Origin of the sequence: Nocardia sp. NRRL WC-3656 (genome assembly GCF_000720265.1) — a bacterium.
GTDB lineage: Bacteria > Actinomycetota > Actinomycetes > Mycobacteriales > Mycobacteriaceae > Nocardia > Nocardia nova.
Window position 1 is genome coordinate 340,781 of the sequence record NZ_JOJF01000003.1, and the last position, 57,349, is coordinate 398,129.

Here is a 57,349-nt window from a genome sequence, read left to right on the forward strand (position 1 = left end):
CGGCCCGGCCTACAGAACGTCGAACAGTACTAACAAGGAGATCCGAGGACAGTGGCGGACACCAGCGACTTCAAGAACGGCCTCGTGCTGAAGATCGACGGTCAGCTCCAGCAGATCGTCGAGTTCCAGCACGTCAAGCCGGGTAAAGGTCCCGCGTTCGTGCGGACCAAGCTGAAGAACGTGCTGTCCGGCAAGGTGGTCGACAAGACGTTCAACGCCGGCGTGAAGGTGGAGACCGCCACCGTGGACCGCCGGGACATGACCTACCTGTACCACGACGGGTCGGACTACATCTTCATGGACGGCGAGACCTTCGACCAGATCGGTATCGACGAGCAGACCATCGGTAAGGGCGCCGGCTTCCTGCTGGAGAACATGACCGTGCAGGTCGCGACCCACGAGGGCGCGCCGCTGTACGTCGAGCTCCCGGTCACCGTCGAACTCGAGGTCACCCACACCGAGCCCGGTCTGCAGGGCGACCGCTCCAGCGCCGGCACCAAGCCCGCGACGCTGGAGACCGGTGCCGAGGTGCAGGTGCCGCTGTTCATCAACGTCGGCGACAAGCTGAAGATCGACTCGCGCGACGGCGGCTATCTGGGCCGGGTCAACGCCTGATCCTCCGGATCCACCGGCCCGGCGCCGGGACCATGGGCGGCGCGCGCGTATCGGCTTTCCGGTATCGCTCGCGCCGCCGTCGACACTGCGAACGGGATAATGGTGATCGTGGCTGATCAGCCCGTGGACAAGAAGTCCACCCACAAGAAACTCGGAGCCCGGCACAAGGCCCGCCGCCGGGCCGTGGATCTGCTCTTCGAGGCCGAGGCGCGCGACATCGACCCGGCCGACCTGGTCGCGGAGCGCCTGGACTTGGCCGGTCGCGACGAACAGGTCGCGCCCGTGAACCCCTACACCCGCACCCTCGTCGAAGGCGTCGCCGACGATCTGGATCGCGTCGACGGCACCATCGAGTCCTATCTGCAGGACTGGACCCTGGGCCGGCTGCCCGCGGTGGACCGCGCCATTCTGCGGGTGGCGGTGTGGGAGTTGTTCCACGCCAACGATGTTCCGCCGGTGGTGGCGGTCGACGAGGCCGTCGAGCTGGCGAAGGAACTGTCGACCGACGATTCGCCCGCGTTCGTCAACGGCGTCCTCGGACGCATCGTGACGCTGGCCGACCAGGTGCGCGCCGCCGCGGCCGCCACCCGCCGCGACACCGGGGCGTTATGATCAAATATCTCGTGCTCGCGATGCGCACCTCGGCGTGGTCCGACGCGGTCATCGAACCGCACCGCGAATGGCTTGCCGATGTGCGCGCGCGAGGGCAGTTGGACTGCACCGGCCGATTCACCGACGGCAGCGGCGGCGCGTATCTGGTGCTGGCCGAGAACCTCTCGGCCGCACGGGAATTGGTGTTCACCGATCCTATTCACACCACCGGCGCCTCCGAGCTGACGATCCACGAATGGGAGATCACGGGCTGAGTCGTATTCGCGACACACCCGTCAGATTCGGACAAACCCGTTAAATTTCCCCGATGCCCGCCACGCCAGCATACTGTTCCGGTCACTTGACCTAGAAAAGGTGGAACGGATGCGGTTCAATTCGGCGGCAGTGCGTACGGCGCTGCGTCTCGCCCCGGCGATCGTCGCGGCGGCGACCCTGGCCACGACCGGTTGCTCGGCGGTGGAAAAGGGTGTCGACAAGGGTGTTCAGGTCGCCAAGGACCACAACAAATCCGACACCGCCCGGGCGAAGGTGGGCGACTGCATCAACGTGATCAACGCCTCGGCCGTCGATTCCGATACCGCACCGGTCGCCTGCACCTCCGATAAAGCCGTCTACAAGGTGGCGCAGGTGCACGACGCCAAGGTCGAGTGCGGGGCAGATTTCACCTCGTACGAGGAAACTCTCAACGGCGGCACGCTGGCGTATCTGTGCCTGGCGCCGAATTTCAAAACGGGACTGTGCTATGCCGATTCGCCGCTCAGTGGCTACAAGTACGCCGACTGCACATCCTCGGAGGCGAGTTTCCGGGTCGCCCAGCGCATAGACGGACAGGCCGACGACACTCTGTGTGGCCCGGAGTCCGACAGCGTGATCACACTGTCGGACCCGCAGACGACATTCTGTCTGGCACAACCGAAGTGAGCCGGGGCCTCCGCTCAGACGGTCCCGGGGCGCAGGACGATCGTGCCGAAGGTCGTGCGCTCGTCGACCCGTCGATGGGCCTCGGCCGCATCCGCCAGCGGTAGCACACTGTCGATCAGCACGGTGACATCACCGGCGGCGGCGAGTTCGAACGCCGCCGCCCGCTTCGCCGCCACCCCGGCCAGCCACTGCGGGCCGGAGCATCCGGTGAACGTGAGCCCGCGCATGATCAGATCCATCGTCGTGACCTGGGCGGGAGCGCCCGACAGCCAGCCGTACCCGAGCATCCGGCCCCGCAACGGGGTCATGACATCGAGGACGGCCGCGGCGCTCACCCCGCCGATCGAGTCGAAAACCACGTCCACCGTGGCATTTTCGAGGCGTTCGCCGAGCCGGCGCGGCCAATCCGGATCGCGGTGGTCGACGACCGTGTGTGCGCCGAGTTCGCGGGCGCGCTCGGTTTTGGCCGCGCCGCCGGCGGTGGCGATGATGTGTGCGGCGCCGGATCGGGCGGCCAATTGGGCGAGGTAGCCGCCGATTCCGGTGGCCGCGGCCTCGATCAGAACGGTGTCGGTACCGGTGAGTGCCGCGGCCTCGAGCAGGGCCAGTGCCACCGATCCGCTCATCGCCACGGCCGCGGCGGCCTCGCTCGCCAATCCGTCCGGTACGCGGACCGCGGATTCGGCGGGGGCGCACATCCATTCCGCGTAGCTGCCGAAGTCGTTGCGCGCCACCAGGACCCGCTGCCCTTTCCATTCCGGGTCGACGTCGTCGGCGACGGCGGTGACGACCCCGACCGCCTGGGTTCCGAAGACCGCCGGGGTCGGCGTCGGCGTCGGGAACATGCCCGACCGCAACATCGTCTCCGGGTACAGCACCGGGACCGCCTCCACCCGAATCAGCACCTCGCCGGGCTGGGGGCTGGGCTCGTCCACCTCGCGCGCGACGAGGACCTCCGGTCCACCGACCCCGGTCATTACGATTGCCTGCATATCGACCTCATAACTTGACTAACGGTCCAGATACTTCGTCCGGAAGGATATGGACCGTCGGTCAAGTTTGTCAACGGGACTGGAGTGCACAGTGGCGCAGCAGCGCAGAGAACGAGCCGATGCGGCGCGCAACCGTCGCGCGATCCTCGATGCGACGCGGGCGCTGCTGGCCGAAGGTGGGGCCGAGGCGGTGACCATGGACCGGGTGGCCGCCGCGGCGGGAGTCGGCAAGGGCACGGTATTTCACCGTTTCGGCTCGCGCGCGGGACTGTTGCACGCGATGGTCGCCGAACCGGCCGAAACACTACGGGCGGCGATCACCGACGGCCCGCCGCCGCTGGGCCCCGGCGCGCCCGCGGGGGAGCGGCTGCTCGCCTTCTTCGATGCGATGGCCACGATGGTCGCCGACAACGTCGAACTGATGGTCGCGGCCTACCGCAGCGTGCCCCCGCATCCGCGCACGTCCGAATTCCACGCCACCTGGGCGGAGCACATCACGAAGTTACTGACCGAGGCGCGTCCGGATCTCGACGCCGAGGGGGTCGGCCACCTGCTGTTCGGCATGCTGGGCAGCGATTACGCCCTTGCCGCCGTGCGCGAGGGGCAGAGCGAAAGGCTGCGAGAATCCGTGCGGCAGGTGGTGCTCGCGGTGGTCAGCCCGTGAGCAGAACGCCGCCCACCGCACCCGCGGTCGCGATCACCGCCAGCGCCAGCCCGGTGCAGACGAACCGGACCGGCGGCACCCGGACCGCGTGGGAACGGCAGAACTCCAGGCACAGCAGCGTGGCCAGCGAGGCCCACGGGGTGGCTATCGCGCCGACGTTCGTGCCGATCAGCAAGGACAGCAACTGGTTTCGGTGGTCGGGCGGTATCACCGCCTCACCGGCGGTGTATGCGGGCAGGTTGTTGACGATATTCGACAGGCCGAGGCCCGCACCGGCTGCGCGATAGGCCCCGGCCGTGCCGGAATCGGTGCCGATGAGCGCGGCCATCAGATCCGAGAGTCCGTACCGGCCCAGGGTCGGGATGACCAGGAACAGTCCGATCACGAAGATCAGCAGCTGCCACGGGATCAGCGACGGGCGCAGCGCGCTGCGATCGAACACGGCGAATCCGGCGATCGCGAGGACCGCCGCGGCGAGTGCGGCGTAGCCGATATGGTCGCCGACGAAGGGAATCGCCAGGACGAACAGCGCGCAGGCGCCTCCGGCCGTCGCGAACAGCGCCCGGTCCCGGGTGCTGCGCAGCCGGATCGGGGCGGGCGCCAGGTAGCGATCGGTGCCGCGGCGGCCGCGTCGCCAGTACCAGATCCACAGCGCCGCCATGGTCGCGATGAGCGAGATCAACTGCGGCAGCCACATTCTGGCCGCGAAGCCGGTGGCATCGAGGCCGATCCGGTCGGCGGCGAGCAGATTGGTGAGGTTGGATACGGGCAGCAGCAGACTCGCGGTGTTCGCCAGCCACAATGTGGTCATCGCCAGCGGCAGCGGTGGAATGCGCGCGGGCTTGGCCAAGGCCAGCATGACCGGTGTCAGCAGGACCGCGGTGGTGTCGAGGTTGAGCACCATCGTCGTCAGGGCCGCGAAACCGACGCAGAGCACGAACAGCGCCGGATAGCGTCCCTGCCCGGCGATCGCGATCCGATGGGCGATGACGTCGAAAACCTGTGCGCGCCGGGCCAGGTGGGCCAGCACGATCACACTGCCGAGAAACAGCAGCAGCGGTCCGATCCGGCGCATATTCGCCTCGGCGTCGGCCCGCGGCAGCCATCCGGTCAGCACGCACAGCACCCCGGCCGCGAGGACGGCGATGCGGATCCAGTCCAGCAGACGCGGTGCGGTGGCTTCCTCCGGCTCCGTCTCGTGCGCGCTGCGTTCGGGCGCCACCGGTTCGGACATCCGGCCATCATCGCACCGTGGCGCAGACCCGCGCGTGCCGGACCGCTCGCATCTGGTGGGCCGGTTCACGGCGTGGGGGTGGCGACCCAACCGGCCACCATCGCCAGTCCGGTGGGACGGTGGACGCCGAGGAAGCCGAAGGGCCGGTCGAAGTTCACTGCGATCATCAGGGCATCGGCCGGCGCCGGTGGCATGCCTGTCGGTTCCATCAGAACCCCGCTGACCGCCGCGGCCGCGAAACCGTCGGCGGTGAATCGGGCGCAGACGTCCTGGGCCGCCGCGGTCACCCGGAGCGCGACCGGCGAGAGGCCGGGGAAGGGGTTGTCCGTCGCGGTGGTCGCCGCGGTCAGTCCGAACAACTCCGGATCGCGCAGCAGGTCGTGGGTGGATCGAACAGCGAAGGGCGGCACCTGGATTCGCAGGGTGTCCGATACGGCGGTCACCGTCCGCACCTCGAGCCCAGGGGCGATGGTGCCCGGGCCGGGCCGGTGGGTTTCCACCGAACCGTCGAGTGCCCCCAGCCCCGCTGCCAGTACCACCGGAGCGGTGGCTCCCTGCTCGCCGAGCAGCAGATGCACATCCAGATCGGACGCCCCACGCACCACGACGCGTGAAACGGGTGTGCCGGCCGTCAGCACGGCGGCGTCGCCGAGGCCGGTGCTGTACCGGGCGAGGGCGGGTCCGCGGTGGCCACGCCACGGGCCGCTCGACGGTTCCAGCACATCGGCGTGAAAGCTCTGCCGCCAGGCGGTGCGGGCGACGATGGCGGTCGCCAGCGCGAGCGCCGTCGCCGCGCCGATCCGGGCGGGGAAGCGATCGATCAGGCCGTCGGTATGGCGACGTGCCCACTCGTCCAGTCCGTCCTGTCCGCGCAGCGCGGCGATCGTGCCCGGGGGCAGCGTGTGTATCCACTCGTCGCGCAGCGCGATATCGTCGCGCACCCACACGCCGAGTGCCGCGCGCACCGATTCGGCGGCCTCGATCCGGCGCAGCAGGGTGATCGCGGCGTCGTGAGCGGATGCGGCGGGAAGGCCGGTCGCCGCGGTGAGTTCGCCGCGGGCCGGTTCGCCGGCCGCCGCGGCCAGTAGTGCGAGCAGCGGCCAGATTCCGCACCCGGACAGGACGAAATCCCCGGAACCCGCTGCGGCACACCATTTTCCGGTGAGATTGTTGGCGGCGGCCACATCGGGTGCGAGGCTCGGCTGCATGGGCGAAAGCCTACCGACGGATGCCGACAGCAGTGCGCCCCTGCCGGGGTGTACGTGGGCGGCAGGGGCGCGTCCGGATCCTGTGGCCCGGACGATCGGCCGGAACCGATCTGCCGACCAGTCTGGTTCCTCAACCGCACTCGAGGTCCAGGCATGCGGTGCGTGGTCTGCGTCACGCCGGCGCGAACACTGGCCGAAACTACGTCTTCGTGGCCGAACGTGTTGAGGCGTCGCGGCCGGTGTGTGTCATCCTTCCGAGGCGGAACGGTCCGCGAGAGGTCCAGGAGGTAGGGATGGCTGGTGCCGGTACGGCCCGTCTGGCGGAACTGCGCGCGGGTCGCACGACCCCGGAGCAGGCGTGGCAGCTGTACGACAGCCTGCCCGAGGTCGCGGTCACCGAGATCACCACCGGCCGCTGGACCGGCGACGAACTGGACACCGGACATCCGTGGGCCGGTGTGCTGGTCGAATCGGGTTGGTACGGAAAGCAATTCGATTCACCGGACGAGGTGCAGCCGCTGCTGTTCGCCGGGCCGGACGGGCGGGTATTTCCGGTCGACCCCCGCCGAGTGCCGCTGGGGCTGGCCGGAACGCTGCCGTCGGCGGGATTCCGGGCCGCACGGCGCATGCTGCCGGCGTTGCGCCCGCTGCTGCGGACCCGTACCGCTCGTGCGCGCCTGCGCGAGATCGAATTCCGCGGCAAGGTCAGCGCGGCCATGATCTACGACCACCTGCCTATCATCGACATCTTCCGCCGGGTCGACGAGGACACCCTGCTCGGTGTGATGGATATGCGCGGGCTGAACGACCCCTACTTCTTCATCCTGCGCCGCGACCGCTCCTGATCGCTCAGTCGTCCCCGGCGGCGAGGATCACCTCGAAGCGGGCGTCGGCGGTGTCGAGTTGCTCGAGAATGTGCTGCTTGACATGCGGCGCCAGCGGCGTGTCCGGACGGGTGATCAGTTCGCGGTAGACCGCGGTGAGCGGCCGGTATTTGGTGGCGAGTTTCGACATGACGGCCTGTTCGTCGGCGTAGAGGATGCCGACGCCGTTGTCGGTGAAATCGGAGATCTTCACCACCCGGGCCCACGGATCGCGGTCCAGGCTCGCGGCGACGTGGTCGCGGTATCGGAGGTGCCGGTCCCGGTCCGAATCGGGTGCCGGGTTGGTCACCGCCGCAACGAGATTCGATACGCGCTCGCCGAACCGCTGGGTGAGCACCGCCAGCGCTGCGGCGTTCAGGTCCTCGTCCGGCTCCGGCGCGCCGCGGAGGGCGACCAGGTCGGCAGCGTGATCCTCGACGGCGTCGTGCAGGAGGCCGGCGAGCACCAGGTCCGTGTCGTGCACCTCGTAGTGGCTCACGATGCGGATCGCCACCCGCAGTAGATGATTCAGGTACGGCTCGCGGCCGTAGTTGTCGCCACGGTGCAGGTCGGCCACGAATTCGAGTGCCGCCTCGACCCGTTCGGGGTCGGGCAGTTTGCGCTGCGACTCCAGCAGCAGTCGTTGCCGCAGCCCTTCCTCGCCGTGCACATCGCTGAGTGTGTGCAACGGCATGGCCGCCAGAATTCCCGCCCCGATGGACTCCATCCGCCCAATCTAGCGGGACGAGGTGACACTCCGCCGTCGCCGGGTTTTCAGCGAACCCCGCGCGGGCGGAATTGGATGCTGATCCGCGGACCCACAGGCCGCCGCGTCTTCGGCACCGCGTGTTCCCAAGTGCGCTGGCAGGAGCCGCCCATCACGAGAAGATCGCCGTGCCCCACGTGATAGCGAATGCTCGCGCCGCCGCCGCGCGGACGCAGCAGCAGGGCCCGCGGCGCGCCGGTCGACAGGATCGCGACCATGGTGTCGTGGGTGGAACCACGGCCCCCGGTATCACCGTGCCAGGCCACACTGTCCTCGCCGTCGCGGTAGTAGCACAGTCCGGCCGTGCGGAACGGTTCGCCGAGTTCCGGGCCGTAATGGCCGCTCAGAGCCGCGCGGGCGTCCTCCAGGATCGGGTCCGGCCAGGGCTCGTTCTCGCCGTAATGGCGCAGCAGTCGCGGTACGTCCACGACGCGGTCGTACATCGGGCGGCGGTCGGCTCGCCATGGGACGCGAGTGGCCAGCCGTTCGAACAGTTCGTCGGCCCCGCGCAACCATCCCGGAAGCAGGTCGACCCACGCGCCCTCGGTCAGCTGGGTGCGGCGCACGCCGTCCAACGGCCCCAGCTCGATGTCGCCGAAGCCGTCGAACAGCGATCTCTGCAGCGGTGTCGACATGCGTTCGAATCTACGTTCTATCGAACATATGTTCAAGCATCGGGTCGCGCCGCTACTCGGGGCCGATCCGGGCGGTTCGGATCAGCTCAGGTGCGCACGCACGAAATCGACCACCGCGTCGGAGAATTCGTCGTTGACATCGCTGGCCGCGGTATGGGCGGCACCGGAGATCTCGACGTATTCCATCTGCGGCACCAGCGCGCGGAAGTCGGCGACCCCCTGTTCGCTGACCACGTCCGACAACCGTCCGCGCACCAGCAGGACCGGGATCTCCAGCGCGCGGGCGGCATCCTCGAGGTCGCTGGTCTGCAGTTCGATGTCCTCCGGCCGGCTCGACATCATCGCCGGATCCCAATGCCAGTACCAGCGCCCGTCCTCGCGCAGCCGCAGATTGCGCCGCAGGCCCTCCGGGTTGCGGGGCCGGCGGCGGTGCGGCAGGTATTCGGCCACCGCATCGGCGGCTTCCTCGAGGGAGGCGAAGCCCTCGGGATGGCCGCCGAGGAAGTTCATGACCCGTTCCACGCCCTTGTGCTCCGGGCGCGGCACGACGTCGACCAGGACCAGTCCGGCGATGCGCTCCCGGCCGGGACGGGCGGTGGCCAGCAGTGCGGTCAATCCGCCCATGCTCGCGCCGACCACGATGGCGGGCCGGTCGAGTTCGGCGAGAATATCGAGGAGGTCGGCGGTCATCGCCGTGCGCGAGTAGTCGCCGTCCGGCGCCCAGTCGCTCTCGCCGTGCCCGCGGGCGTCCAGCAAAATGGCGTGCATTCCCACCTTCGCCAGCGCGGCGCCCGATTCCTTCCACGAGTGCCGGGTCTGGCCGCCGCCGTGCAGGAAGACCGCCAGCGGGCCGTCGGCCGGCCCCCAGCTCTCCCCGGCCAGGGCGATGCCGCCGTGGCCGCGGAAGGTGATCCGGCGGGGCTCGGTGAAGTCGGCTTCGTTGCTCACCCTTCGAGCATCCCACATCCGGTTTACGCTGTATGAAACAGTCCCGGCCAACGGTTGTGCCGTTCGCGTGATGTGTCGGCATAGCCGCAGGTGGCGGGGCTCACAGCGGGACCCCCGCCGTCGGGAGGCCAGGGCGGCGCTGCTACGCTCAGGCATCGAAAAGACATCCTTTAACGGACCGTCCGGTGAGGCGGGGAAGGAGGTCGGCATGGCCGTGCCCGAAGAGCGCGGCGGCCGCGTCGCGCCCGAAGAACGGGCCGCCAGGTCGAGCGCTGCCGAATATTCGCAGCGGCACGACCCCGAGTGGGTCCGCGCCGGGCGTGAACTGTTGTCCGCCTCCGATGTCGGCCGGACCATCGCGCGCATGGCGCATCAGATCATCGAGAAGACCGCGCTGGATTCGTCGGATCCCCAGGCGCCCCGGGTGGTGCTGATCGGCATTCCCACCCGCGGCACCACCCTCGCCGCGCGGCTGACCGATCGCATCGAGGAATTCTCCGGCGTGCGTCCCGCGCTCGGTTCGCTCGACATCACGCTGTATCGCGACGATCTGCGCAACCGTCCGCATCGCCCGCTGGAACGGACCTCGGTCCCCGAGGGCGGCATCGACGACGCGCTGGTCGTACTCGTCGACGACGTGCTGTTCTCCGGTCGCAGCGTGCGCTCGGCCCTGGACGGTCTGCGCGATCTGGGCCGACCGCGCGCGGTGCAGCTGGCGGTACTGGTCGATCGCGGCCATCGCGAACTGCCCATCCGCGCCGACTACGTCGGCAAGAACGTGCCCACCTCGCGCAGTGAGGACGTCTCCGTACTGCTCAGCGAACACGACGGTCACGACGGCGTCTATCTGCATCAGGGGGATGAGCGGTGAGGCATCTGCTCTCGGTCACCGATCTCGACCGCACCACCGCCACCGAACTGCTCGACGACGCCCAACGCTTCGAACAGGCGCTGCTCGGCCGCGAGGTCCGCAAACTGCCCACGCTGCGCGGCCGCACCGTGATGACGGTGTTCTTCGAGAACTCCACCCGGACCCGGGTCTCGTTCGAGGTCGCCGGCAAATGGATGAGCGCCGACGTGATCAACGTGAGCGCCTCGAGCTCCTCGGTGTCGAAGGGCGAATCGCTGCGCGATACCGCGCTGACCCTGCACGCCGCGGGCGCCGACGCGCTGATCGTGCGGCATCCGGCCTCCGGGGCGGCCCATCAGATCGCGCGCTGGTTCGGCGAACTGGACGCCGGCTCGGGTGGATACACCGGAACCGGGCCCGCGATCGTCAATGCCGGCGACGGCACGCACGAACATCCCACCCAGGCCCTGCTGGACGCGCTGACGCTGCGGCAGCGACTGGGTGAGCTGACGGGCAAGCGCATCGTGATCGTCGGCGACATCCTGCACAGCCGCGTCGCGCGGTCCAACGCCTTCCTCCTCGACACCCTCGGCGCCGAAGTGGTGCTGGTCGCGCCGCGCACCCTGCTGCCGGTCGGGGTCGAGCAGTGGCCGGTGCAGGTCTCGCATTCGCTCGACGCCGCGCTGCCCGGCGCGGACGCGGTGATGATGCTGCGGGTGCAGGCCGAGCGGATGAACGGCGGCTTCTTCCCGTCAGCCCGCGAATACTCCATCGCCTACGGACTGAACGAGCGGCGCATGGCGCTGCTCGGCGACGACGCGGTCGTCCTGCATCCGGGCCCGATGCTGCGCGGTATGGAAATCGCGTCGGCGGTGGCCGATTCCCCGAAAGCCGCAGTGCTGCAACAGGTCACCAATGGTGTGCACATGCGCATGGCGGTGCTGTTCCGCCTGCTCGTCGGCGCGGGGGAGGCCGTCGCATGAGCGGAACAGGGCCGGAGGCGGCAGCCTGCGTAACCCCGCAGGCCCCCGCTCATGCGCATCGACACCGCATGAGCGGAACAGGGCCGGAGGCGGGCCTGAGCATGAGCTTCTTCGTGGAAGGTGAGGGCGCGTGAGCGATCTGGTTATCCGGGGCGTGCGGCCCTACGGCGAGGGTGAGCCGGTCGACGTGCTGGTGCGCGACGGCGTGATCGTCGCCCTCGGCGCGCGATCCGGCGACACCGTCGACGGCGTCGAGGTCGCCGCCGATGCCGAGGTGCTGGAGGCCGGCGGCCGGATCCTGCTCCCCGGTTTCGTCGATCTGCACACCCACCTGCGCGAGCCCGGCCGCGAGGACACCGAGACCATCGAAAGCGGTTCGGCCGCAGCGGCATTGGGTGGCTACACCGCGGTGTTCGCGATGGCCAACACCAATCCCGTGGCCGACACCTCGGTCGTCACCGATCATGTGTGGCGGCGCGGGCAGGAGGTCGGGCTGGTCGATGTGCATCCGGTCGGCGCGGTGACCGTCGGCTTGGCCGGCAAGCAACTGGCCGAGATGGGCACCATGGCCGCCGGCGAGGCCCGGGTGCGGATCTTCTCCGACGACGGGCACTGCGTCTACGACCCGCTGATCATGCGCCGCGCCCTCGAGTACGCGAAATCGCTCGACGTCCTGATCGCCCAGCACGCCGAGGAGCCGCGGCTCACCCAGGGCGCCGTCGCGCACGAGGGGCCGAACGCCGCCCGGCTGGGCCTGGCCGGCTGGCCGCGCGCGGCCGAGGAGTCGATCGTCGCTCGCGACGCGCTGCTGGCCCGCGATGCCGGAGCCCGGGTGCACATCTGCCACGCGTCCACCGCCGGCACCGTCGAGCTGGTGAAATGGGCCAAGGCGCAAGGGATTTCGATCACCGCCGAGGTCACTCCGCATCATCTGCTGCTCGACGATTCGCGGCTCGAGACCTACGACGCGGTGAACAAGGTCAATCCGCCGCTGCGCGAGGCCTCCGACGCCCAGGCGCTGCGCAAGGCCCTGGCCGACGGAGTGATCGACTGTGTGGCCACCGACCACGCCCCGCACGCCGAACAGGAGAAGTGCTGCGAGTTCGCCGCCGCCCGTCCCGGAATGCTGGGACTGGAGACCGCGCTGTCGATCATCGTCGAGACCCTGGTGGCTCCGGGCCTGCTCGACTGGCGTGGCGTGGCGAAGGTGATGAGCGAGAATCCGGCCCGCATCGCCGGACTCGACGATCAGGGCCGCCCGATCGCGGTCGGCGAGCCGGCCAACCTGACTCTGATCGACCCGGACGCGTCGTGGACCGTGCGGGCGCGGGAGCTGGCGAGCATTTCCGACAATACGCCGTACGAGGCGATGACCCTGCCCGCCGAGGTCGCCGCCACGATGCTGCGCGGACGGATCACCGCCCGCGACGGCGTGGTGACGACCGCCCTGGCGGGGAGAGTGGGGCAATAATGGAGCGAACACTGTGGGTGATCGGGCTGGCGGCCCTGTTCGTCCTGTTCCTGGGGTTGATGTACCGCTCCTGGCTCGTGCGGGCCAGGAAGCAGGCCTCCTCGGTCGGGGAGCTGCCCACGGTGCCGGCGGATCTGGGCGCGCAGGTGCTCGAGCCGACGACCGGGTTGTACACGGGGACCACGCTGGCTCCGAGCTGGCAGAACCGCATCGTGGTCGGGGATCTCGGTTTCCGGTCCACGGCGGAGCTGACCCGCTTCGAACGCGGGATCCTGCTGGAACGCGACGGCGCGGAGGTGATCTGGATTCCGCAGGAGTCCATCACCGCGGTCCGCACCGAACGCGGCCACGCGGGCAAGGTGATGACCGACAATGGTGTGCTGGTTATTCGCTGGAAACTGCCGACCGGAACCGAAGTCGATACCGGGTTCCGCGGCGACGACAAGACGGTGTATCCGGCCTGGACGGCCATATCCGCGACGGGACAGACCGGCGCGGCGACGGGAGACGAATAAACGTGAAGGCTGGATTTTTCGTGAACGAGGTGAGCGAATGAGCGACCGCGCCGCGGTGATGGTGCTCGAGGACGGACGGGTATTCCGGGGCCGGCGGTTCGGCGCCGAGGGTGAGACGCTGGGCGAAGCGGTGTTCTGCACCGCGATGACCGGCTATCAGGAGACCCTGACCGACCCCAGCTACCACCGCCAGATCGTGGTGGCCACCGCCCCGCAGATCGGCAACACCGGCTGGAACGACGAGGACGACGAGTCGAATCGGATCTGGGCGGCCGGATACGCGGTGCGCGACCCCGCCAAGCGGGCCTCGAACTGGCGCGCCACCACCACCCTGCAGGACGAGCTGGAGCGCCAGCACATCGTCGGCATCGCCGGCATCGACACCCGCGCACTGGTGCGTCATCTGCGCACCCGCGGGTCGATGAAGGCGGGCATCTTCAGCGGTGACGCCGCCGCGGCCTCGACCGAGGAGTTGCTGAGCCGGGTCACCGGTCAGGCCTCGATGCTCGGCGCCGATCTGGCCGGCGAGGTCTCCACCGACGGCGTGTACACCATCGAGCCCGCCGGTGAGCATCGGTTCACCGTGGTCGCGGTCGACCTGGGTATCAAGACCAACACCCCGCGCATGTTCGCCGAGCGCGGCATCCGGGTGCACGTGGTGCCCTCCGGCGTCGCGCTGGACCAGATCAAGGAGCTGAAGCCGGACGGTGTCTTCCTGTCCAACGGCCCCGGTGACCCGGCCACCCAGGACGACGCGGTCGAGCTGACCAAATCCGTTCTGGGCGAAGGACTTCCGCTGTTCGGAATCTGCTTCGGCAACCAGATCCTGGGCCGTGCGCTGGGCCTGGGCACGTACAAGATGAAGTTCGGCCACCGCGGCATCAACGTCCCGGTCATCGATCACGCCACCGGCGCGGTCTCGATCACCGCGCAGAACCACGGCTTCGCGCTCGAGGGGGAGGCCGGACAGCGCTTCGAGACCCCGTTCGGCACCGCCGAGGTCAGCCACACCTGCGCCAACGACGGCACCGTCGAGGGGGTGCGCCTGGTGGACGGTCGCGCGTTCTCGGTGCAGTACCACCCGGAGGCCGCCGCGGGGCCGCACGATGCCGCCTACCTGTTCGACCGCTTCGCGGGTTTGATGGAGGAAGCCTGATGCCACGTCGTAACGACCTGCACCACATCCTGGTCATCGGCTCCGGGCCGATCGTCATCGGCCAGGCCTGCGAGTTCGACTACTCCGGCACCCAGGCGTGCCGGGTGCTGCGGTCCGAGGGCCTGCGGGTGTCGCTGGTGAACTCCAACCCGGCCACGATCATGACCGACCCGGAATTCGCCGACTCCACCTACGTCGAGCCGATCACACCGGAATTCGTCGAGAAGGTCATCGCCAAGGAGCGTCCCGACGCCATCCTCGCGACCCTGGGCGGCCAGACCGCGCTCAACACCGCGGTGGCGCTGCACGAGAACGGTGTGCTGGAGAAGTACAACGTCGAATTGATCGGCGCCGACTTCGAGGCCATCCAGCGCGGTGAGGACCGGCAGAAGTTCAAGGACATCGTCGCCAAGGTCGGCGGCGAGTCGGCCCGCTCCAAGGTCTGCTACACCATGGACGAGGTGCGCGAAACCGTTGCCGAGCTGGGCTTCCCGGTGGTCGTGCGGCCGTCGTTCACCATGGGCGGCCTGGGCTCGGGCATGGCCTACAACGACGAGGATCTCGACCGCATCGCCGGCGGCGGCCTGGCCGCCTCGCCCACCGCCAACGTCCTCATCGAGGAATCGATCCTCGGGTGGAAGGAATACGAACTCGAGCTGATGCGCGACGGCCGCGACAACGTGGTCATCGTCTGTTCGATCGAGAACGTGGACCCGATGGGCGTGCACACCGGCGATTCGGTGACCGTCGCCCCCGCCATGACCCTCACCGACCGCGAATATCAGAAGATGCGCGATCTGGGTATCGCGATTCTGCGCGAGGTCGGCGTCGACACCGGCGGCTGCAACATCCAGTTCGCGGTGGATCCGCGCGATGGACGCCTGATCGTCATCGAGATGAATCCGCGCGTCTCGCGCTCCTCCGCATTGGCCTCCAAGGCAACCGGTTTCCCGATCGCCAAGATCGCGGCGAAGCTGGCCATCGGCTACACGCTCGACGAGATCGTCAACGACATCACCAAGGAAACCCCGGCCTGTTTCGAGCCCACGCTCGACTACGTGGTCGTGAAAGCGCCGCGGTTCGCGTTCGAGAAGTTCCCGGGCGCCGACCCGACCCTCACCACCACCATGAAGTCGGTCGGTGAGGCGATGAGCCTGGGCCGCAACTTCTCCGAGGCGCTCGGCAAGGTGCTGCGCTCGCTGGAGACCAAGGCGGCCGGGTTTTGGACCCAGCCCGACGGCCGCTGGACCGACGTCGCCGAGATCCTCGACGACCTGCGCGTGCCGACCGAGGGCCGGCTCTACCAGGTGGAGCGGGCGCTGCGGCTGGGCGCGAGCGTCGAAGACGTCGCACAGGCCTCGGGCATCGACCCGTGGTTCGTCGCCGAGATCGCCGGACTGGTCGAGTTGCGCGCCGATATCGCGCAGGCGCCGGTACTGGACGAGCCGCTGCTGCGCTACGCCAAGCACAACGGCCTGTCCGATCGCCAGATCTCCGTGCTGCGACCGGAACTGGCCGGCGAGAACGGGGTGCGCGAGCTGCGTCACCGCCTCGGCATCCGGCCGGTGTACAAGACGGTCGACACCTGTGCGGCCGAATTCGAGGCCAAGACGCCGTACCACTACTCGAGCTACGAACTCGATCCGGCCGCCGAGTCGGAGGTCGCGCCGCAGCCCGAGCGCGAGAAGGTGATCATCCTCGGCTCCGGGCCCAACCGCATCGGCCAGGGCATCGAATTCGACTACTCCTGCGTGCACGCCGCGCAGACGCTGTCGCAGGCCGGGTACGAGACAGTCATGGTCAACTGCAACCCCGAGACCGTGTCTACCGACTACGACACCGCCGACCGCCTGTACTTCGAGCCGCTGACCTTCGAGGACGTGCTCGAGGTGTACCACGCCGAATCGGAGTCGGGCCGGGTGGCCGGAGTGATCGTGCAGCTCGGCGGCCAGACCCCGCTCGGTCTGGCGCAGCGGCTCACCGACGCCGGAGTGCCCGTGGTCGGCACCTCCGCGGCGGCGATCGACCTGGCCGAGGACCGCGGCGAATTCGGGCACGTGCTGGTCTCGGCCGGACTGCCCGCGCCGAAGTACGGCACGGCCACCACGTTCGAGCAGGCCAAGGAGATCGCCGCCGGAATCGGCTATCCGGTGCTGGTCCGCCCGTCCTATGTGCTGGGCGGGCGCGGTATGGAGATCGTCTACGACGAGAGCTCGCTCGAGGGTTACATCTCCCGCGCCACCGAACTCAGCCCCGAACATCCGGTGCTGGTCGACCGCTTCCTGGAAGACGCCATCGAGATCGACGTCGACGCGCTGTGCGACGGCGAGGAGGTCTACCTCGGCGGCGTGATGGAGCACATCGAGGAGGCCGGTATCCACTCCGGCGACTCGGCGTGCGCGTTGCCGCCGATCACCCTGGGCCGCAGCGATATCGAGGCGGTGCGCCGCTCGACCACCGCACTGGCCAAGGGCATCGGCGTCAAGGGCCTGCTGAATGTGCAGTACGCGCTCAAGGACGACGTGCTCTACGTGCTCGAGGCCAATCCGCGCGCCAGCCGGACCGTGCCGTTCGTCTCCAAGGCGACCGGCGTGCAGCTGGCCAAGGCCGCCGCGCGGGTGATGCTCGGCACGAGCATCGCCGAATTGCGCAAGGAGGGCATCCTGCCCGCCGAGGGCGACGGCGGTCACGCGCCGATGGACGCGCCGGTCGCGGTGAAGGAAGCGGTGCTGCCCTTCCACCGGTTCCGCCGTCCGGACGGCACCGGTATCGATTCGCTGCTGTCGCCGGAGATGAAGTCCACCGGCGAGGTGATGGGCATCGACGCCGATTTCGGCACCGCCTTCGCCAAGAGCCAGTCCGCGGCCTACGGTTCGCTGCCGGTCGCGGGCACGGTGTTCGTCTCGATCGCCAACCGCGACAAGCGGGCCATGGTGTTCCCGGTCAAGCGGCTGCACGATCTGGGCTTCCGGATCCTCGCCACCGACGGCACCGCGGAGATGTTGCGGCGCAACGGGATTCCGTGCGAGCGGGTGCGCAAGCAGTCCGATCCGGTGCCCGCGTCGGCCAACGGCGATCCGATCGAACCCTCGATCGTCGATCAGATCAAGGACGGCGAGATCGACATCGTGTTCAACACGCCTTACGGTAACTCCGGGCCCCGTGTGGACGGCTACGAGATTCGTACCGCCGCGGTGGGCGCCAACATTCCGTGCATCACGACGGTTCAGGGTGCGGCTGCAGCCGTACAGGGCATCGAAGCAACCATCAACGGCGGTATCGGGGTGCGCTCGCTGCAGGAGCTGCACGCCGTATTGCGCGGCTAAGAGGAGAGATAACGGTGGGAGCCATCGGTTTCGGCGCGGGAGTCCGGCCCCCGGGGGCCGGACGGGCGACGACTCGGCGGATTCGGGGATTCGGTGCGGCGGAGGCCGCGCCGCCCGGAGGCGGTGACATCCGCCGGATGCGCAACGTCGGCGGCTACAGCACGGTCGGTTTCCGGGCGATCCCGCCGATCGGCCGCAAGCCGGCGCCCGACGCCGAGGCCGAGGCCGAGGCGGACGCGCTGACCGACGCGGTGCTCGCCCGGGCGGACGAGGTGCTCGCCCGGGCGGACGAGGTGCTCGCCCAGGCCGACGAACTGCTCGCTTACGCCGGTGAGGAGGCATACGCCGAATCCGGGTCCGCCGGTGCGCAGACACCGCCCGCCCCTACCGGGGACGAACTGGCGGGCGCCGGGGCGAGCCGGTGACGCCGTTCGGCCTGCGGCTGGCCGACGCGATGGGCCGGCTGGGCCCGTTGTGCGCCGGCATCGACCCCCACCCGCAGTTGCTGCGGGCCTGGGGGCTCAGCGAGGACGTCGAGGGCCTGAAACGGTTCTCCGACATCTGCGTCGAGGTGTTCGCGGGCCGGGTGGCGCTGGTTAAACCCCAAGTGGCGTTCTTCGAGGAGTACGGCTCCGGTGGCATCGTGGTGCTCGAGGACACCATCGCCGCGCTGCGCGCGGCCGGCACGCTGGTGCTGGCCGACGCCAAGCGCGGCGATATCGGCTCCACGATGGCCGCCTACGCGCGGGCCTGGCTGGGCGACGGTCCGCTGGCCAGTGATGCGGTGACGGTATCGCCGTACCTCGGCTTCGGTGCGCTGTCTCCTGCCCTCGACGCCGCGCGCTCGGCCGGTCGCGGCGTCTTCGTGCTGGCAGCCACCTCGAATCCGGAGGCGGCCCAGGTGCAACGCATCACCGCGGCCGACGGTCGCAGTGTCGCGCAGATCATGATCGACGAGGCCGCCGGCTGCAACGCCGGGGCGGAATTCGGATCGGTCGGCGTCGTGGTCGGCGCGACCCTCACCGAACCCGTCGACGTGAGCAAACTCAACGGTCCCGTCCTTATGCCCGGCGTCGGCGCGCAGGGCGGGGGAGCGGAATCGATCCGCGCGCTGATCCCGTCCGACCGGTTCGCGGCGGTGGTACCCAACGTCTCCCGGGAACTGCTCGACACCGGGCCTTCGGTGGCGGCGATGCGCACCAAGATGCACAAGCTCGCCGACGAATTCGCCTTCCTGCAGGCCTGATTCGTTCCGCCCGGGTTCGCGAGCCGTCGCACCCGGGCGGGATTCGCTCATGTCCACCACGCGCGTCGCGCGGGAGCCGGCTGCCTAATGGGAAGGCGACCGGTCCGTTTGTGTTTGCGGCCCGTTCGCGCGCATCCGTGCTCGTTCCCGGGTGGAAGTTACACACGCGTGTTTTTCCGGCTCAGCGGCCCTTCCGGGGTGTCTTACGGCCCCGTCTCGTACATCGCCGACCGCTGCCGAGAGTGCTCGCCACGCCGCGCCACGCCGCGACACGCTGGGGAAAAATTCGCGACACGCGGAGAATTTTCAGAAAGTTCCAGGTCGCGCGATTACGGGTCGGTTACGGTCGCATCCGGCCGGACTCGAATCCGGCGGGGAAGCCGTCGGAATCGGGATATGCCCAGGTCACCGGCATGGTGAAGAAAATCTCCGGACCGGTGCCATGACGTGGCGCAATCGGCCGCGCGACCTGCCCGGTAACGGGCTCGAATGCCCGAATCGGGCGCTGACCTGGGGGGTGGGTTCGCAATCGGCGCGCCGCGTGGGTACGGTCGCTGAGACCACCGGGTTACCGGAGGTAGATCTAGCAATGAACGATGAGACGGAGGAACCGTGGCCCTTCCCCAGCTGACTGACGAGCAGCGCGCCGCTGCTTTGGAGAAGGCGGCTGCCGCTCGCCGCGCTCGGGCAGAGCTCAAGGAGCGCTTGAAGCGTGGCGGCACTGACCTGAAGACGGTCCTGAAGGACGCCGAGACCGACGAGGTCCTCGGCAAGATGAAGGTATCCGCGTTGCTGGAGGCCCTGCCCAAGGTCGGCAAGGTCAAGGCGGCCGAGATCATGAGCGAGCTGGAGATCGCGCCGACCCGCCGCCTGCGGGGCCTGGGCGACCGGCAGCGCAAGGCGCTGCTGGCGAAGTTCGACTTCGAAGCCTGATCCGAGGGTGGTCGAACACACTCAGAAGGGTCGGCTGGTAGTACTGGTCGGCCCCTCGGCCGTCGGCAAGTCCACCGTGGTCCGTTGCGTCCGGGAACGGCTGCCGAAACTGGTGTTCAGTGTGTCGGCCACCACCCGGGCCCCCCGGCCCGGGGAGGTCGACGGCCGCGACTACCGGTTCGTGACCCGCGCCGACTTCGACGCCATGATCGAAGAAGGCGAACTACTCGAATGGGCCGACATTCACGGCGGCCTGCAACGGTCGGGAACCCCGGCCGCACCGGTGAAGGCGGCACTGGCCGCCGGGAAACCGGTCCTGGTGGAGGTGGACCTCGCCGGCGCCCGCTCGGTCCGAGCGGCGATGCCCGAGGCGCTGCTGGTCTTTCTGGCCCCGCCCAGCTGGGAGGAACTCGTGGCCCGGCTGACCGGCCGCGGCACCGAATCACCCGAGGTGATCGAGCGCCGGCTCGCCACCGCGAAGACCGAACTTGCCGCCTGTGACGAGTTCGACATCGTGATCGTGAACGACGACGTGACCACTGCCTGTGAGCAGTTGGTATCGTTGTTCGTTAGCACAAATTCGAGATGACCGCGGGCGATCCGCGGACTCCTCTCGAACAGCAACTCCCCATCGACCCGCAGGAGCCTCCCTAGTGAGCGACACCAAGACCGTGCCCGCCTACGACACCCCGGTCGGCCTCACCAACCCGCCGATCGACGAGTTGCTCGAGCGCACGTCGTCCAAGTACGCGCTGGTCATCTACGCGGCCAAGCGGGCGCGTCAGATCAACGACTACTACAACCAGCTCGGCGACGGCATCCTCGAGTACGTGGGTCCGCTGGTCGAGCCGGGCCTGCAGGAGAAGCCGCTCTCGGTCGCCATGCGCGAGATCCACTCCGACCTGCTCGAACACACCGAGGGCGAGTAACCCTGCGGTCGTAACCCGCTGTCTCTCCACCGGACCGAAGAGGCTTGATTCAGATGCGAATCGTTGTCGGCGTGGGCGGCGGGATCGCCGCCTACAAGGCGTGCTCGCTGGTGCGCAAGTTCACCGAGACCGGGCACCACGTCCGAGTCATTCCCACCGAGTCCGCGCTGCAGTTCGTCGGTAAGGCCACCTTCGAGGCACTGTCGGGCAATCCGGTGCAGACCGGGGTGTTCGCCGACGTGCCCGAGGTGCCGCATGTGCGCATCGGCCAGGAGGCCGATCTGGTGGTCATCGCCCCGGCCACCGCCGATCTGATGGCGCGCGCCGCCTCCGGCCGCGCCGACGATCTGCTCACCGCCACACTGCTCACCGCCCGATGTCCGGTGCTGTTCGCTCCCGCGATGCATACCGAGATGTGGGAGCATCCGGCCACGATCGCGAATGTCGCCACGCTGCGCGCCCACGGCTCGACCGTGATGGAACCGGCCTCCGGGCGCCTCACCGGCGCCGACACCGGTCCGGGCCGGCTGCCCGAGCCGGAGGAGATCTTCGCGCTGGCCTCGCTACTGCTCGAGCGCTCCGACGCGCTGCCGCGCGATCTGGAGGGCCGCCGCGTCGTCGTCTCCGCCGGTGGCACGCGCGAACCGCTGGATCCGGTCCGGTTCCTCGGCAACCGTAGTTCCGGCAAACAGGGCTATGCGATGGCCCGCGTGGCCGCTCAGCGCGGCGCCCAGGTCACCCTGATCGCCGGCAACACCATCGGCCTGGAGCCGCCCGCCGCGGTCGAGGTCGTGCACGTGACGACCGCCGAGCAGATGGGCACGGCCGTCGACAAGCACTCCGTGGGCGCCGACGCCGTCATCATGGCCGCCGCGGTCGCCGATTTCCGGCCGGTCAACGTGGCCGCCGCGAAAATCAAAAAGGGTGCGCACGAGCCGAATTCGATCGAGCTGACCAAGAATCGCGACATCCTGGCCGGACTGGTGCAGGCGCGCCGCGACGGGCAGCTCGGCGGCCTGGCGATCGTCGGTTTCGCCGCCGAGACCGGCGACGAACACGGCGACGTCCTGACCCACGCGCGGGCGAAACTGGCTCGTAAGGGCTGTGACCTGTTGGTGGTCAATGCCGTCGGCGAGGGTAAGGCGTTCGAGGTCGACAACAACGACGGCTGGCTGCTCGGCGCCGACGGCACCGAACAGTCGCTCGATCACGGTTCCAAGGCGCTGCTCGCCAGCCGGGTGCTCGATGCGCTGGGCCCACTGTTGCGTTGAGCCCCAAGTGATTCGGCCGCGCCGCCGTGGTGGCGACGCGGTCCGCACAGCCGTGGCGGCCGCCGCGGAGGCCCGAACGCCGGTGCTCCGCCCGGCCGTGGCAAGTTTGGAATAGTCTGAGGTAAAGGGTTGTGCGGTGACGCGATGCCGCTACTGTCGCATCCCGACATGAGAACCCGTTGAGGGAGAGGGAACAACTGTGCGCACGTCCGGTAGCCGGCTATTCACGAGTGAGTCCGTCACAGAGGGTCACCCGGACAAGATCTGTGACGCGATCAGCGATTCCATCCTCGACGCGCTGCTCACCGAGGACCCGCACAGCCGGGTGGCGGTCGAGACCCTGGTGACCACCGGTCAGGTGCATGTCGCCGGTGAGGTCACCACCGAGGCCTATGCCGATATTCCGACCATCGTGCGCGAGAAGGTGCTCGAGATCGGTTACGACTCGTCGGCGAAGGGCTTCGACGGCGCCTCCTGCGGCGTGAACGTCGCCATCGGCGCGCAGTCGCCCGATATCGCCCAGGGTGTCGACCACTCGCACGAGGCGCGTGTCGGCGGCTCCGACGACGAGATCGAACGCCAGGGCGCCGGTGACCAGGGCCTGATGTTCGGGTACGCCACCAAGGAGACCCCCGAGCTGATGCCGCTGCCGATCGCGCTGGCGCACCGGCTCTCGCGGCGGCTGACCGAGGTCCGCAAGTCCGGCGTGCTGCCCTACCTGCGCCCGGACGGCAAGACCCAGGTCACCATCGAATACGAGGGCGACCGTCCGGTCCGGCTGGACACGGTCGTGCTCTCGACCCAGCATGCGGCGGATATCGACCTGGACAACCTGCTCGCGCCCGATATCCGCGAGAAGGTCGTCGACGCGGTCCTGGCCGATCTGGAACTGCCCAACCCGCTCGACACCTCCGATATCCGGCTGCTGGTCAACCCCACCGGCAAGTTCGTCCTCGGCGGACCGATGGGCGATGCCGGCCTGACCGGTCGCAAGATCATCGTCGACACCTACGGCGGTATGGCCCGTCACGGTGGTGGCGCCTTCTCCGGTAAGGATCCGTCGAAGGTGGACCGCTCGGCGGCCTACGCCATGCGCTGGGTGGCCAAGAACGTCGTCGCCGCCGGCCTGTCCGACCGGGTCGAGGTCCAGGTTGCGTACGCGATCGGTAAGGCCGCCCCGGTGGGCCTGTTCGTCGAGACCTTCGGCACCGAGCAGGTCGCCCCGGCGCAGATCTCGAAGGCGATCAGCGAGGTCTTCGACCTGCGCCCGGGTGCGATCATCCGTGATCTGGACCTGCTGCGGCCGATCTACGCGCCGACCGCCGCCTACGGCCACTTCGGCCGCACCGACATCGACCTGCCGTGGGAGCGCACCGACCGCGCCGACAAGCTGCGCGCGGCCGCCGGTCTCTGATCGGGTTTGCGCCTGCCGTGGCGGAAGCGGTAGCACCGACGGCGCCCTCCGTTCCGGCGGAGGGCGCCGTTTGCGTGCCCGGCTCGTCGTCCGCGGCGCCGCCATCCTCCGACATCCCTGCGGCTCCGGATATAGCACCGGAAGAGAACACTCCCGACGTGGCCCGTGAATCACTCCCGGCCCCGGAATCCGTTGCGGCGAAGGAGTTATCGCCGCATTCCGAACCCGACACAGCGGAGCCGGCGCCGCTCGGCGAACACGGTTCGGACGCGGCGGACCACGCGGATCCGCTGACCCCGGCGAAGGGGACCGGTGAAACCCGGCTCGACAAACCGATCGCCCGGGTGCTGCCGTTGCTCGAACCCGCCCATCTGGACCGCGATTTCGACTACTCGGTACCGCCGGAGATGGATGAACTCGCCCAGCCCGGGGTACGCGTGCGGGTGCGATTCTCCGGCCGCCTGGTCGACGGATACATCCTCGAAAGGCTCACGCGCACCGAACATTCCGGAAAGATTCAGCCGCTGCAGCGGGTGGTGTCCGGCGAGCGCGTCCTCACCCCGGAGATCGTTCGCCTGGTATCGGCCGTGGCCGCCCGCTACGCCGGAACGCGGGCCGATGTGCTGCGGCTGGCGATTCCGCCGCGGCATGCGCGCACCGAGGCGGCCGAGCCGAAATCCGTGGAGCTGCCCGAGATTCCGCCCGATTTCCCGGCCTGGTCGCACTATATGCACGGCGGTTCGTTCCTGTCCGCGCTGCGCCGGGGCAGCGGCCCGCGCGCGGCCTGGCAGGCGATGCCCGGGGAGCAGTGGCCGCGCCGGCTCGCGGAACTGGCGGCCACCGCGGTCGCGAGCGGGCGCAGTGCGATCGTGATGGTTCCGGATCAACGCGATCTGGACCGGGTCGTCACGGAATGTGCTGCCCTGGTAGGAGATTCGGTGGTGGGCCTGTCGGCCGGGCTGGGCCCGGCGGCCCGGTACCGGCGCTGGCTCGCGGTGCTGCGTGGCACGGCGCGGGTCGTGGTCGGAACGCGCAGTGCGGTCTTCGCGCCGGCGCGGGAACTGGGCTTGATCGTGGTGTGGGACGACGGCGACGACACCTATGCCGAACCGCGCGCACCCTATCCGCACGCCCGTGAGGTCGCGATGCTGCGTGCCCACGAGACCGGCGCGGCCTTCGTGGTGGCCGGGTTCGCGCGGACCGCGGAGGCGCAGGCCATCGTCGAATCCGGATGGGCGCACGACCTGATCGCCGACCGGAAGACGTTGCGTGCCGGCACTCCTCGAATCCATGCGCCGGGCGACAGCGATATCGCCTTGGAGCGCGATCCGATGGCGCGCGCGATCCGCATCCCCGGCACCGCCTTCGCCGCGGCGCGCCGGGCCTTGGCAGCCGGGGACCCGGTGCTGGTGCAGGTCCCACGGCGCGGATACGTTCCGGCGCTGGCGTGCGCGACATGCCGCACCCCGGCCCGCTGCCGGCACTGCAACGGCCCGCTGTCGCTGCCGGAGAGCGGTACCTGGGGCAGGCGAGACGCCCGGCGGGCCGTCGATTCCCGGGCCGGGGCACAGTCCCGGCGTGGATCGGCGCGGTCGGCAGATGATGCGACGGCGGCCGGCCGAGCCGGCGAGACATCCGCCGGGGATCATCGAGCCGAACGTACCGGCCCACGGCATCCGGAGTCCGCTGGCTCGGACACGGCCGCGGGCGAACGCCGACCCGCGGCAGTTCCTTTGGGCAGCAAGGGTTCCGGCGATATCGCCCAGAGCCCGAGCTGTCGCTGGTGCGGCAAGGTGGAACCGGCCTTCCGGTGCGGCGCGTGCGGTTCCCGGGTGCTGCGGGCGGTGGTGATCGGCGCCCAGCGCACCGCGGAGGAATTGGGCCGTGCCTTTCCCGGGGTGCCGATCCGGGGTTCCGGCGGCGCCGCCGTGCTGGATTCGGTGCCCGAGGGCCCCCAGGTGGTGGTCGCGACCATTGGAGCCGAACCCGACGTGCCGGGTGGGTACGCGGTGGCGCTGCTGCTCGACGGCTGGGCGCTGCTCGGCCGGGCGGACCTGCGTGCCGCCGAGGACGCGCTGCGGCGCTGGATGTCGGCCGCCGCCCTGGTCCGCCCCGCGGGTGAGGTCCTCGTGATGGCCGAACCGTCGCTGCCGACCGTGCAGGCTCTGGTGCGCTGGGATCCGATCGGCCACGCCCGCCACGAACTCGCCGCTCGCACCGAGGTTCGCTTCCCGCCCGCGGTGCGCCTGGCCGCCGTCGACGGCACGACCGCCACCATCGGCGAACTCCTCGGTGAGACGGCACTACCGGACGGTGTCGAGGTGCTGGGCCCGGTGCCGCTGCCGCCCGGCGCCCGCACGCCGTTCTCCGGCGACGCGGCGCCCGCCGAGGTCGAACGGATGATTCTCCGGGTCGACCGGCGAGCGGGCTCGGCGTTGTCGCGCTCGCTGGCCGCCGCCCTCGCAGTGCGCAGCAGTCATCGCTCGGACGGTCCGTTGCGGGTACAGATCGATCCGGTCGACATCGGCTGACGCACAAGCGAATTCGGCGTGCCGGGCCAGGGGTGCGGGGTCAGCGGAACATGTCGATATTGCGTCGTGCCCACGCCGAGAAGGGTCGCGGTGCACGGCCGAGGACCGCCTCGACATCGCCGCTGACCCGCAGTTCCTCGGGCGTCGGCGCACCGATGATCGCCAAGGTCGTGTCGGCGGCGTCGGCGGGCATCACGGTGAGCAGTTGCGCGCGCGCCTGCTCGGCTGTCTGCTCGACGAAACGCACCGGCTCGCCGAGCGTTTCGGCCAGGTCCCGCACCCGATCGCGCGGAGATTCGGGCGCGGGACCGGTCAGCACGTAGGTCCGGCCGGCGTGACCGGGCTCGCGCAGGGCGGTGGCGGCCACGGCGGCGATATCGTCGGGGTCCACGAAGGGGATCGCGACATCACCGAACGGCGCGGTGACCGTCCGCTGCGTGCGCACCGCGTCCGCCCACATCGCTACGTTCGATTGAAAACCGCTCGGCCGCAATATGGTCCATTCCAGTCCCGAGTTCTGGACGGCAACTTCGACCTGCTTTCCGAACTGTCCGTGCGAGGCGCTGTCGGGCCGGGTTCCGACGCCCTGTGACGACAACAGGACGATTCGCCGCACACCCGCATCGCGTGCCGCGGTCAGCACTCCCGGCACATCTGCGGCCAGCGATCCCGGCGCGAGTAGCAAGAACAGCTGTTCCGCACCATCGAGGGCCGCCGCGACCTCGCCCGTATTCGTCAGATCGGCCGCAACGTGCCGCACGCCGTGGGGGAGGTCGTCGGGACGGCGGCGGGATAGGGCGGTCACCTTCTCGCCGGCTTCGGCGAGCATCCGCACCAACGGTCGTCCGACGTTGCCGGTCGCTCCGGTTACCACGATCATCTTCACTCCTGAGTTAGTTGACTGACTAACCGAACCGTACGGCATGAGCTTCGATGTGTCTATAGTCAGTTGTGTGACTAACTCACTCGACAGCAAGCGGTCCGGCGGTAAGCGGGAACGGCTCGCCGCCGCGGCCGCCGAGGTCTTCCACCGGCAGGGGGTGGAGAAGACGACGATCGCCGACATCGCCCGGGCTGCCGAGGTGCCGGTCGGCAACGTGTACTACTACTTCAAGACCAAGGATCAGCTGATCCAGGCGGCAATCGGGGCTCACGCCCACAGCCTGGAGGGCTTCCTTGCCGAACTCGACCGGGAAGCCCGGCCGGCCGATCGGCTGCGGGCGTTGATCCGGTCCTGGGTCGACCAGCGCGATGTCGCGGCCCGATACGGATGTCCGTCCGGCACCCTGGCCGCCGAACTCGACAAACGCACCGACGGTCTGGAGCGTGAGCTGGCCGAGGTGATGGGCGTCCTGCTGGACTGGGTGCAGCGGCAATTCGAGCAGATGGGCCGCGCCGACGCGCGCGAACTGGCCGTCGCGCTGATCGCCTCCTATCAAGGAATCTCCTTGCTCACCAACACTTTTCGTGATCCGGAGCTGATGCGCGCGGAGGGCGACCGGCTGGAGCGCTGGATCGATTCGCTCGCCGCCTGAGCCGCCGCGCCCACTGTGGCGCGTTCCATACTTGTCAAAGATGCATTGCCGATATATCGTTGATTGCGTCAACGTAAGACGATGCCCGAGGAGGCAATCATGGAACGCATGGAGAACATGGACAGGTTCGGTCGCGGCCGCCGTCGCGGACCCCGGCCGGACCCGCAGGAACACGGCGGACACGAACAGTTCCGTCGCCACCCGCGTGGACACGGCTTCGGGCCGTTCGGCCCGGATTTCGGACCCGGATTCGGTCCGGGCGGCCATGTCGGTCGCGGTCGCGGCCGTGGTGGACGCGGACGGCGCGGAGATGTCCGCGCGGCGATTCTGCTGCTGGTGCAGGAACGGCCGATGCACGGCTACGAGCTGATCCAGCAGATCCGCGAGCGCAGCGACGACATCTGGCGGCCCAGCCCCGGCTCGATCTACCCGGCACTGTCCCAGCTCGAGGACGAGGGCCTGGTGATCATCGAGAAGGTGGCCGGTCGCAAAACCGCCAAACTCACCGACGCGGGCGCCGAGTACGTCACCGAACATCGCGACGAACTGGGCGATCCCTGGCAGGACGTCCGTGAGGGCGTCGGCGACCAAGCCCTGGATTTGCGCGAACTGGTCGGCCAGCTGATGGGTGCGGTCGGGCAGGTCGCCCGCGCCGGCACTCCGGAACAGGCGGGTAAGGCGGCCGAGGTCCTCACCGAGGCCCGGCGCTCGATCTACCGGATCCTCGCCGACGACGACACCACCGCGGCCGAGTGAGACGAATCCCGTTGGCCCGTCGCACGTACCGGTCCGGACGGCGCACAATCGGAATATGGGACGAGGTCGGAAACATCGAGACGGGGGCCTCGCCTGGCGTAGGGCGTTCGCGGCGGTGGCGGCGTGCGGGGCGGTGTTCGGTGGCAGCGCGAATGCCTGGGCCGAACCTCCCGCATCGCTGCCGCCGGACAGCCGCCCGGTGGTGGTCCCGACCGAATGGGGACCACCGCAGGACAACCATCTCACCGCCTCGCGCTATCTGAAGGCACACCCCGCCGCAACGCCGTGGGGCACCAACGATTTCAGCTGCCGGCCCAGCGCCCGGCATCCGCGCCCGGTCATCCTGGCCCACGGGACCGACGCCACCGCCTATACCGACTGGGGCGGTATCGGCCCACAACTCGTCGCCGCGGGCTTCTGCGTCTTCGCCCCGGACTACGGGGGCAAACCGGATGCGACCAGTTACGGCACCGAGGATCTGTGGACATCCTCGCGACAGTTCGGCGCCTTCGTCGACCGGGTACTGTCGGCCACCGGCGCCGACAAGGTCGACCTGGTCGGATTTTCCCAGGGCGCCAACATCACTCGGTACTACATCGACAAGCTCGACGGGGCTCCCGAGGTCGATCAGTGGATCGGACTCGCCTCGCCCAGCTACGGCGGCCAGATGTACGGCCTGGTTCCGCTCGCCGATGCCGCGCCCGGTCTGTGGAACGCCTATCGGCAGGTCACCTCGCTCGCCGCCGTTCAGCAGGCCCAGGGCTCGCCGTTCATGCGCGAACTCAACGCGGGCGGCGACACGGTCCCCGGTGTGCGGTACACCACGGTCGGCAGCCGCGTCGACGAGATGATCCAGCCCTACACCAATATCGCCCTGACCGGTCCGGGTGCGCGCAACATCGTGCTCCAGGATCTGTGCCCCATCGACCTGACCGGGCATTTCCACATGGTGTACGACCCGTTCGTCCAGCAACTCCTGCTCACCCTGCTCGACCCCGAGCACGCGCCGCTGCCGCAGTGCGCCTACGTGCCGCTGGGCACCGGAATCGGTGAGGTGATCCTGGGCGCGCATTCCTGACGAAACGGATTTCCGGCCGCCCGTAAAATGGGGCGACCGCAATGTCGTCTCGCCCGGGAGTGTGCCTGTGACAATCCAGCCCGTTCGCCTGTTCGGCGATCCCGTCCTGCGCGCCCGCGCGGACGAGGTCGACGCCTTCGACAGGGAACTCGAGCAGCTGGTCACCGACCTCACCGACACCATGCACGCCAGTCGCGGCGTCGGCATGGCCGCCCCGCAGATCGGGGTCGGCCTGCGGGTGTTCGTCTACGACACCGGCGATGCCGCCGGACACGTGGTGAATCCGGTTTTCGAGGTGCTCGGGACCGACGAGCAGACCGGACCGGAGGGCTGCCTGTCGATTCCGGGGCTGCGCTACGACGTGACCCGTGCCCACCGCGTGGTGGCGCGCGGGCTCGACAGGCACGGTGAGCCGGTGAAATTCGAGGCCGAGGGGCTGCTCGCGCGCTGCGTGCAGCACGAAACCGATCATCTCGACGGCGTGCTGTACCTGCAGCGGCTGGAACCGGCCACCCGCAAACAGGCCATGCGCGCGGTGCGGGAATCGGAGTGGTTCGCCGCCGGTAAGACGGTGATGTCGGCGGCCGAGGTCGCCGGCAGCCGTCCCGAGTCCGGGCGGGGCGAGTAGATGCGCCTGGTGTTCGCGGGGACTCCCGAACCGGCCGTTCCGTCCCTGCGGCGGCTCATCGAATCCGAGCGCCACGAGGTGGTGGCGGTGGTGACGAGGCCGGATGCGGTGGCCGGGCGCGGTCGCAAGGTCACGCGCTCGCCGATCGGGCGGCTGGCCGACGAACACGGCATTCCGGTGCTGACCCCGCGCAAACCCTCGGAGCCGGAATTCGTTGCGGCACTGACGGATCTGTCGCCCGACTGCTGTCCGGTGGTCGCGTACGGCGCGTTGCTGCCGCGGGGGGTGCTCGACATCCCGCGGCACGGCTGGGTCAATCTGCACTTCTCGCTGCTGCCCGCGTGGCGTGGCGCGGCGCCGGTGCAGGCGGCGGTCCTGGCCGGCGACGAAATCACCGGTGCCTCGACCTTCCGTATCGAGGAGGGCTTGGACACGGGGCCGGTCTACGGCGTGGTCACCGAACGCATCGGCATCACCGACACCGCCGGATCCCTGTTGGAGCGGCTGTCGATCTCGGGTGCGCAGCTGCTCGAATCCACCCTCGCCGGCATCGAGGACGGCACCGTACAGGCCGTGCCGCAATCCGGTGAGGGCATCTCCTATGCGCCCAAGGTGGAGGCCGACGAAGGCCACATCCGCTGGGATCAACCGGCGCTGGCGGTCGGCCGCCGGATTCGCGCCGTTACGCCCGCGCCGGGCGCGTGGACCCAGATCGACGGTAAGCGACTGAAACTCGGGCCGGTCGAACTGGTCGAGGACCAGCTGCCCGAGCGGGTGATCGAGGTGCGCAAATCCGGTGTCTACATCGGCACCGCCACCACGGCCGTGCGCTTGGATCAGGTGCAACCCCAGGGCAAGCGGATGATGCCGGCCCTGGACTGGGCCCGCGGCGCCCGCCTGCAGCCCGGCGCGGTGGTCGAGTGACCGGCCCACGTCGAGGAGGCGAACGACCCGACCGCGACGGCCGGACGGCCGACGATGCGCGCCGAGGAAAAGGCCGGGCGGACAACGGCTCTCGGCAGCACGGCGACGCGGGGAGAAGTTCGGGCAGCCGTGGCGGTGACGCCCCTCGGGCTCGTCGGGGCGAGGGGCGCGATTCGTCGGACGACCGCGGCCGCCGCTCCGGCGCGAGTGGTGCTCGCGATGCCGGGCGCGCCGACTCCGGATCCGGACGAGCCTACGGTGCCGCCCCCGGAAGGACCGGCGGTGATGCGTCGAAGCGGGCCTCCGAGAAGAGATCGGCAAGGAAATCCGCTGCGGGGCAGCAGAAGTCGTCGCGGCCCGACGCCGGCTCCGGTTCCGCGCGGCGGACCGGTGGCTCCGCAGCCCGGACCCAGGGACGCCGTGGTGTGGTGGGTGACGCTCCCAGGCTCGTCGCCCGGGATGTGCTCCGGGCGGTTCGCGAACGCGACGCCTACGCGAATCTCGTGCTGCCCGTCCTGCTGCGGGAATACGGATTGTCCGGGCGCGATGCGGCTTTCGCGACCGAGCTCGCCTACGGCTCCTGCCGGGCGATGGGGGTCCTCGACGCCGTGATCGCCGACTGCGCGGGACGCCCCATCACCGAGATCGATGGCCCGCTGCTCGACGTCCTGCGCTTGGGCGTCTATCAACTGCTGCGGACCCGAGTGGGATCACACGCCGCGGTGGATACGTCGGTCGATCTGGTGCGCACCGAATCCGGCAGCGGCAAAGCCGGTTTCGTGAACGCGGTGCTGCGCCGGGCCGCGGCCCGCACACCGGAGCAGTGGGTCGAGGATCTGGCGCCCGCGGATCCGATCGGCCGCATGGCATTCGAATTCGGGCATCCGGTCTGGATCGCGCAGGCCTTCGCCGACGCGCTCGGTGCGCGGGCGGGGGAGCTGCGCGATCTGCTCGCCGCCGACGACCAGCGGCCGATCGTGCACCTGGTGGCGCGGCCCGGCGATATCACCGCCGAGGAATTGGCCCTGGTCAGTGGCGGTGAGGAAGGGCGTTGGTCACCGTATGCGGTCTACCTGGACAGTGGCGATCCGGGGCAGCTGGAAGCGGTGCGCGAGGGAATGGCCGCGGTGCAGGACGAGGGCAGCCAGCTCGTCGCGTTGTCGCTGACCCGGGCGCCACTGCTGGGCGAGGACGGCGGGCGCTGGCTCGATCTGTGCGCCGGCCCGGGCGGTAAGACCGCGCTGCTCGGCGCCCTGGCCGATATCGATCGGTATCGGGTGGATGCCGTCGAACCCGCCGAACACCGAGCCGATCTGGTGCGCAAGGCGACTCGCGGTCTGCCGGTCACCGTCCATGTGGTCGACGGCCGCGACTCCGGGCTGGAACCCGGCTACGACCGCATCCTGGTCGACGCACCGTGCACCGGACTGGGCGCGCTGCGCAGGCGACCGGAGGCGAGATGGCGGCGCACCCCGGCCGATGTGCGCGACCTGACCACCCTGCAGAGCCAATTGCTCACCGCCGCATGGGATCTGCTGCGCCCGGGCGGTGTGGTGGTGTATTCCACCTGTTCCCCGCACCTGCCCGAAACCGTCTCCGTCGTCTCCGATTTCGTCCGCCGCTCGAACGCCGAACAACTCGATACCCGAACGCTGCTGCCGGGCGTCACCGATATCGGCGACGGTCCCGCCGTCCAGCTCTGGCCGCACCGCCACGGCACCGACGCCATGTTCATGGCCGCGCTGCGCAAACCGCTCTGACACGCGGGCCGCTCAGCCCGCGAGAACCGCACCGGCGAGGGCGACGCCGGCCACCCAGACGGTCGACAGGAGCGCCAGGATCAGCGGGCGCGGCCCGACTCGGCGCAGGGCGGCCAGGCGTACGCCCGCGCCGAGGGCGAACATGGCGGCGGTGAGCAGAGCGGTCTGAAGCAGTTTGGCCGTGGCGAGTGCCGATTCCGGCAGGAGACCGGTGGTGCGCAGTGCGGCGCAGGCCAGGAACGCCACGACGAACAGCGGAATCAGGGGCGGCCTGCGGGTGCCGGGCGCGGCGTCCTCGCGCCGCCGGACCTGCCAGCCGATCACCGCCAGTACCGGTGCCAGCAATACCACGCGCGCGAGTTTCACCACGACCGCGACGGTCAATGCGGCACCGCCGATGGCGCCTCCGGTCGCGACGACCTGTGCCACCTCGTGCACGGCGCCTCCGGCCCAGATCCCGGCGGTGCGATCGTCGAGGCCCAGCACGCTCGCCAGCAGGGGCAGCGCGCCGATCATGATCGTGCCGAAAACGACCACGAGGGCGATCGCGGTGAGCACTTCCTCGTCCTCGGCGTCGACCACGCCGTCCACCGCCGCCGCGGCGGCCGCACCGCAGATGGAGAATCCGCACGCGATCAGCAGTCGCTGCGTCCAGCTCAGACCCAGCAGCCGGCCCATGAACATCGTGCCGCCGATTCCGAGGGCGACGATCGCGACGACCACCGCGATCACCGCGGGCCCGAGCCCGAGGATGTCGGCGAATGTCAGCTGCAGACCGAGCAGCGCGACGCCGATACGCAGCAGCCGCTTCGCCGAGAACTGCAACCCCGGCTGCACCCGCTGCGGCAAGGGGACGCAATTGGCGAGGACCGCCCCGACGACGATGGCGAGCAGTAGCGGACTGACCGTCGGCGTGAACTGGCCGATGCCCAGCACGAGAGCCGTGATCGCGACGGTCAGGGCCAATCCGGGGACGATGCCGGCCCCGGCTTGCGCACCCGACCGCTGGGCTCGCCCCGCGAATCCGGTCAATCCGAGCCGCGCTCGCCGGCGGCGTCGTGGCGTGCGGGCCGAGGTCTGCGTGCCGGAGGATTCGATACCGCGCTGCGGACCGGCCGCGCGGTCGGTATCGCCGGTTCGGTCCGGCGCGCCGGACCTGGTGCTACCAGGCGCTTCGTCGGCGGACCCGGCCGCTCGCGAGGAATCCAGACTTGTCATGACGACAACGGTCTCGCGAATCGGTGCGGTCCGGTAGCGGCCGAAACGGCATCGGCCTCATATCGCGATGATATGAGCTGTGCCCGATGCATATGATTACGGTATGGCTGATATCCGCCGCGACCTGGTTTTCCTGGAGCTGCTGGTCGCCATCGACGACCATGGCAGTCTCGGCGCCGCCGCACGCTCGATCGGCATGGCACAGCCGAACGCCAGCCGCGCGGTGCGGCAGTGGGAGCATCGGCTGGGCCTCGCCCTGCTGCGGCGCTCACCGCGCGGCTCCACGCTCACTCCGGCGGGGACCGTCGTCGTGCACTGGGCGCGCGAGGTGCTGGCGGATGTGGACCGGCTACTCGATGCCGCCGCCGCGCTGCGCACCGATCAGGAGGCCGAACTCACCGTCGCTGCCAGCATGACGGTCGCGGAATGTCTGCTGCCGGGGTGGCTCGGCGCGTTCCGCCGCGGCCATCCGGATGTGAAAGTCCATCTCCAGGTGCATAATTCGCGCCAAGTGTGCGATCGGCTGGTGGCGGGGGAATGCGATCTGGGATTCGTCGAATCGCCGGCCGTGCCCGCGGGATTGCCGCATGTGACCGTGGCGCACGATCGCCTGCTCGTCGTGGTCGATCCCGGGCACCCGTGGGCGCGGCGCCGCGCCCCGCTCACCGTCGCCGAACTGGCCGCGACACCGCTGGTAGTACGTGAACCCGGTTCCGGTACCCGCAGCACGCTCGATGTCGCATTGGCCGAATATCCGCGTGCCGAACCGCTTCTGGAGCTCGGCAGCGCCGCGGCCATCCGCACCAGCGTGCTCGGCGGCGTGGGGCCCGCGGTCCTCAGCACCCTCGCGGTCGGCGATCAGCTCGAGCGCGGCGAACTGCGCGCGGTCGCCGTTGAGGGCCTGGACCTGCGGCGCACCCTGCGCGCGGTGTGGCGTCCACCGCGCAAACTGGGCGGCCCGGCCGGGCAACTGGTGTCGGCCATCGTGCACGCCCAGCGCGCCGCGACACCGCGAACGTCCGCTCCGGCGTAACCGCCGGCCTCACTCGCGGGCGCTCTGCTCCCGCAGTCGCGCAAGCGTTTTCGCGAGAATCCGGGATACGTGCATCTGCGATATCCCCATCCGCTGCGCGATCTGGGTCTGCGTCATCGATTCGAAGAACCGCATGGTGAGAATGCGCCGTTCGCGTTCGGGCAGGCCCGCGAGCAGCGGCCGGATCGCCACGTATTCCTCGACCCGGTCGAACTGCGACTCCTCTTCGCCGAGAGTGTCCAGCAGCGAGGCCTCGGTATCGCGGCCCACCGATACCGCGTCGATGGAACTGGGCTGATACGCGTTGCCCGCGATGACGGCCTGGGTCACCTCGTCGGGATGGATGTCGAGTTCGGCGGCGATCTCCTTGGCGGTCGGAGAGCGGCCCAGCGACTGCGAAAGCGAATCGATCGCCGAGCCGATGCGCAGATGAGTCTCCTTGACCCGCCGCGGCACCCGCATCGCCCAGGTGTTGTCGCGGAAGTAGCGCCGCACCTCGCCCATGATGGTGGGCACCGCGAAGGACAGGAAGTTCGAGCCCCGCGAGACGTCGAACCGATCGACCGCGTGGACCAGCCCGACGCGGGCCACCTGTGTCAGATCGTCGAACGGCTCGCCGCGACCGCTGAATTTGCGGGCGATGTGGTCCGCCAACGGAATACAGCGATTGATCAACTCGTCGCGCAATTCGGCGCGGCGGCCCTCACCGGCCTCCGACAGTGCCTGGAACAGCAGGTTCACATCGTCGTAGCCGGAGACCGAACCGGTGACCTCGGCGACCTCATCGCCGTCTTCCTCGTCGTCCGGGGTGTTCTCGCTGTCGTGCGCGCGGCCGCCGCCGTCCTCGGCGCCGGTGTCGTCAGGGGATCCGCTCGCGGCCGTACCCGTGGTGTCCTCGGCGTCGTCGGCCTCGAACACGCTGTCGTGCTCGGCCACTACGCCTTCCCCCGGACCCGGCGAAATTCCACCACCGTCGGGTATCCGGAAATCGCCGAATCGAAGGGTTCCTGCGCGACCTCGATCCCATCGGTGAGGGTCCGCAGCACATGCCAGCCGAAGCTGCGCTGGTCGGGCAGTTTCGAGGTGGCCGCGATTCCGGCCACCCGGACGAGAAGATCGGTGTCGCCGACGGTGAAGCGGCACTGCAGGGTGCTGCCGGGGACGGCGAGTTCGATCAGCGTCGAGCACGCCTCGTCGACGGCCAGCCGGATGTCGGCGACCTCGTCGAGTGTGAAATCGCTGAGCAGGACCAGTGTTTCGGCCAATCCGCGCACGATGGGCAGTTGCGACACCGTGGCCGCTACTCCGATTTCGACGGGTGTGCTGCGCAGTCCCTCTTCAGCCGACATGTTGATCACCCTACGAAGGCTACCCAACTTCGCGTCGCGCAATCGTCGACAGTGCCGAAAACCGGTGTGATCGACCCAGTACACTCACGCGCTGTGTCCACCTCGAATTCCCACTTTCACCGGCCGTCGCCGATGATCGCACCGTCCATCCTGTCCGCTGATTTCGCTCGTCTGGCGGAGGAGGTACGCGCCGTCGAGGGAGCGGACTGGCTGCACGTCGATGTGATGGACAACCACTTCGTACCGAACCTGACCCTGGGTCTGCCCGTGGTGCAGAGTCTGCTGAAGACCACCGACATCCCGCTGGACTGCCATCTGATGATCGAGGATCCGGCCCGCTGGGCGCCCCCGTACGCGGAGGCCGGTGCCTACAACGTGACCTTCCACGCCGAGGCGACCGACGATCCGGTCGCGGTGGCCCGCGATATCCACGCCGCCGGCGCGAAGGCCGGATTGTCGGTGAAACCGAATACACCCATCGAGCCCTATCTGGAAATTCTCCGCGACTTCGACACCCTGCTGGTGATGAGCGTCGAGCCCGGATTCGGCGGGCAGTCGTTCATTCCGCATGTGCTGGAGAAGGCGCGCGCGGTTCGCCGGCTCGTCGACAGCGGCGAATTGCGTCTGGTCGTCGAAATCGACGGCGGCATCAATATGGACACCATCGAAGCCGCCGCCGAGGCCGGGGTGGACTGCTTCGTCGCCGGTTCCGCGGTCTACGGCACGGACGATCCGGCGGCGACCGTGGAAGCCTTGCGCGAGAAGGTCATCGCGACGGAGCAGGCGGCACGGCGCTGAGCCGCGCGGCCTCCACGACCGCGGCCATGGGGACGACCGCGTCGAGATGGTCGGGCGTCTGTACCCAGATCCGATAGCCGGTCCGTTCGTCCTCGGCCGAGGGCAGGACCACGTGACTGCCCGTGCACGCGACGGTCGTGTACAGCCGGAACAGTTCGGCCGCAACGGATGTGCTGACGCCGGCGGAGCACGACGGGCCGGTGATGAAGGTCCAGCGCCGCGCGCGCGGATGGTGAACCACGGGCGTGACGAGTCCGGACTGGGTGAGCTGGCGCAGAACCCGCTCACCCAGATCGGCCGGCATGGTGACCGCACCGAATTGCTGCCCGACTTCGAGAACGATGTGCCGGGCCGCGTCGTCCACCGTCGCGGGGAGATGGAAAATGCGGCGATACCGCTCGCAACGATCCGTGAGAGACGTATCGATCACTGTGGTCACGCCACACCCCCATGAGGTTGTTGTCCAATGAACTGTTGGAATCAACTGCATAACAATATTGCTACCGAATTGGCCCTGGTGCAAGCGCCGGGGTTGAATTCGCAGTCACGTGGGTAACAAATCGAATTCGACCGCGATCCGGGCCGGTAGAAGCCGGATATTCGACCGGTGAAAACGTGAATCGAATTCCATTTCTCCGGAAATTGCCGACAATTCCTTTTCGGTATCCGGCGTACGGCCGAATCGCGGGGACGCCGATCGGCCCGCTCGGCGCGCCGCCGAGACGGCGTCCGGTTCAGTGCATATTTCCGGTCCGAAAGTCTCGAATGCCCGGACGCGACCGGTCGGTGGGACGGCCGGATGTGCTCTGCTACAGCGCGTCGTTACGCTGATGACACTGCGGCCCACGGGGGGAATACCCCGGGCCGCCGGCACCGTTTGCGCTAGCGGACGCCCCGACGCGGTGGGCGCCGGGCTGACAGGAGATACGGATGTTCACAGGCATCGTCGAGGAGTTGGGCGAGATCGTCGCCGCCGAGCGGTCCGCGGACGCGGCCAGGCTCACCATTCGCGGCGCGACCGTCACCTCCGATGCCCGCCACGGTGACTCCATCGCGGTCAACGGCGTCTGCCTGACCGTGGTCGACGTGGTCGACGGTGACAGCTTCACCACCGATGTGATGGGTGAGACGCTCAATCGTTCAGGCATCGGCAAACTCGACATCGGCTCGAAGGTGAACCTGGAGCGCGCCGCGGCGGTGAACAGCCGGCTCGGTGGCCACATCGTGCAGGGGCACGTCGACGGCACCGGGGTCATCATGTCGCGCACACCCTCCGACAACTGGGAGGTGGTGCGAATCTCGTTGCCCGACAACCTCGCTCGCTATGTGGTCGAGAAGGGGTCGATCACCGTCGACGGCATCTCGCTGACCGTCTCGGGTCTCGGCGTGGACGACGCCGGTGAGCCCGGGCACCGCGACTGGTTCGAGGTCTCGCTTATTCCCACCACCCGCGAACTCACCACCCTCGGGTCCGCGCCCGCCGGCACCACCGTGAATCTGGAGGTCGACGTCATCGCCAAATATGTCGAGCGACTCCAGCAGCGTGGCTAGCCGGAGCAACCGCGACGTCGTATCGGCGACCCGACCCAGTAGGCTCGAGTCGCACCTATTCCGAAGTGGAGCACAGCAGACGTGACCAGGTTCGACACCATCGAGCGCGCAGTCGCCGATATCGCCGCCGGTAAGGCGGTAGTCGTCGTCGACGACGAGGGCCGGGAGAACGAGGGCGACCTCATCTTCGCCGCGGAGAAGGCGACCCCCGAGCTGGTGGCTTTCATGATCCGATACACCTCCGGCTACATCTGTGTGCCGTTGACCGGTGCGGACTGCGATCGGCTGGGCTTACCGCCCATGTACTCGATGAACCAGGACAAGCACGGCACCGCGTACACGGTCTCGGTGGACGCGCGAGAAGGCATCAGTACCGGCATCTCGGCCGCCGACCGCGCGACGACCATGCGCCTGCTGGCCGATCCGGCCTCGCGCGCCGACGAATTCACCCGGCCGGGCCATGTCGTGCCGCTGCGCGCCAAGGACGGCGGAGTGCTGCGCCGCCCGGGCCACACCGAGGCGGCCGTGGACCTGGCCCGGATGGCCGGTCTGAGTCCGGCGGGTGTGATCTGCGAGATCGTCAGCCAGAAGAACGAGGGCGATATGGCCCGCACCGAAGAGTTGCGGATCTTCGCCGACGAGCACGAGCTCGCGCTGATCTCGATCGCCGACATGATCGCGTGGCGCCGCAGGCACGAGAAGCAGGTGGAGCGGATCGCCGAGGCGCGCATCCCCACCAAGTACGGCGAATTCAAGGCCGTCGGCTACAAGAGCATCTACGACGATGTCGAGCATGTGGCGCTGGTGCGCGGCGATCTGAGCGTCGACGCCGGTGACGACGTCCTGGTGCGCGTGCACTCGGAATGCCTGACCGGTGACGTATTCGGCTCGCTGCGCTGTGACTGCGGCCCGCAGCTGGACGCGGCGATGGAGATGGTCGCCGCCGAGGGGCGCGGTGTGGTGCTCTACATGCGCGGGCACGAGGGCCGCGGCATCGGCCTGATGCACAAGCTGCAGGCCTATCAGCTGCAGGATTCCGGCCACGACACCGTGGACGCCAATATCGAACTCGGCCTGCCCGCCGATGCCCGCGACTACGGCACGGGCGCGCAGATCCTGGTCGATCTCGGGATCAAGTCGATGCGGCTGCTCACCAACAATCCGGCCAAGCGGGTCGGGCTGGACGGCTACGGCCTGAGCATCACCGAGCGGGTGCCGATGCCGGTGCGCGCCAATGCCGAGAATCTGCGGTATCTGCGTACCAAGCGCGACCGGATGGGCCACGACCTGGTCGGCTTGGACGACCTGGATCTCGGCGAGACCGCGCAGTAGTCGGAATTCGAAGAAGGGGTATCGGTCGATGAGCGGTACGGGCGTACCGGAGTTCGCGCTGGCGGACGCGAAGGAGCTGACGGTCGGCATCGTCGCCTCGCGCTGGCACACCACCATCTGCGACACGTTGCTCGCCAACGCCGAGCGGGTGGCCCGGGAAGCGGGCGTCGAGCAGATCACCGTGGTGCGCTGTGCCGGGGCGATGGAGTTGCCGGTGGTCGCGCAGGCGCTGGCCCGCACGCACGACGCGGTCGTGGCGCTGGGCGTCGTGATCCGCGGCGAGACACCGCATTTCGAATACGTCTGCGATGCGGTCACCGCCGGTTTGACGCGAGTGTCGCTGGACGAGGGCACACCGGTCACCAACGGAGTGCTCACGGTGAACACCGAGGAGCAGGCCCTCGACCGCGCGGGCCTGCCGGATTCGGCCGAGAACAAGGGCGAGCAGGCGGGTGCGGCGGCACTGGACGCGGCGCTGACCCTGCGCGCGCTGCGCCGGGAAGTCTGAGCCGATGCCGCCGGTCGTTCGCCTGTTCAAACGCGGTCCCCAGTCCCCGGCGGCGGATGCGCCGCAGTGGGATCTCGAGGTGCGCCCGCGCCGTGCGGTGCGCACCGCGCGCATCGTGGCGGCGGTGATCGCGGTGTTGTTCGTCCTGGCCGGGGTGCTGTCGAGTAATTCGGCGACCGGGGTGAACTTCCGCGGGGCCGACCAGGTCGCCATCATCTGCTTCGGATTGTTGCTGGCCGGTGCCGTGCTCCTGCTGACCCGGCCGCGGGTGCGCGTCGGGCCGCAGGGCGTGGTGGTCCGCAACATCCTGGGCGACAACGAGTTCCGCTGGGCCGATATTCGCGGCGTCGCGATTCCGGACAAGAAGGCCTGGGCGCGGCTGGAATTGGCCGGCGACGAATACGTGCCGATGCTGGCGATCCGCGTCAACGACAAGGATCACGCCGCCCGCGCGATGGACCGCTTCCGCGAACTCGGCGCGAAATACACCGCCACACAGCAGGACTGAGCCGTCATCGGGTATCGCCCAGGACGATGCCCTCCCGCCGCGGATCGGCCCCGCCGATCCAGCCGCCGTTCTCGCGCTGCAGAGCGCTGAGGCCGCTGGACTGCGGGTCGACCGAGACCTGATGCCCCATCTCGCGCAGCTTCTGCACCAGCGGGTCGTGGGCGCCGTTGTCGGTGGCGTCGATCGCGGGATGTTCCCCGCCGACGCCGGTCACCGGTGTGTTCGCCGCGCCGAAGGCCACCTGGGATACCGCCTGCTGCGGGTCCAGCTGCCAATCCAGCAGGCCCACCAGCGCTTTCACCACGAACTGGATGATCACCGAACCGCCGGGCGAACCGGTCACGTCCACCAGCTGTCCGCGTGACCCGTCCGGCGCCCGATCGAACACCAGCGTGGGACTCATCGAACTGCGCGGTCGCTTCCCCGGCTGTACCCGGTTGGCCAGCGGCGTACCGGTCGCATCGGCGGGTTCGGCGCTGAAGTCGGTGAGCTGATTGTTCAGCACGAATCCGTCGACCAGATGGAACGATCCGAACGCCGATTCGACGGTGGTGGTCATGGTGGCGGCGTTGCCGTACCGGTCCACGACGGAGATGTGGCTGGTGCCGTGTTCGGGTTGCTGCACGCCGGTGCCGAGCGGGACCGGACCGAAGTCACCGGGCTTCGCGGTGCCCATGGAATGGTTCGGATCGATGAGGGCGGCCCGCTGCTTCAGATAATCCTTGTTCACCAGCGCGGCGGGTGAGCCGCCGGGCAGCGGGACGAAATCGGGGTCGGCGATGTACTTGTCGCGGTCGGCGTAGGCCAGCCGCTCGGCCTCCGAGATCAGATGCACCGCTTCGGCTTTCGGGGTACCGCCGTTTCGGTCGAGACGGTCCGGGGGCAGGCCGGCGAGATCGAAGTTCTCCAGAATCCCGAGGGTCGCGGCGACGGTGATGCCGCCCGAGGACGGATTGGGCATCCCGCAGATCCGGTGGGTGCGGTAGTCGGTGCACAGGGCGGTGCGTTTCTTCGCCTGGTACCGGGCGAGATCGTCGAGCGAGATCTGCCCCGGGGTACGGCCACCGCTGGTGGTCGCGGTGGCGTCGACGATGTCGCGGGCGACCGCGCCGGTGTAGAAGGCGTCGGGACCGTCGGAGGCGATGGCGCTCAACGTCTTCGCTATGGCCGGATTGGCGAGGTGGAAGCCTCGCGGTTTGGGGGAGCCGTCGGGCTGCAGGAAGTACTGCCTGGCATTCGCGTCCCGGGCGAGGTCCGGCGCCGACTGCGCGATCTGGCTCGTCATCCGGGCGCTGATGTCGAAACCGTTGTCCGCCAGCGAGATCGCCGGATCGAACAGGTCGCGCCAGGACTGCTTGCCGTGGTCGCGATGGGCCGCCTCGAGCAGTCGCAGCACACCCGGCACGCCGATCGACCGTCCGCTGGCGCGCGTATTCGGTTGCGGCACCGAATGATCGGTGTCGCTGATCCAGCGCAGATAGTTCTCGGTCGCGGCGGCGGGTGCGACCTCGCGCCCGTCGTAGGCGTCGACCGATCCGGCCGCGGCGTCGTAGTAGAGCAGGAACGCGCCGCCGCCGATGCCGGAGGCCTGGGGTTCGACCAATCCCAGGACCGTCTGCGCGGCGATCAGCGCATCGGCCGCGGTGCCGCCGTCGGCCAGGACCTCGCAGGCGGCGTGGGTGGCCAGCGGGTTCGCGGTGGAGACCGCGAAGGTGTGCGTGCGCACCGGGGTCATACCGCTGCGATAGCCGGTGGCGATCTCGGGATTGGTGGCCAGATTCGTCGCCCCCGCCGCCGGTCCCGCCACCGCGGTGATCGGAGTGCCGTCCGGACCTTCGACGCAGCTTCGGCCGGCCTCGGAAGTGGTGGACGAGCAGCCCGTGAGCAGCCCGGTGATCAGCAGCAGGACGGCGCTCGCGCCGCCCAGAATCGCTCGCGTGCGCCTCATGCAGGCACTTTAACCCGCATGGGCCCCACCACGCGGGGTGTCATTCCCATACCGGGTAACGTCGAGCCGCCCCGACCGCGACCAAGGGATCACCCGACCGATGAGCGAGACACCAGCACAGACGCACCTGTCCGCGGAGGACAGCGGCTATCACAAGAGCCTCAAGCCGCGGCAGTTGCAGATGATCGCGATCGGTGGCGCCATCGGCACCGGTCTGTTCCTCGGCGCCGGCGGGCGGCTGGCCCATGCGGGGCCGGGACTGTTTCTCGTATACGCGGTATGCGGTGTCTTCGTCTTCTTCATCCTGCGGGCGCTGGGCGAATTGGTCCTGCACCGGCCCTCGTCGGGGTCGTTCGTCTCCTATGCGCGCGAGTTCTACGGGGAGAAGGCGGCTTTCGTCGCCGGCTGGACCTATTTCCTGAACTGGTCGATGACCGGCATCGTCGACACCACCGCGATCGCCACCTATCTGCACTACTGGGGCGCGTTCGGCGCGATCCCGCAGTGGGTGCTGGCGCTGATCGCGTTGTGCCTGGTGCTGAGCGTGAACCTGATCTCGGTCAAATGGTTCGGTGAACTCGAGTTCTGGGCGGCGCTGATCAAGGTCGTCGCCCTGGTGTCGTTCCTGATCATCGGCATCGTCTTCCTCGGCGGGCGATTCCGGGTCGACGGGGCCGCGACGGGTCTCGGATTGGTCGCGCACTCCGGCGGCTGGTTCCCCACCGGGGTGCTGCCGCTGGTGACGGTCGCCTCGGGCGTGGTGTTCGCCTATGCCGCGGTGGAGATGGTCGGCACCGCGGCGGGGGAGACCGAGAATCCGCAGCAGATCATGCCGCGCGCCATCAACTCGGTGATCCTGCGTATCGCGGTGTTCTATGTCGGCTCGCTGATCCTGCTGGCGCTGTTGCTGCCCTACACCGCCTACCACGCCGACGAGAGCCCGTTCGTCACCTTCTTCACCAAACTGGGTGTGCCGCATGCTGGTTCGGTGATGAACCTGGTCGTGCTCACCGCGGCCTTCTCCAGTCTCAACGCCGGTCTGTATTCGACCGGACGCATTCTGCGCTCGATGGCGGTCAACGGCAGCGCCCCGCGTTTCACCGCGCGGATGAACAGCCGCGGTGTGCCCTACGGCGGCATCGTGCTGACCAGTGTGATCGCCCTGGTCGGCATCTGGCTCAACTACATCGTGCCGGCGCGCGCGTTCGAGATCGTGCTCAACATCGCGTCGCTGGGCATCCTGTCCTCGTGGGCGACGATCGTGCTGTGCCAGCTGGCGCTGTACCGGCGCTGGCGGCGCGGTGAGCTGGAACGGCCCGCGTTCCGCATGTTCGGCGCCCCCTATACCGGCATCGCGACCCTGGTGTTCCTGGCCGCGATGCTGGTGCTGATGGCCTTCGACCACCCGGTGGGCACCTGGACGGTGGCGAGTCTGGTGATCCTGATCCCGGCGCTGATCATCGGCTGGTTCGCCGCCCGCTCGCGGGTGCTGGAGGTGGCGCGGCTGCGGGAACCGCCCGAGGACGAGCAGCCGGCCAGGCGCTCGGAATCGGTCCCCGTCGACGACTGACCGGCCCCTCGGGCCGGGCCGCCGATCGAGGGCCGTACGGTCACAACGAGGTTGTGCTGCTTCGCTTTTCGCGCTCCTCGGCGATGCGGCGCTGCGCCTCGGACCATTCGATCGGCAGGTCGGCGGCCGGGGCGGACCAGAAGACGAACGTCGATTCGCGCATCACCGTGCGGGCGCGCACGATGGCCGAGGCGTGCGGATCGGTCCGGGCGTAGGCGCTGATCGCCGCCTGGTCCGTCCAGGCCGACAGAGTCCAGAACGTGCGGCGGGTGAGATCGGCCTTCAGGGCGATGCCGAGTGCGCCGGGGGAGCGGCGGGCCTGGCGCCGCAGCACGATCGAGGTCGCGAGGAATCCGGGGACGTGCCGCAGTGACCGGACTTCGAGCCGTGAGGCCATGATCTGGACGGTATCGGTGGTGGGCCGCTCGACGGTGACCCAGGGCAGTGTGGGCATGGCGGTGAACTTTCGACGAGTCGGAGTGTGGTGCTGTCGCCTGCCCAACATCGCACGCCCCCGCAATCTTGTCAATGACAAGATTGCGGGGTGAGCCGGCTCAAGCCCGCACACTGCGCTCCGCACGCACATGCCAGCGGCCGTCCTCGGTGCGGGTCAGCCGGATGGGATGGTCGAAACAGGTGCTGATATTGCTGCTGGTCAGCACCTCGTCCACCGGTCCGCTCGCGACGCAGCGTCCCGCGCGCAGCAACAGCACGTGGGTGGTGGCCGGGGGTAACTCCTCGAGGTGATGGGTGACCAGAACCGACGCCAGTTCGGGATGGGTGGCCTGCAGTAGATCGATGCGGTCGATGAGCTGTTCCCGGCCGCCGACGTCCAGTCCGGTGGCCGGTTCGTCGAGCAGGAGCAGCCGCGGTTCGGCGATCAGCGCCCGGGCGATGAGCGCGCGGCCCCGCTCGCCTTGGGACAGCGTGGGCCAGCGAGCGTCGCGGCGATGGGTCAGCCCCATCAGTTCGATGAGCCGATCCGCCTCGGCGTCCTGTTCCGGCGTCGGTGACCAACGCTGCTTGATGTCGGCGGTATTGGTCAGGCCGGTCACGACCACCTCGTGCGCGGTGAGCGGGTAGGGCGGATTGTGCCGGGGGTCGACATGGCCGATGGCGGTACGCAATTCGCGCATATCCACCCGCCCCAGCCGATGGCCGAGAACGTGCACACTGCCGTGGGTGGGGTGTTCGAATGCGCCCAGCATCTTCAGCAGCGTGGTCTTGCCGGCGCCGTTGGGGCCCAGTAGTGCCCAATGCTCGCCGGCGCGCACGGTGAGCGAGACCGCGGACAGGATCGGATTGCGGTTGCGCACGAAATCTACGGCGTCCACCTGCAGGATGGGGGAGTCGACCATGTGCTCCACGGTAGCAAACTCCTCAGACAAGCTGATAGGTCGTGGAGCGCGCCGGCGGCGCCGCGAATATCGGGCAACCGTCGACCGGTCGGTTTCTGCCCACAATCGGGTCGGTCGGTTCGATCGAGTTGCCGGAAAAGTGATGTGGATCACGATTGACCGCTACCCTTTTCCCACCCGGTGCTCGTGCGGAATCACAAGAGATCATCCCGCGACGAGATGCCGTGGCCAGAAAGGCATCTCGACCATGAGCTCGACCTCGACAGCAGCCGCTCCCACCCTGCTCACCGGATTGTGGCGGCGAAAACTACCGCACTATCCCGACACCCCCGCCCGCTCCTGGTACCTGACGCTCGTGGTGATCACCTCGATCGTGCTGTACTACCAGCTCTTCGTCGCGGGCGCGGTCGGCAATCAGCTGATCGCCTACTTCCACCTCTCGTTCGCCTATTTCGTGTGGATCTTCATCATCGGCGCGGCCTTCGGCGCCGCGGCCTCGGTGGCGGCGGGCCTGCTCGACCGCTGGGGACGAGCCAATATCGTGGCCTACGGGGTGGTGATCTGTTCGCTGCTCACCCTGTTCGCGCTTCCGGCGACGACCACGAAGATGGCCTATCTCGTCGTCTACTGCGTGGTGAGCGTGGTCGAAGGCGCGGTGCTGGTGGCCACTCCCGCGTTGATCCGGGACTTCTCACCGCAGCTGGGCCGTGCCTCGGCGATGGGATTCTGGACCCTGGGGCCGGTGATCGGCGCACTCGTCACCAGCGAGATCACCGCCCGCACCCTCGACAGTCATCCGGACTGGCAGTTCCACTACCGCCTGTGCGGTGTGATCAGCTGTGCGGTCGCCGTGGTCGCGGTGATCGGATTGCGCGAACTGAGTCCGCGCCTGCGTGATCAGGTGATGGTGAGCCTGCGGGATCGGGCACTGGTCGAGGCGCGGGCCAAGGGCCTGGACGTCGAGGCGCTCGAACGCGGGCAGTGGCGGCAGATGATGCGGGTCGACGTGGTCGGCTCCGCGCTGGCCATCAGCATCTTCCTGGCATTCTTCTACACCATCGTGTCGTTCCTGCCGGTGTATCTGGCGACCAACTTCGGTTTCACACCGGCCCAGGCCAACGCGCTGGGTAACTGGTACTGGATCGCGAACGCGGTGGCGCTGGTGGTGACCGGCATCGTGTCGGACATCCTCAAGGTGCGCAAACCGTTCATGATCCTCGGCGCCTTGATCAGCATCGCCGGGCTGTACGTCTTCCTCGGCTACACCGATCATCCCGATACCGGGTACTACTCGTTCGCGGTGGTGATGACGGTCATCGCGGTCGGCGGCGGCATCGCCTACGCCACCTGGATGGCGAGCTTCACCGAAACCGTGGAGCGCCGCAATCCGGCCGCGACCGCGGTCGGGCTGGCCGTGTGGGGCGGTGTGCTGCGCACGGTGGTGACCTTCACGCTGTTCGGTCTGCTGATGGTGGTCGACGCGGCCGGACCGCTGGTCAACAACGGTCCGCGATTGCAGGAGATCCAGGCGCAGCACGGAGCGCAGCTGGCGACCATCCAGACCGTCGGCGCCGAGACCATGACGCAACTCGGTCGCAATCCCGCCGATCCCGCCGCTCAGATGGCCGCGCTGACCAAGCTGACCGGCGCGTCACCCGCCGACATCCAGGCCACCATCGCGTTGAACGCGCGCTATCCGCAGGAGCTGGCGACACTGCAGGCCGTGGATCCGGCCACGCTCGGTGCTCTGGCGGTGAATCCGAACGACGCGCGGGCCGCGGGCGCCGCGGTCGGTCAGGTGGCGGCGAAATTCGGCATCAGCCCCGCCGAAGCGGTGGGGCGGCTGACCGCGACTCAGCAGATTCCGCGCGATCAGCTCGCGGTCGCCAGTACGGTCGGCCCGAAACTCGTGACCGCGCAAGCGCAGTTGCAGGCGGTGGCCACCGTGCCGGCCGATGATCTTGCCTATGTGGCCGAGCACGGCGCCGAGGTGAAGCAGGCGGCCGCCGACTCGCCGGTGCAGTGGCGGCAGTGGTGGTGGATCTGCCTGATCGCGCAGGTGCTGTTCCTGCCGTTCGTCTTCCTGATGGCCGGGCGCTGGAGTCCGAAGCGGGCCGCCGCCGATGCCGCCGAACACGACCTGCGTGTGCGACAGGAACTGGTGGCGTTGGCGGAAACCGAGGCCGGGAAGGAGACCTCGGCAGCGGAATCGGCAGAGCCGGCGACCGTCGCCGAAAGCACTTCCGGCGCAGGGGAATCGGCGGCTGGGGAAGCGGCGCCGCCTGCCGAGCCGGCGCCTGCGGGGTAGTTCCGCGACGTGAATCGAGGTCCGGAACGCGGCTGCCGCCCGTTCCGGACCTCGAGTGCGCCCATCGGCACAGACGGATGGCTTCGATCGCCGCGGTTCAGCATCCCAGCTGGTCGGCCAGGTCCTCGAAATCGGTTGCGTTGATATCGAATTCGTCGCTGAACGCGGTGTCGGCCAGGGCCGGATCGCCGAATTCGAGCGGCCGTGCGACGAAGGCGGTGCGGAAGCCCAGGGCGGCCGCGGCCCGGATGTCGTACTTGTGGCTCGCGACCATCATGATCTCGCCCGGCTGGGCGCCGAGATAGTGCGCGGCCATGCGGTAGGTGCGGGGATCGGGTTTGTGCGCACCTGCCATCTCGGCCGTGAACACGGCGTGCCACGGGAAATCGCAGTGCCGGGTGATGCCGACGACCGCGTCGACGTCGGCATTCGACAACGTCGCGAGGGTGTAGCGGCGTCGCAGCCGGGTCAGCCCGGGCACCGCGTCCGGCCATGGGTCCAGGCGCTTCCAGGCGGAATTCAGTTCGGCGCGGGCATCCGACGGCGCATCCATACCGCGCTCGGTGAGGAGTGCGTCGAGTGCCGCACGATAGATCGAATCGACACTCACCCAGTGGTCACCGACCGCGGCCGTGCCGCGGAAATACGCTGCGCGCCAATCGTTCACGAACGCCGACCAGTCCCGGCCGGGATAGCGCTGCCCGAGCGTCGCCGCAGCCGCCGCGACGACGGTGGAGTGAAAATCGGTGGCGGTGCCCTGCACGTCGAACAGCAGCGCCTTCGGCCGGTCGTTCATGATCGCGATGGTAGCGGCGGTCGTCCGGCGAGCCGCGCGGCCGGGCGGCGCTATCGACCTCGCCATGTGATCTGGATAACATTTGTTCCGGGGTCGACGTCGGAGACGCGGGTCCGCGCCGCCGAGAGTGGTGCCGTCGGTGCGCGAGCCTCGGATGGGAGCGAGATCATGCAGACCCGTACCGATGAGATAGCCGATCGGATCTACCGGATATCCACCTTCGTGCCCGAGGTCGGGCCGACCGGGTTCAGCTTCAACCAATTCCTTGTCGCCGACGAGGAGCCGCTGCTGTTCCATTGCGGCATGCGCGCGCTGTTCCCGCTGGTGAGCGAGCAGATCTCTGCGATCGTGCCGGTGGAACGGCTGCGCTGGATCACCTTCGGCCACGTCGAGGCCGACGAATGCGGGGCGATGAATCTGTTCCTGGCCGCCGCGCCGCACGCCCAGGTGGCGCACGGAATTCTCGGTTGTCAGGTGTCGATCGACGATCTCGCCGACCGGCCGCCGCGCCCGCTGGCCGACGGGGAGGTCATCGAACTGGGTGAGCGGCGCATCCGCCACATCGACACTCCGCACGCACCGCACAACTGGGAGTCGCGGGTGCTCTACGAGGAGACCACGGGCGTGCTGTTCTGCGGGGATCTGATGACCCAGGTGGGCGACGGGCCCGCACTCACCGAATCCGACGTGGTCGGTCCGGCCGTACTCGCCGAGGACGTCTTCCGGGCGACGTCACTGGGCCCCGCGGTACCGGCTGCCCTGTACCGACTGGCGGAGTTGAATCCGGCGACGCTGGCGGTGATGCACGGCTCCAGCTTCGCCGGCGACGGCGCCGCCGCACTGCGGGCGCTGGCCGCGGATTACGAGAGACGCTTGCTTCCAGCCTGATCGGTTCCGCGCCGGATCGGAACGACTGAAGGCCGCGGACGGGTGTACGCGACCGCGACACCGGGTATGCCGAAGGCGCGCCGAGCGGCGGGTGTGGCCCTAGACTCGGCACACACATTCGACGGAGGTGATCGGCGGTGCATCCCCAGGATCCGCGTGAGCAGCACACCACGCGGTACGAAAGCGGTTATCAGCCGGGCGGCTATCAGGACCCCGCCTACCGGCAGGATCCCGCTTACTACCAGCAGGATCCCGCTTATCAGCCTTACCGGGCGCCCGGCGGACAGCAGCCCGCGCCGCGGCGGCCGGAGGTCAACGTGGGCATGTTCGCGGGCGGGGTACTCGCCACCGCGATCGTGACCGCGCTGGCGGCCTGGCTGTGCGCGTGGATCATCGACATCATCGCCACCCGCGCCACCGAGAGCGGCAAGTTCGGGGTCTGGAACCCGATGGCCGAGCAGGGGTACTGGTTCGCGGTGGTGGCCTTCTTCTGCGCCCTGCTCGCCGGCGTGCTCTGGTATCTGCTGCATCTGGGCACGCCGTCGCCGGATATGTTCTTCGCCTGGATCGTCGGGATTCTCATCGCCGCGGCGGTGGTCATCCCGCTGACGCTGTCCAGCGACATCTGGGTGGGAGTGACCACCGCCATCGAACACCTGGTGATCGGCCTGCCGATCTTCAGCCTGACCCGCACCGTCGGGGCAAAGAGCCTGGAACGGCCCTAACGCGGCAGCCGGGCCGTCGCGAGCCCGGCCGCGCGGCCGGAGAAGATGCACCCGCCGAGGAAGGTGCCTTCCAGGGCGTTGTAGCCGTGGACGCCGCCGCCGCCGAAGCCGGCGACCTCACCCGCGGCATACAGGCCGGGGAAGGGCGAGCCGTCGGAGCGGATCACCTGCGAGTCCAGATTGGTCTGCAATCCGCCCAGCGTCTTGCGGGTCAGCACGTTGAGCCGTACCGCGATCAGCGGACCGTGTGCGGGATCGAGAATCCGATGCGGCGCCGCGACCCGGCCCAGTTTGTCGCCGAGTGAGCGACGCGCGTTGGCGATCGCCATCAGCTGCGCGTCCTTGCTGTATTTGTTGTCCAGTTCGCGGTCGCGGGCGACGATCTGGTGTTCCAGCGCGGCGACGTCCAGTTGCGGGCCGCGCGCGATCTCGTTCATGCCGCGCACGAGTTCGGGCAGGGTGTCGGCGACGACGAAGTCCACGCCGTGCCGCTTGAACGCCTCGACCGGGCCGGGCGCGCCCTTGGCGGCGCGGCTCTTGAGCGTGAGTTTGAGGTCCTTACCGGTGATGTCGGGATTCTGCTCGGAACCGGAGAGTGCGAATTCCTTCTCGATGATCGACTGGGTGAGCACGAACCACGAGTAGTCGTAGCCGGTGTCCAGGATCGCCTTCATCGTGGCATTGGTGTCGAAACCGGGGAAACACGGTGCGGGCAAACGCTTTCCGTTCGCGTCGAACCACAGCGACGACGGGCCCGGAATGATGCGGATGGCGTGATCGGGCCAGATCGGATCCCAGTTGTGAATGCCCTCGGTGTAGTGCCACATCCGGTCGCGGTTCACGATTCGCCCGCCGGCCGATTCGGAGATCGCGAGCATGCGGCCGTCGACATGGGCGGGCACGCCGGAGATCATGGTCTGCGGGCAGGGGCCGAGCCGTTCGGTGGGCCAGTTCTTCCGGATCAATTCGTGGTTGTGGCCGATGCCGCCGGAGGACACAAGTACCGCCGGGGCGCGGAATTCGAACTCGCCCACCGTCGTTCGCGACGAGGCCACGCCACGGTCCAGTTCGCTCGGTTCCAGGACGCTACCTCGCACGCCCACCACCGCGTCGTCCTCCACGATCAGATCGTCGACCCGGTGCCGGAACGCGAATTCCACCAGCCCGCGCTGCTCGGCGGCCAGTACCGGTTCCAGGAAGACGCGCAGCACCTCCGGGCCGGTTCCCCAAGTGAGGTGGAAACGCGGCACCGAATTGCCGTGCCCGTCGGCGGTGGCGCCGCCGCGCTCGGCCCAGCCGACCAGGGGAGTGACCCGCAACCCCAGATCGTGCAGGTACCGACGCTTTTCTCCGGCGGCGAACTCGACGTAGGCGCGCGCCCACTGGCGCGCCCAGTGGTCTTCGTCGTCGCGATCGAATCCGGCCGAACCCAGCCAGTCCTGCCAGGCCAGCGCGAAGGAGTCCTTGATGCCGAGGCGTCGCTGCTCGGGACTGTCGACGAGGAACAGTCCCCCCAGCGACCAGAAGGCCTGCCCGCCGAGATTGTTGCGATTCTCCTGGTCGAGAACCAGTACCCGCCGTCCTGCCCGGGTCAGTTCATAGGTGGCCACCAGTCCGGCCAGCCCGGCTCCGACGACGATGACATCCGGCTGTTGTGACGGCGCCACGGGTACTCCTTCGCGTTCGGGCGATTTGGATACATTCGTGTATCGAACGTGTTCAAGGTAGCAGATTCGAGCCGTCGCGAGCCCGGCTCCGCCATATCTGTCGGTGGCCCATGGCAGATTCGGTGCGTGCGCACCATCACCTCCGCCGCGGCCCGCCGGGCCGCGCTCGCCGCCCAGGGATTCGCCACCACCGCCCGTGACCGGACGGACGGCGCGGGAGGTTCGTCGACGCGCCGCGCGGTGCTCGGAGTCGTCCGCAATACCAAACTGCTGCAATTGGATTCGGTCGCCGCGGTGGTCCGCGCGCATTACGCGCCGGTGTTCGCCCGGATCGGCGCCTACGATCGTTCGCTGCTCGACGAGGCGATATGGGATCACAGTGCGCGGCGGCCGCGGCGGCTCGTGGAGTACTGGGCACACGAGGCGGCGCTGATTCCGGTGGAGGATTGGCCGCTGCTGCGATGGCGGATGGCCGGGTACGCCCACGGCCGCTGGGGTGGGGCGCGCCGGGTGCTCGACGAGAATCCCGACCTGCCCGGGCGGGTGCTGAGCGTGATCGACCAGGTCGGCGCGTGCACCGCGGCGGAGGTGGAACGCCAGCTCGAGTTGAATCGGCCTCGGCGCAAGGACCATTGGGGCTGGAACCACAGCGACACCAAGGTGGTGTGCGAGATGTTGTTCGCCACCGGGGAGCTCTCGGTGGACAAGCGCGTGGGTTTTCAGCGGCATTACGACCTCACCGAACGGGTGCTGCCGCCCGAGGTCGTCGGCCGCCGCGTCGACGAACCGGATGCGGCGCGCGAACTGGTCCTCCGGGCCGCCGACGCCTTGGGTGTGGCCACCGAAACCGATCTGCGCGACTACTACCGGCTGCATCGGCGGCAATGTGAACCCGCGCTGGCCGAGCTGGTCGACGCGGGAGAGCTCGAGCCGGTGCGGGTGGACGGCTGGGACAAGCCGGCTTATCTGCGTACCGGGACACGGATCCCGCGGCGGGTCGAGGGCGCCGCACTGCTGTGCCCGTTCGACCCGCTGATCTTCTTCCGGCCGCGCACCGAGCGGCTGTTCGATTTCCACTACCGGATCGAGATCTACACCCCGGAACACAAACGGGTGCACGGCTATTACGTGTTCCCGTTCTTGCTCGACGGCGAGCTGGTGGCCCGGGTGGATCTGCGCGCGGACCGTGCGACCGGCCGGCTGCATGTGCTCGGCGCCTTCGCCGAACCCGGTCGGCCGCACGCGCGCATCGCCCACGAGCTGGCCCGGGAGCTGGCGGCGATGGCCGGGTGGCTCGAGATCGAGACCGTGGTGGTCGGCAAGCGCGGCGATCTGGCCGCGGCGCTGGCCGTCGAGGTGGCTGCCCGCGAACGGGTTTCGATGCCGGCCGGGGTCAGGTTCGCGGAGCCCGGGTGATCCCGGGGACCGCCGCATCGGGGGAGATGGTCGCGGTCCGAGCCGCCTCGGCCTCGTCCGCCGCGCGCCCCCACCGCCCGGCCAGCGCGGCGCAGGTGATCAGCTGAATCTGGTGGAAGATCATGAGCGGCAACACGATCAGGCCCACCGGATGTCCGGCGAACAGGACTGTCGCCATCGGCAGGCCGGTGGCCAGACTCTTCTTGGACCCGCAGAAGATCACCACGATGCGATCGGCCCGGTCGAATCCGAACAGCCGCGCCACTCCCGCCGTCACGCCCAGCACCACCGCCAGCAGGACGATCGCCACACCCACGACCGCCAGCAGACGACCCACGGCCAGCCCCTGCCAGACGTGTTCGACCATGCCCGCGCTGAAGGCCGCGTAGACCACCAGATACACCGAACCGCGGTCGACGATCTTGGTGAGGGTGGTGTGCGCCAGTACGCGATGCAGCTTCGGCCGGAGCAGCTGACCGGCGATGAACGGCAGCAGCAGCTGCACCACGATCTGCACGATCGACATCGGCGAGACGGTGGCGTCGCCGGTGGTCTGCATCAGCAGCATCACCAGCAGCGGTGTCAGGAACACGCCCAGCAGGTTCGACACCGACGCGCTGACCACCGCGGCCGCGACATTGCCGCGCGCGATGGCGGTGAACGCGATCGAGGACTGCACCGTCGAGGGCAGCAGGCACAGGTAGAGCATTCCCGTGTAGAGCTCGTCGCTGAGCACCGAGGGGACCAGCAGTCGCATCGCCAGGCCGAGCAGCGGGAACAGGATGTAGGTCGCGGCGAGCACCGTCGTGTGCAGCCGCCAGTGCCGCAGGCCCGCGAGCGCCTCACGCGGTTCGAGCCGGGTGCCGTACAGCAGGAACAACACCGCGATCGCTACCTTGGTGCCCCACTCCAGTACGTCGGCCGCGCCGCCGCGAGCGGGCAGGATCAGGCCGATCGCCATCGCCGCGAACAAGCCCAGCAGGAACCCGTCGATACGGAGTTTGGCCAGCAACGTCACCTCGCCACGGTACGACGTCCATTACTGATCGCCAAAGTCGATGGAATCGATATATATGAACGAGTAACGTGATGAATGTGTTCGATCCGGAATTACTGCGCACCTTCCTGGCGGTCGAACGCGCCGGCGGGTTCACCGCGGCCGGCCGCATCCTGGGCCTGCGCCAGTCCACGGTCAGCGGGCATATCGCCCGGCTCGAGCAGGCCGCCGGCCGCGAACTGATCCGCCGCGACACCCGCAATCTCGCGCTGACCGCCGACGGTGCCGCGATGGTCGGTTTCGCGCGCAACATCCTCGACGCACAGGCCGAGGCCGACCGCTACTTCTCCGATTCCCGGCTCACGGGATTGATCCGGCTGGGCGCCTCCGACGATTTGGTCGCGCGCGAACTGCCCGACGTCCTGCTGGAATTCCAGCGGACCCATCCGGGTGTGGATCTGGAACTGATCGTCGGGCTCAGCGAGAACCTCAAGACGAGGATGGCGGCGGGCGAACTGGATCTCATGGTGGCCAAGCGGCTGCCGGGCGAGCGGCACGGAGAACTGCTGTGGCGCGACCGGCTGGTGTGGGCCGGGCGTTCGGGCGTCGGCGACATCGTCGACCCGGTCCCCGTGGTGACCTATCCGCCGCCCAGCCTGACCCGCCACGTGGCACTGCGCGCACTCGAGCGGGAAGGACGGACCTGGCGGATCGCCTGCGTCAGCGACAGCCAGCTGGGCCTGCGGGCCGCGGTGCTGGCCGGACTGGGGGTCGTGGCGCACGCCGAAACCCTCCTTCCCCCAGGACTTTTCGCGATCGACGACGAGAAGCTGCCGGAACTGGGCGAGCTGGAGTTCGTGCTGCTGCGCCGGCACAGCCGGCTCTCCGAACCCGAACAGGCGCTCTGCGACGCGATCATCGCCGGCGCCCACCGGATGCACCGATGACCACCGCGCGGCCACTGCCACCGGCCGCACACCGTTCACGGTCACGGCGCGTATCCGCTGTCGGTGCCGGTCGTTAACCTGGTTCCGTGGCAGATCCCGCGACCTATCGGCCCGCACCGGGCACCATTCCCGTCGAACCCGGCGTCTACAAGTTCCGGGATTCCTACGGGCAGGTGATCTATGTCGGCAAGGCCAAGAGTCTGCGCAGCCGCCTGAATTCCTACTTCGCCGATGTGTCCTCGCTGCATCCGCGCACCCGGCAGATGGTGACCACCGCCGCGAGCGTCGAGTGGACGGTGGTCTCCACCGAGGTCGAGGCGTTGCAGCTGGAGTACAACTGGATCAAGGAATTCGATCCGCGCTTCAACGTGCGCTACCGCGACGACAAGACCTACCCCATGCTCGCGGTGAGCATGAACGAGGAATATCCGCGGGTGTTCGTCTATCGGGGCGCTCGCAAGAAGGGCGTGCGATATTTCGGGCCGTACGCCCACGCCTGGGCCATCCGCGAGACGGTGGATCTGCTGTTGCGGGTGTTCCCCGTGCGGACGTGTTCGGCCGGAGTGTTCAAGCGCCACAGGCAGATCGGGCGTCCGTGCCTGCTCGGCTACATCGACAAATGTTCGGCGCCCTGTATCGGCCGGGTCGACGCCGACGAGCACCGCCGCATCGCCGAGGACTTCTGCGACTTCCTGTCCGGCCGCACCGACCGCATGGTGCGGGAGCTGGAACGCCGAATGCAGTCCGCCGCAGCGGATCTGGACTTCGAGACCGCCGCACGCCTGCGCGACGACGTGGCCGCGCTCAAACGCGCACTGGAGAAGCAGGCGGTCGTGCTGGGCACCGGCACCGACGCGGACGTGATCGCCTTCGCCTCCGACGAACTCGAGGTCGCGGTGCAGATCTTCCACGTGCGCGACGGGCGGGTGCGCGGCCAGCGCGGCTGGGTGGTCGACAAATCCGGCGACGCCGTCGACCTGAACTGGGCCGGTACCGAAGACGCCGTGGGCGCCGCGCCGATCGACCAGGGTGCCCGGGGGCCGAGTGAGCTGGCCGCGCTGGTGGAACAGTTCGTCACCCAGTTCTACGGCGAACAGGCCGCCTTCGCCGAGCACACCGATACCGAGACTCCCGCCACCGCGGTTCCGCGCGAGGTCCTGGTGCCGGAGCTGCCCGGCGATCCGGAGCAGGTGCAGGGCTGGCTGTCGGGGCTGCGCGGCTCGGCCGTGGCGCTGCGGGTGCCGCAGCGCGGCGACAAGAAGGCGCTGATGGAGACCGTGCAACGCAATGCGCAGGAGGCGCTGGCCCAGCACAAACTCAAGCGCGCCGGCGATCTGACCGCGAGATCGGCCGCGCTGCAAGGTATTCAGGACGCCCTCGACCTCGACAGCGCTCCGCTGCGCATCGAATGTGTCGACATCAGCCACGTGCAGGGCACCGATGTCGTGGCCTCGCTGGTGGTGTTCGAGGACGGGTTGCCGCGCAAATCGGAATATCGGCACTACACGATCAAGGAGGCCGCGGGCGAGGGCCGCTCCGACGACGTGGCCAGCATCGCCGAGGTCACGCGGCGCCGGTTCTATCGGCTGCGCAAGGAACTCGACGAAATCAGTGCGGCGGCGACGGCGGAGGCCGATGCGGCCGAGCACGCGGGCGGAACCGGTGCTC

At 68.9% G+C, this 57,349-nt stretch carries 56 protein-coding genes (1 of these 56 only partly in view); 39 read left to right on the forward strand and 17 right to left on the reverse strand.

Annotation, left to right across the window (positions count from 1 at the left end; genetic code table 11):
- Positions 1–51: 51 nt before the first annotated feature.
- The 4 genes from efp to IG65_RS0106825 all read left to right on the forward strand — a co-directional run bounded on the left by efp (position 52) and on the right by IG65_RS0106825 (position 2,148).
- Positions 52–615, forward strand: coding sequence for an elongation factor P (gene efp, locus IG65_RS0106810; RefSeq protein WP_030513974.1), 564 nt, complete (start codon positions 52–54; stop codon positions 613–615).
- Positions 616–714: 99 nt separating this feature from the next.
- Positions 715–1,227: a transcription antitermination factor NusB gene (gene nusB, locus IG65_RS0106815; protein WP_063833541.1), complete on the forward strand. Its 513-nt coding sequence runs from the start codon at positions 715–717 to the stop codon at positions 1,225–1,227.
- A complete protein-coding gene (locus tag IG65_RS0106820; RefSeq protein WP_030513976.1) occupies positions 1,224–1,481 on the forward strand; it encodes a YciI family protein in 258 nt (85 codons plus the stop codon). The genes nusB and IG65_RS0106820 overlap by 4 nt, the downstream gene beginning before the upstream one ends.
- A 109-nt stretch (positions 1,482–1,590) precedes the next feature.
- Entirely contained in the window at positions 1,591–2,148 is a 558-nt protein-coding gene (locus IG65_RS0106825) for a hypothetical protein (protein WP_030513977.1), read from the forward strand.
- 14 nt (positions 2,149–2,162) lie between these two features.
- Here the strand turns inward: IG65_RS0106825 and IG65_RS0106830 are convergent, their stop codons facing one another.
- Complete coding sequence (locus IG65_RS0106830) at positions 2,163–3,140, reverse strand: zinc-binding dehydrogenase (protein ID WP_030513978.1); 978 nt, start codon at positions 3,138–3,140, stop codon at positions 2,163–2,165.
- 91 nt (positions 3,141–3,231) lie between these two features.
- Here IG65_RS0106830 and IG65_RS0106835 point away from each other — a divergent pair, with 91 nt between their 5' ends.
- Positions 3,232–3,804, forward strand: coding sequence for a TetR/AcrR family transcriptional regulator (locus IG65_RS0106835; RefSeq protein WP_030513979.1), 573 nt, complete (start codon positions 3,232–3,234; stop codon positions 3,802–3,804).
- Here IG65_RS0106835 and IG65_RS0106840 read toward each other — a convergent pair.
- Together IG65_RS0106840 and IG65_RS0106845 are read right to left on the reverse strand one after the other, a co-directional pair.
- Positions 3,794–5,038, reverse strand: a complete 1,245-nt coding sequence (locus IG65_RS0106840; RefSeq protein ID WP_030513980.1) for an SLC13 family permease — start codon at positions 5,036–5,038, stop codon at positions 3,794–3,796. The two genes, IG65_RS0106835 and IG65_RS0106840, sit on opposite strands and share 11 nt — an antisense overlap.
- Positions 5,039–5,103: 65 nt before the next feature.
- Positions 5,104–6,246, reverse strand: coding sequence for a serpin family protein (locus IG65_RS0106845; protein ID WP_030513981.1), 1,143 nt, complete (start codon positions 6,244–6,246; stop codon positions 5,104–5,106).
- Between the two features lie 293 nt (positions 6,247–6,539).
- On the opposite strand from IG65_RS0106845, the gene IG65_RS0106850 reads away from it, so the two are divergent.
- A complete protein-coding gene (locus tag IG65_RS0106850; RefSeq protein WP_030513982.1) occupies positions 6,540–7,091 on the forward strand; it encodes a DUF4334 domain-containing protein in 552 nt (183 codons plus the stop codon).
- 4 nt (positions 7,092–7,095) lie between these two features.
- Here the strand turns inward: IG65_RS0106850 and IG65_RS0106855 are convergent, their stop codons facing one another.
- The 3 genes from IG65_RS0106855 to IG65_RS0106865 all read right to left on the reverse strand — a co-directional run bounded on the left by IG65_RS0106855 (position 7,096) and on the right by IG65_RS0106865 (position 9,458).
- A complete protein-coding gene (locus IG65_RS0106855; RefSeq protein ID WP_030513983.1) occupies positions 7,096–7,836 on the reverse strand; it encodes an HD domain-containing protein in 741 nt (246 codons plus the stop codon).
- Positions 7,837–7,883: 47 nt separating this feature from the next.
- The gene (locus tag IG65_RS0106860; RefSeq protein ID WP_030513984.1) at positions 7,884–8,510 is read right to left on the reverse strand and encodes an alpha-ketoglutarate-dependent dioxygenase AlkB; all 627 of its coding nucleotides are present in this window, start codon (positions 8,508–8,510) and stop codon (positions 7,884–7,886) included.
- A gap of 81 nt (positions 8,511–8,591) precedes the next feature.
- Entirely contained in the window at positions 8,592–9,458 is an 867-nt protein-coding gene (locus IG65_RS0106865; RefSeq protein WP_030513985.1) for an alpha/beta fold hydrolase, read from the reverse strand.
- A 208-nt stretch (positions 9,459–9,666) separates the two neighbouring features.
- Between IG65_RS0106865 and pyrR the strand changes: the two genes are divergently transcribed.
- From pyrR to IG65_RS38975, 14 genes are all read left to right on the forward strand, one after another.
- Positions 9,667–10,329 carry a bifunctional pyr operon transcriptional regulator/uracil phosphoribosyltransferase PyrR gene (pyrR, locus tag IG65_RS0106870; protein WP_030513986.1) on the forward strand — a complete coding sequence of 221 codons (663 nt, stop codon included), beginning with the start codon at positions 9,667–9,669 and terminating at the stop codon, positions 10,327–10,329.
- Complete coding sequence (locus tag IG65_RS0106875) at positions 10,326–11,291, forward strand: aspartate carbamoyltransferase catalytic subunit (protein WP_030513987.1); 966 nt, start codon at positions 10,326–10,328, stop codon at positions 11,289–11,291. Before pyrR ends, IG65_RS0106875 begins: the two co-directional genes overlap by 4 nt.
- Before the next feature lie 130 nt (positions 11,292–11,421).
- Entirely contained in the window at positions 11,422–12,762 is a 1,341-nt protein-coding gene (locus IG65_RS0106880; protein ID WP_030513988.1) for a dihydroorotase, read from the forward strand.
- A complete protein-coding gene (locus IG65_RS0106885) occupies positions 12,762–13,277 on the forward strand; it encodes a hypothetical protein (protein WP_030513989.1) in 516 nt (171 codons plus the stop codon). Before IG65_RS0106880 ends, IG65_RS0106885 begins: the two co-directional genes overlap by 1 nt.
- 37 nt (positions 13,278–13,314) lie before the next feature.
- On the forward strand, positions 13,315–14,433 hold the full coding sequence (carA, locus tag IG65_RS0106890; protein ID WP_030513990.1) for a glutamine-hydrolyzing carbamoyl-phosphate synthase small subunit: 1,119 nt from the start codon (positions 13,315–13,317) through the stop codon (positions 14,431–14,433).
- Positions 14,433–17,759: a carbamoyl-phosphate synthase large subunit gene (gene carB, locus IG65_RS0106895; protein ID WP_030513991.1), complete on the forward strand. Its 3,327-nt coding sequence runs from the start codon at positions 14,433–14,435 to the stop codon at positions 17,757–17,759. The genes carA and carB overlap by 1 nt, the downstream gene beginning before the upstream one ends.
- 14 nt (positions 17,760–17,773) lie before the next feature.
- Positions 17,774–18,184: a hypothetical protein gene (locus IG65_RS0106900; RefSeq protein WP_030513992.1), complete on the forward strand. Its 411-nt coding sequence runs from the start codon at positions 17,774–17,776 to the stop codon at positions 18,182–18,184.
- Positions 18,181–19,005 carry an orotidine-5'-phosphate decarboxylase gene (gene pyrF, locus IG65_RS0106905; protein ID WP_030513993.1) on the forward strand — a complete coding sequence of 275 codons (825 nt, stop codon included), beginning with the start codon at positions 18,181–18,183 and terminating at the stop codon, positions 19,003–19,005. Before IG65_RS0106900 ends, pyrF begins: the two co-directional genes overlap by 4 nt.
- A gap of 612 nt (positions 19,006–19,617) precedes the next feature.
- On the forward strand, positions 19,618–19,938 hold the full coding sequence (mihF, locus tag IG65_RS0106910; protein WP_030513994.1) for an integration host factor, actinobacterial type: 321 nt from the start codon (positions 19,618–19,620) through the stop codon (positions 19,936–19,938).
- Between the two features lie 7 nt (positions 19,939–19,945).
- Positions 19,946–20,527 (forward strand): guanylate kinase, encoded by a 582-nt coding sequence (gene gmk / locus IG65_RS0106915; protein WP_030513995.1) that lies wholly within the window; start codon positions 19,946–19,948, stop codon positions 20,525–20,527.
- 64 nt (positions 20,528–20,591) lie between these two features.
- The gene (gene rpoZ, locus IG65_RS0106920; RefSeq protein ID WP_025350704.1) at positions 20,592–20,867 is read left to right on the forward strand and encodes a DNA-directed RNA polymerase subunit omega; all 276 of its coding nucleotides are present in this window, start codon (positions 20,592–20,594) and stop codon (positions 20,865–20,867) included.
- Between the two features lie 53 nt (positions 20,868–20,920).
- Entirely contained in the window at positions 20,921–22,138 is a 1,218-nt protein-coding gene (gene coaBC, locus IG65_RS0106925) for a bifunctional phosphopantothenoylcysteine decarboxylase/phosphopantothenate--cysteine ligase CoaBC (protein ID WP_030513996.1), read from the forward strand.
- A 199-nt stretch (positions 22,139–22,337) separates the two neighbouring features.
- A complete protein-coding gene (metK, locus tag IG65_RS0106930) occupies positions 22,338–23,552 on the forward strand; it encodes a methionine adenosyltransferase (RefSeq protein WP_030513997.1) in 1,215 nt (404 codons plus the stop codon).
- Between the two features lie 335 nt (positions 23,553–23,887).
- Positions 23,888–26,083, forward strand: coding sequence for a primosomal protein N' (locus tag IG65_RS38975; RefSeq protein WP_304413543.1), 2,196 nt, complete (start codon positions 23,888–23,890; stop codon positions 26,081–26,083).
- Between the two features lie 40 nt (positions 26,084–26,123).
- Here IG65_RS38975 and IG65_RS0106940 read toward each other — a convergent pair whose 3' ends face one another.
- Positions 26,124–26,963 (reverse strand): NAD(P)H-binding protein, encoded by an 840-nt coding sequence (locus IG65_RS0106940; RefSeq protein WP_030513999.1) that lies wholly within the window; start codon positions 26,961–26,963, stop codon positions 26,124–26,126.
- Positions 26,964–27,036: 73 nt separating this feature from the next.
- Here IG65_RS0106940 and IG65_RS0106945 point away from each other — a divergent pair, with 73 nt between their 5' ends.
- The 6 genes from IG65_RS0106945 to IG65_RS0106970 all read left to right on the forward strand — a co-directional run bounded on the left by IG65_RS0106945 (position 27,037) and on the right by IG65_RS0106970 (position 32,764).
- A complete protein-coding gene (locus IG65_RS0106945; protein ID WP_030514000.1) occupies positions 27,037–27,618 on the forward strand; it encodes a TetR/AcrR family transcriptional regulator in 582 nt (193 codons plus the stop codon).
- Positions 27,619–27,717: 99 nt separating this feature from the next.
- The gene (locus tag IG65_RS0106950; RefSeq protein WP_369801482.1) at positions 27,718–28,374 is read left to right on the forward strand and encodes a PadR family transcriptional regulator; all 657 of its coding nucleotides are present in this window, start codon (positions 27,718–27,720) and stop codon (positions 28,372–28,374) included.
- Positions 28,375–28,429: 55 nt separating this feature from the next.
- A complete protein-coding gene (locus tag IG65_RS0106955) occupies positions 28,430–29,452 on the forward strand; it encodes a triacylglycerol lipase (protein ID WP_030514002.1) in 1,023 nt (340 codons plus the stop codon).
- A 67-nt stretch (positions 29,453–29,519) separates the two neighbouring features.
- Complete coding sequence (gene def / locus IG65_RS0106960; RefSeq protein ID WP_036523470.1) at positions 29,520–30,080, forward strand: peptide deformylase; 561 nt, start codon at positions 29,520–29,522, stop codon at positions 30,078–30,080.
- Complete coding sequence (gene fmt, locus IG65_RS0106965; protein ID WP_030514004.1) at positions 30,081–31,004, forward strand: methionyl-tRNA formyltransferase; 924 nt, start codon at positions 30,081–30,083, stop codon at positions 31,002–31,004.
- 428 nt (positions 31,005–31,432) lie between these two features.
- Positions 31,433–32,764, forward strand: coding sequence for an RsmB/NOP family class I SAM-dependent RNA methyltransferase (locus IG65_RS0106970; protein ID WP_030514005.1), 1,332 nt, complete (start codon positions 31,433–31,435; stop codon positions 32,762–32,764).
- A 12-nt stretch (positions 32,765–32,776) separates the two neighbouring features.
- Here the strand turns inward: IG65_RS0106970 and IG65_RS0106975 are convergent, their stop codons facing one another.
- A complete protein-coding gene (locus tag IG65_RS0106975; protein WP_081879306.1) occupies positions 32,777–33,982 on the reverse strand; it encodes a YeiH family protein in 1,206 nt (401 codons plus the stop codon).
- A gap of 103 nt (positions 33,983–34,085) precedes the next feature.
- Here IG65_RS0106975 and IG65_RS0106980 point away from each other — a divergent pair, with 103 nt between their 5' ends.
- Positions 34,086–35,015, forward strand: a complete 930-nt coding sequence (locus IG65_RS0106980; protein WP_030514007.1) for a LysR family transcriptional regulator — start codon at positions 34,086–34,088, stop codon at positions 35,013–35,015.
- Positions 35,016–35,024: 9 nt separating this feature from the next.
- Here IG65_RS0106980 and IG65_RS0106985 read toward each other — a convergent pair whose 3' ends face one another.
- Both IG65_RS0106985 and IG65_RS0106990 read right to left on the reverse strand, forming a co-directional pair.
- Positions 35,025–35,951 (reverse strand): SigB/SigF/SigG family RNA polymerase sigma factor, encoded by a 927-nt coding sequence (locus tag IG65_RS0106985; protein ID WP_030514008.1) that lies wholly within the window; start codon positions 35,949–35,951, stop codon positions 35,025–35,027.
- On the reverse strand, positions 35,951–36,364 hold the full coding sequence (locus IG65_RS0106990; RefSeq protein WP_227462764.1) for an ATP-binding protein: 414 nt from the start codon (positions 36,362–36,364) through the stop codon (positions 35,951–35,953). The genes IG65_RS0106985 and IG65_RS0106990 overlap by 1 nt, the downstream gene beginning before the upstream one ends.
- Positions 36,365–36,496: 132 nt before the next feature.
- Here IG65_RS0106990 and rpe point away from each other — a divergent pair, with 132 nt between their 5' ends.
- Positions 36,497–37,162, forward strand: a complete 666-nt coding sequence (gene rpe / locus IG65_RS0106995) for a ribulose-phosphate 3-epimerase (protein ID WP_030514010.1) — start codon at positions 36,497–36,499, stop codon at positions 37,160–37,162.
- On the opposite strand, the gene IG65_RS0107000 is transcribed toward rpe, so the two are convergent.
- Positions 37,131–37,601 carry a hypothetical protein gene (locus IG65_RS0107000; protein WP_030514011.1) on the reverse strand — a complete coding sequence of 157 codons (471 nt, stop codon included), beginning with the start codon at positions 37,599–37,601 and terminating at the stop codon, positions 37,131–37,133. The genes rpe and IG65_RS0107000 overlap by 32 nt on opposite strands.
- A gap of 491 nt (positions 37,602–38,092) precedes the next feature.
- Here IG65_RS0107000 and IG65_RS0107010 point away from each other — a divergent pair, with 491 nt between their 5' ends.
- From IG65_RS0107010 to IG65_RS0107025, 4 genes are all read left to right on the forward strand, one after another.
- Complete coding sequence (locus tag IG65_RS0107010) at positions 38,093–38,713, forward strand: riboflavin synthase (RefSeq protein ID WP_030514012.1); 621 nt, start codon at positions 38,093–38,095, stop codon at positions 38,711–38,713.
- Positions 38,714–38,794: 81 nt separating this feature from the next.
- On the forward strand, positions 38,795–40,045 hold the full coding sequence (locus tag IG65_RS0107015) for a bifunctional 3,4-dihydroxy-2-butanone-4-phosphate synthase/GTP cyclohydrolase II (protein ID WP_030514013.1): 1,251 nt from the start codon (positions 38,795–38,797) through the stop codon (positions 40,043–40,045).
- Positions 40,046–40,073: 28 nt separating this feature from the next.
- Positions 40,074–40,553, forward strand: a complete 480-nt coding sequence (gene ribH / locus IG65_RS0107020; protein WP_030514014.1) for a 6,7-dimethyl-8-ribityllumazine synthase — start codon at positions 40,074–40,076, stop codon at positions 40,551–40,553.
- Between the two features lie 4 nt (positions 40,554–40,557).
- Positions 40,558–41,061, forward strand: a complete 504-nt coding sequence (locus IG65_RS0107025) for a PH domain-containing protein (RefSeq protein WP_081879308.1) — start codon at positions 40,558–40,560, stop codon at positions 41,059–41,061.
- A gap of 4 nt (positions 41,062–41,065) precedes the next feature.
- Here the strand turns inward: IG65_RS0107025 and ggt are convergent, their stop codons facing one another.
- Positions 41,066–43,009: a gamma-glutamyltransferase gene (ggt, locus tag IG65_RS0107030; protein WP_051755469.1), complete on the reverse strand. Its 1,944-nt coding sequence runs from the start codon at positions 43,007–43,009 to the stop codon at positions 41,066–41,068.
- Between the two features lie 100 nt (positions 43,010–43,109).
- Here ggt and IG65_RS0107035 point away from each other — a divergent pair, with 100 nt between their 5' ends.
- On the forward strand, positions 43,110–44,579 hold the full coding sequence (locus IG65_RS0107035; protein WP_030514017.1) for an amino acid permease: 1,470 nt from the start codon (positions 43,110–43,112) through the stop codon (positions 44,577–44,579).
- A 40-nt stretch (positions 44,580–44,619) separates the two neighbouring features.
- Here the strand turns inward: IG65_RS0107035 and IG65_RS0107040 are convergent, their stop codons facing one another.
- The gene (locus tag IG65_RS0107040; protein ID WP_030514018.1) at positions 44,620–45,033 is read right to left on the reverse strand and encodes a DUF3291 domain-containing protein; all 414 of its coding nucleotides are present in this window, start codon (positions 45,031–45,033) and stop codon (positions 44,620–44,622) included.
- Positions 45,034–45,133: 100 nt separating this feature from the next.
- On the reverse strand, positions 45,134–45,937 hold the full coding sequence (locus tag IG65_RS0107045) for an ABC transporter ATP-binding protein (RefSeq protein WP_030514019.1): 804 nt from the start codon (positions 45,935–45,937) through the stop codon (positions 45,134–45,136).
- Positions 45,938–46,184: 247 nt separating this feature from the next.
- Between IG65_RS0107045 and IG65_RS34450 the strand changes: the two genes are divergently transcribed.
- On the forward strand, positions 46,185–48,245 hold the full coding sequence (locus tag IG65_RS34450; RefSeq protein ID WP_081879309.1) for an MFS transporter: 2,061 nt from the start codon (positions 46,185–46,187) through the stop codon (positions 48,243–48,245).
- A gap of 97 nt (positions 48,246–48,342) precedes the next feature.
- Here IG65_RS34450 and IG65_RS0107060 read toward each other — a convergent pair whose 3' ends face one another.
- The gene (locus IG65_RS0107060) at positions 48,343–49,041 is read right to left on the reverse strand and encodes a haloacid dehalogenase type II (protein WP_030514021.1); all 699 of its coding nucleotides are present in this window, start codon (positions 49,039–49,041) and stop codon (positions 48,343–48,345) included.
- Positions 49,042–49,209: 168 nt separating this feature from the next.
- Here IG65_RS0107060 and IG65_RS0107065 point away from each other — a divergent pair, with 168 nt between their 5' ends.
- Complete coding sequence (locus IG65_RS0107065; RefSeq protein ID WP_030514022.1) at positions 49,210–49,929, forward strand: MBL fold metallo-hydrolase; 720 nt, start codon at positions 49,210–49,212, stop codon at positions 49,927–49,929.
- A 137-nt stretch (positions 49,930–50,066) separates the two neighbouring features.
- Positions 50,067–50,654: a hypothetical protein gene (locus IG65_RS0107070; RefSeq protein WP_030514023.1), complete on the forward strand. Its 588-nt coding sequence runs from the start codon at positions 50,067–50,069 to the stop codon at positions 50,652–50,654.
- On the opposite strand, the gene IG65_RS0107075 is transcribed toward IG65_RS0107070, so the two are convergent.
- Positions 50,651–52,321 (reverse strand): FAD-binding dehydrogenase, encoded by a 1,671-nt coding sequence (locus IG65_RS0107075; RefSeq protein WP_030514024.1) that lies wholly within the window; start codon positions 52,319–52,321, stop codon positions 50,651–50,653. The two genes, IG65_RS0107070 and IG65_RS0107075, sit on opposite strands and share 4 nt — an antisense overlap.
- 126 nt (positions 52,322–52,447) lie before the next feature.
- Between IG65_RS0107075 and IG65_RS0107080 the strand changes: the two genes are divergently transcribed.
- Positions 52,448–53,737 (forward strand): winged helix-turn-helix domain-containing protein, encoded by a 1,290-nt coding sequence (locus IG65_RS0107080; protein WP_030514025.1) that lies wholly within the window; start codon positions 52,448–52,450, stop codon positions 53,735–53,737.
- Here the strand turns inward: IG65_RS0107080 and IG65_RS0107085 are convergent.
- A complete protein-coding gene (locus IG65_RS0107085) occupies positions 53,715–54,755 on the reverse strand; it encodes a bile acid:sodium symporter family protein (protein WP_081879310.1) in 1,041 nt (346 codons plus the stop codon). The two genes, IG65_RS0107080 and IG65_RS0107085, sit on opposite strands and share 23 nt — an antisense overlap.
- 71 nt (positions 54,756–54,826) lie before the next feature.
- On the opposite strand from IG65_RS0107085, the gene IG65_RS0107090 reads away from it, so the two are divergent.
- Together IG65_RS0107090 and uvrC are read left to right on the forward strand one after the other, a co-directional pair.
- Positions 54,827–55,681 carry a LysR family transcriptional regulator gene (locus IG65_RS0107090; RefSeq protein WP_030514027.1) on the forward strand — a complete coding sequence of 285 codons (855 nt, stop codon included), beginning with the start codon at positions 54,827–54,829 and terminating at the stop codon, positions 55,679–55,681.
- Positions 55,682–55,767: 86 nt separating this feature from the next.
- Positions 55,768–57,349 carry the 5' portion of an excinuclease ABC subunit UvrC gene (gene uvrC / locus IG65_RS0107095; RefSeq protein ID WP_030514028.1) on the forward strand. 539 nt of this gene lie beyond the right edge of the window, so 1,582 of the gene's 2,121 nt are visible here — the first part of the coding sequence; it begins with the start codon at positions 55,768–55,770; its stop codon lies off the right edge, out of view.

Coding starts and splice junctions, on each gene's coding strand:
- IG65_RS0106825 (WP_030513977.1), top strand. CDS start 1,591: ATGCGGTTCAATTCGGCGGCAGTGCGTACGGCGCTGCGTCTCGCCCCG.
- IG65_RS0107040 (WP_030514018.1), bottom strand. CDS start 45,033: ATGCCCACACTGCCCTGGGTCACCGTCGAGCGGCCCACCACCGATACC.
- IG65_RS0106885 (WP_030513989.1), top strand. CDS start 12,762: ATGGAGCGAACACTGTGGGTGATCGGGCTGGCGGCCCTGTTCGTCCTG.
- IG65_RS0106980 (WP_030514007.1), top strand. CDS start 34,086: ATGGCTGATATCCGCCGCGACCTGGTTTTCCTGGAGCTGCTGGTCGCC.
- IG65_RS0107090 (WP_030514027.1), top strand. CDS start 54,827: ATGAATGTGTTCGATCCGGAATTACTGCGCACCTTCCTGGCGGTCGAA.
- ribH (WP_030514014.1), top strand. CDS start 40,074: ATGAGCGGTACGGGCGTACCGGAGTTCGCGCTGGCGGACGCGAAGGAG.
- nusB (WP_063833541.1), top strand. CDS start 715: ATGGTGATCGTGGCTGATCAGCCCGTGGACAAGAAGTCCACCCACAAG.
- IG65_RS0106950 (WP_369801482.1), top strand. CDS start 27,718: ATGGAACGCATGGAGAACATGGACAGGTTCGGTCGCGGCCGCCGTCGC.
- IG65_RS0106855 (WP_030513983.1), bottom strand. CDS start 7,836: ATGGAGTCCATCGGGGCGGGAATTCTGGCGGCCATGCCGTTGCACACA.
- fmt (WP_030514004.1), top strand. CDS start 30,081: ATGCGCCTGGTGTTCGCGGGGACTCCCGAACCGGCCGTTCCGTCCCTG.
- rpe (WP_030514010.1), top strand. CDS start 36,497: ATGATCGCACCGTCCATCCTGTCCGCTGATTTCGCTCGTCTGGCGGAG.
- pyrR (WP_030513986.1), top strand. CDS start 9,667: ATGGCCGTGCCCGAAGAGCGCGGCGGCCGCGTCGCGCCCGAAGAACGG.
- IG65_RS0107035 (WP_030514017.1), top strand. CDS start 43,110: ATGAGCGAGACACCAGCACAGACGCACCTGTCCGCGGAGGACAGCGGC.
- IG65_RS0106955 (WP_030514002.1), top strand. CDS start 28,430: ATGGGACGAGGTCGGAAACATCGAGACGGGGGCCTCGCCTGGCGTAGG.
- IG65_RS0106975 (WP_081879306.1), bottom strand. CDS start 33,982: ATGACAAGTCTGGATTCCTCGCGAGCGGCCGGGTCCGCCGACGAAGCG.
- IG65_RS0106850 (WP_030513982.1), top strand. CDS start 6,540: ATGGCTGGTGCCGGTACGGCCCGTCTGGCGGAACTGCGCGCGGGTCGC.
- carA (WP_030513990.1), top strand. CDS start 13,315: ATGAGCGACCGCGCCGCGGTGATGGTGCTCGAGGACGGACGGGTATTC.
- IG65_RS34450 (WP_081879309.1), top strand. CDS start 46,185: ATGAGCTCGACCTCGACAGCAGCCGCTCCCACCCTGCTCACCGGATTG.
- IG65_RS0107010 (WP_030514012.1), top strand. CDS start 38,093: ATGTTCACAGGCATCGTCGAGGAGTTGGGCGAGATCGTCGCCGCCGAG.
- IG65_RS0107025 (WP_081879308.1), top strand. CDS start 40,558: ATGCCGCCGGTCGTTCGCCTGTTCAAACGCGGTCCCCAGTCCCCGGCG.
- ggt (WP_051755469.1), bottom strand. CDS start 43,009: ATGAGGCGCACGCGAGCGATTCTGGGCGGCGCGAGCGCCGTCCTGCTG.
- coaBC (WP_030513996.1), top strand. CDS start 20,921: ATGCGAATCGTTGTCGGCGTGGGCGGCGGGATCGCCGCCTACAAGGCG.
- IG65_RS0106990 (WP_227462764.1), bottom strand. CDS start 36,364: ATGTCGGCTGAAGAGGGACTGCGCAGCACACCCGTCGAAATCGGAGTA.
- IG65_RS0106840 (WP_030513980.1), bottom strand. CDS start 5,038: ATGTCCGAACCGGTGGCGCCCGAACGCAGCGCGCACGAGACGGAGCCG.
- IG65_RS0106940 (WP_030513999.1), bottom strand. CDS start 26,963: ATGATCGTGGTAACCGGAGCGACCGGCAACGTCGGACGACCGTTGGTG.
- IG65_RS0107045 (WP_030514019.1), bottom strand. CDS start 45,937: ATGGTCGACTCCCCCATCCTGCAGGTGGACGCCGTAGATTTCGTGCGC.
- IG65_RS0106820 (WP_030513976.1), top strand. CDS start 1,224: ATGATCAAATATCTCGTGCTCGCGATGCGCACCTCGGCGTGGTCCGAC.
- IG65_RS0106845 (WP_030513981.1), bottom strand. CDS start 6,246: ATGCAGCCGAGCCTCGCACCCGATGTGGCCGCCGCCAACAATCTCACC.
- IG65_RS0106830 (WP_030513978.1), bottom strand. CDS start 3,140: ATGCAGGCAATCGTAATGACCGGGGTCGGTGGACCGGAGGTCCTCGTC.
- IG65_RS0106860 (WP_030513984.1), bottom strand. CDS start 8,510: ATGTCGACACCGCTGCAGAGATCGCTGTTCGACGGCTTCGGCGACATC.
- IG65_RS0107065 (WP_030514022.1), top strand. CDS start 49,210: ATGCAGACCCGTACCGATGAGATAGCCGATCGGATCTACCGGATATCC.
- IG65_RS0107060 (WP_030514021.1), bottom strand. CDS start 49,041: ATGAACGACCGGCCGAAGGCGCTGCTGTTCGACGTGCAGGGCACCGCC.
- carB (WP_030513991.1), top strand. CDS start 14,433: ATGCCACGTCGTAACGACCTGCACCACATCCTGGTCATCGGCTCCGGG.